The following is a 55,809-nucleotide window of genomic DNA, read 5'->3' on the forward strand; positions in this document are numbered from 1 at the left end:
TTAAAACAGGTGCGTTATATTGATTAACGCATATGTTTTAAACACTGGTCGCGAACTGGGTGGCGGCCTAGAAGAAAAATCGGGAGAAGAACCTCATGCCTCGACAGGATCGGGCCGTGCCCGCTCGCCTTCGCGAATTGCGCCGTGCGCTGCTGCTGACCGCTTCGGCGGGCCTTGCGCTTGGCTGCGCTCCGGCCGCCTTCGCGCAGGATTCGCAGCAGACCACCTCTCAGGAAGGCGGCATCGGCGACATCATCGTCACAGCGCGCAAGCGGCAGGAAACCACGCAGGACGTGCCGGTCGCCGTCGTCGCGATCAGTGCCGAGAAGATGCAGCAATACGACCTGTCGAACCTAGAGCGCGTCGCCGCGATGACGCCTTCGTTCTCGATCGGGCGCACGCCTTCGGGTTCGGGTGCGACGCTGGTGCTGCGCGGGATCGGCTCCAACACCACCTCGATCGGGCTGGAGCAGTCGGTCGCGGTGATCGTCGACGGGGCCTATTACGGGCAGGGCCGCACGATCAACGAAGGCTTCTTCGACCTTGGCCGACTGGAAATCCTGAAAGGCCCGCAGGCGCTGTTCTTCGGCAAGAACGCGACGGCGGGCGTCGTCTCGATCACCACGGCGGACCCCGGCGACAAGCTGGAAGTGATCGCGCGCGGCGGCTACGAATTCGCGGCGAAGCAGGTCTACGGCGAGGCGATCGTCTCCACCCCGCTGAGCGACACGCTGGGCATCCGCGTGGCGGCACGCGCCAGCAAGCAGTTCGACGGCTACTACAAGCAGGTCGGCACGACGCAGACCTACCCCACGCTGGATCGCACTTCGACCTCGCAAGTGGTCACGCCGACACTGCACACCTCGGATGCCGCCGGAGACGGGCGCTCCAAGGAAGCCTATGTGCGCGCCACACTGAAGTGGGAGCCGACCGACACGCTGACCGCCGTGCTCAAGGCCAATTACGGCGTGAACGACAGCAACAACCCCAGCGCCGGTTCGGTGCTGTACTACTGCCCCACGGGCGCCTCGGCGGGCAATCCGGCCATCCGTTGCGGACGCCGCTTCGAATCCTCGGCCAACCGCACACCGCTCGATATCGCCGCGACCCAGCCTTATGCCAACAAGGACGGCGCGCAGGGCAACCAGTACAAGTCGTGGGCGGTCAACCTCGGGCTGACATGGGCGCTCGACGACCTGACGATCTCGTCGGTCACCAACTACAACTGGAACCGCAACACCTTTCAGTTCGACGGCGACAGCCTTTCACGATCGGGTGCACCGGGCGTATTCGCGACCGAGGATTCCAGCTTCCATGCCTTCTCGCAGGAAGTGCGCGCGCAGACCAGCACCGGCAGCTTCTGGGATGCGATGATCGGCGGCTACTACCAGTCCACCATGCGCGATTACGATGCATGGACGGCCTCGGGCGGGCTTGAGAACAGCGCCGCGACGCCGGGCTATCGTCGCTATCTCGCCAATTCCAAGGACTCGCAGACCAGGGGCGAGACATACGCGATGTTCGGCCAGTTGATCCTGCGGCCGATCCAGAACGTCGAGGTCGCGGGCGGCGTGCGCTATACCTCGGAGAGCAAGGACAGCTACTTCCTCCAGCCCTATTCGCACCCGATCCGCGTGGCGCAGGGCATCTTCCTGCCGGGCGTGACGCTGAACTCGAACCAGGATTTCGAGGACTGGTCGCCCGAAGCCACGGTGACGTGGAAGCCGAGCGCGGACATCACCGTCTACGGCGCCTACAAGACCGCCTACAAGTCCGGCGGCTTCTCAAACTCGGGTATCTACAGCCCCAGCGCCGGCCTCGCCGACTTCGAGTTTGATCCGGAGAAGGCCAAAGGCTTCGAGGCAGGCATCAAGACCACGCTGCTCGACCGCCAGCTGCGCCTGAACCTGACCGCCTACAACTTCAGGTACAACAACCTGCAGCTGGACTTCTTCCGGTCGGACATCTTCGCCTTCACCACCATCAATGCCGGGTCGGCGCGGACCAAGGGCGTGGAGCTGGAGTTCGAAGTGGCCCCGCGCGCGCTTGACGGCTTCAACCTGCACGGCAGCGTCAACTACAACCGCGCGCGCTACGGCGATGCGCCCGGCGCGCCGTGCTGGGCCGGGCAGACGCGGGGCGAGGGCTGCAATCTGGTCTATGTCGCGGCCACCGACAGCTCGCGTCCGTTCGATCCGGCGACCGACACGGCCGCCAACCGCCAGAACCTGCGCGGGCAAGTCACCGCCAACGCGCCGGAATGGACCGGTAACCTCGGCGCCTCGTACGAAGCGCTGATGGAGAGCGGGGCGAAGTTCGCCTTCGGTCTTGATGCCCGATACAGCGGCAGCTACCTCGCTTCGGCCTTCGGCAATCCCTATACGAAGCAGCACCGCTACGTGTCGCTCGACGGGTCGATATCGTTCACTACGGCGGACGAGCACTGGCAGCTGCAGCTCATCGGCAAGAACCTGACCAATCGCTGGTACGCCATCGGCGGCACCGATGCGCCGAACACCGGATCGGGCACCGGCACCCTTGCGGGCGTCGTCGCCGACCAGATCGGCTACGCCAGCGTGCCCCGCACCGTCCAGGCGCAAGTCACCTTCCGCTACTGATCCCCCCAAATCCTCCCCCTCGGGCTTCGGCATGTCCGAAGCCCGCCCTTTTTCCGTGGGGAGGGCACCGAGAAGGATGCAATCATGAACAGGCCGTCGCAGATCCTCGCCGCGCTCCTCGCGACTTCCACGCTCGTCTGCTCGTCCGCAGGCTTCGCGCAGGTCGCTGCCGACACTGTGGGCCGCACCGTCGAGACCACGCACGCACCGCGCTGGCCGAGCGAGCCGGCCGCGCCCAGGGGGGCGCCGAACGTCCTGCTCATCATGACCGACGATGTCGGCTACGGCGTCACCAGCGCCTACGGCGGCCCGGTCGATACCCCCAATTTCGAGGCACTGGCGAAGCAGGGCCTGCGCTATACCCGCTTCAATACGACCGCGCTGTGCTCGCCCACGCGCGCCTCGCTGCTGACCGGGCGCCTGCCACAGAACGTCAACATGGGCAACGTCACCAACCTGCCCACCGGTTACGACGGCTACACCACCGTCATCCCCAAAAGCGCGGCGACGGTCGCCGAGACGCTCAAGGAAGCGGGCTACAACACCGCGATGTTCGGCAAGGGCCACATCACCCCCGAATGGGAAATGAGCCCCGCCGGGCCCTTCGATCGCTGGCCTACCGGCCTCGGCTTCGAGTATTTCTACGGCTTCCTTTCGGCGGATACCTCGCTGTGGAACCCCAACCTCGTCGAGAACGAGAAGCCGGTTGAGCAGCCCGACCAGCCGGGTTACCACTTCGAGCGCGACATCGCCGACCACGCGATCGGCTGGCTCCAGCGGCACAAGGCCAGCGCGCCGGACAAGCCGTTCTTCATGTATTACGCCTCGGGCGCCGCGCACACGCCGCATCAGGCGCCGCAGGAATGGCTCGACAAGTACAAGGGCAAGTTCGACCAGGGCTGGGACAAGGTCCGCGAGGCAACCTTCCGGCGCCAGAAGGCGATGGGCTTGATCCCGAAGGATTCCGTGCTCTCCCCGCGCCCGGCATCGCTGCCTGCTTGGAATTCGCTCGATGCCGAGCATCGAAAGGTCTACGCCCGGCTGATGGAGGCCTATGCCGCCACCGTCGCTTATGCCGATCATGAGACCGGCCGCCTGATCCAGTCGCTGAAGGACAGCGGCCAGTACGACAACACGATGATCGTCTATATCGAGGGCGACAACGGATCGAGCGCCGAAGGCGGCCTCGACGGCCTTGCCTTCGAACAGTCCGCGATCACCGGGCACAAGGAGACCTTCGCCGAACTCGCCTCGCACTACGACGAGATTGGCGGGCCTTACGTCTACAACCACTTCAACGCTGCATGGGCCTGGGCGATGAACAGCCCCTATCCGTGGTGGAAGCAGATCGCCTCGCAGGCGGGCGGCACGCGCAACGGCATGGTCGTGTCATGGCCCGCGCGCATCCGCGACGGCGGCACCTTCCGCGGCCAGTACGCCCACGTCAGCGACGTCGCGCCGACGATCCTGGAAGCCGCAGGCGTCAAGGCTCCCGAAACCGTGCAGGGCGTGAAGCAGCAGCCGATCGACGGCATCAGCCTCGCCTACAGCTTCGCGGCACCCAAGGCCCCATCCGCAAGGCGCACGCAAATCTACGAGATGATGGAGAACTTCGGCATCTACCACGATGGCTGGATGGCGGGCACGCTGCCCAAGCGCATGGCCTGGGAAGTGGGCGTGGGCGAGGACCGCAAGCTCGGCGTCGGCCCGGAGAACCGCAAGTGGACCCTGTTCAACCTCGACAGGGACTTTACCACCGCCAACGACCTTGCAGCGAAGAATCCGGCGAAGCTCAAGGAACTGCAGGATCTGTTCTGGAAGGAGGCGGCGGCCAACAACATCCTGCCGATCCACGACTACAGCCAGGGTGCCGAGGGCCGTCCGACGCTTGGCGGCAACCGCACCGAGTTCACCTATCTCGCCCCGCTCAGCCATCTGAACGAGGACGCCGCGCCGCACACCATCGGCAAATCCTTCACGATCGACGCCGACGTGGATCTGCCCGCAGGGGCGCAGGGCGTGCTGGTGACGCAGGGCGGGCGCTTCGGCGGCTATGCCTTCTACCTGAAGGACGGGGTGCCAGTGTTCCACTACAATGCGGTGGGGACTGACCAGTTCGCCATCCGCGCGGCGGAACCGGTTACGGCAGGTCACCATACCCTGACTGCGGCTTTCCAAGCGGACAAGCAGGAGCTGGGTTCGGGCGGCACGCTGACGATCAGCATCGATGGTAAGCCGGTTAGCAGCGGGCGGATCGGGCGCACGATCCGGGGCTGGATGTCTCATACCGAGGGGTTCGACGTCGGCATGGACACCATCACCCCGGTAAACGGCGACTACACGATCGCGAGCAGCCGGTTCTCGGGGACGCTTCGCAAACTCGAGTTCAAGCTGAAGTAACTTTTATATGTGGGGCGATACCGCATTCGAAGCGCCGTTCCGCACTTTGGGCAAGATCGATCAGGGGCCGTACTTCGCGGTCAAGATGGAAGCTGGCGGGCTGGGCACTGCAGGCGGTCGCAAGACCAACGCCGAAGCTCAGGTTATCGACTGGAGCGGCAACCCGATCCCCGGTTTTACGCTACGGGCAACGCGATGGCGGCGGTGCTGGGCGACGTCTACGGCGGAGCGGGCGGCACATTAGGGCCAGGCATGACCTTCGGTTACATCGCTGGACGTAATTTGGGAGAGCATATTTCCAATCACTGAGATATCCAGCGCCGATAAGGGGAAGCAGATTGCTAATGCACTTTGCTGCCCGCGACTTGGCCCCATCTACGGCGAGCCATGGGCACCATGATAAGAAACCGGACTTTCCGAACCTAGTAGCGAAAAATTGGCCGCTGAGCGGCCGGAATGGGTCGGTGCCAGTCTCTTGGACACTGAAAACTCTAACCGAGGTTGCATCCGTGGATCAGTGGCGCGGGCGAACAGACACTACGCATAAATTCTGTCCTGCCTGAGCATGAGGGGCAGCCCAGACAATTTGCACTAATCGGCGCTGGCAAATGCCGCTTTGGGCCAATTCCTGCGTTCAGGGGCGCATTTCTGTCGGTTCGGCACTTCAGTGCCCTCGCCATTGAAGGCCAGGCGCGATCCTGCAAATCTTTGGATGAAGGGCGATGGCCTTGCAGGCGATCATTTTCCCCACGAGTTCATGGAGCTGGATTTTTGGTATCCGGTCCGCCGAAATGAAGGAGGCACCAAGCAGGATTTGAACAAAAAACCCTGATATACCAATCTGTTGCAAAAATGTGCAATGTGCGGAATTCGGATTATAAATCACTCTCGAACCCCATCTGATTGAAAACAATCAGATTTCTGGGGCTGGAAAAGTGTGGCTCCCCGAGTAGGATTCGAACCTACGGCCATTCGATTAACAGTCGAATGCTCTACCGCTGAGCTATCGGGGAGCAGCCTGTCAGTGTTACCACCGCCGGGCAGGGGTGCGCCAATAACAGCTTCATCGGCCTTGGCAACCCCCTGATGCAGAAAATCTGATCTATTTTCGAAATTTCTTCCCTCAGACCTGGAACTGCTCGGCGAAGATCCGCTCCTCCAGCGTGAAGCCGGGGTCGAACAGCAGGGTCAGCTCCTTTTCCGCCGTCGCGCTGATCCGCACGATGGCGACGTCGCGCACTTCCTTGTGGTCGGCGACGGCGGCGACGGGGCGCTTGCCGGGCTCGAGAATACGCAGCTCCACGCTCGCGCTTTCCGGCAGGATCGCGCCCTTCCAGCGGCGGGGCCGGAACGGGTTGAGCGGCGTCATCGCCACCATGCGCGAACCCAGCGGGAGAATCGGGCCATGGGCCGAGAGGTTGTATGCGGTGGAGCCCACCGGCGTCGCCAGCAGGATGCCATCGCCCGCCAGTTCCTCCATGCGAACCCGGCCGTTGATGCGGACTTCGATCTTCGCGGTCTGGCGCGTCTCGCGCAGCAGGGAGACTTCGTTGAAGGCATAGTAGCTGAACTTGCTGCCGTTCTGCGTCACGGCATCCATGCACAGAGGGCGCACGGGGACCGGATGCGCTTCGGCCACGCGCCGGGCAATGGTCTCGCCATCCTCGAGCGGGCCGTTCATCAGGAATCCCAGCGTGCCCAGGTTCATCCCGTAGACCGGCTTGATCGAATCATGGTCCAGCAATTCGTGCAGCACGTGCAGCAGGAAGCCGTCTCCGCCCAGCACGACCAGCACGTCGGCCTCCTGCGAGGACACCCATGGATGCGAATCGCGCAGGAGCATGGCCCCGGCCTGGGCCTTGGCGCTGTCCGAGACGATGAGCGCCAGCTTCACGTCTTTCCCCATCATGTTTTCCGAAGGTCCCATTCCGGGACCGGGGCTCGCGAATTTTGAAGGGTTTTGCAAGGGGTTTGGGTTATGGCGGCGTGATGGGCGTTAAACTGAACGATGCAGGCATGAAAGATCGGGTCCGCAATCCTGCGAAGCGGATCGAGGATCGTCTGTCCGGCATTCCCGGGCTCGACGCAGTCCACGATCGCATCGCTGCGTGGCGCGAAGACCCGGCGCTGATGCCGCACATGGCGCATGTCCACGCCATGCTGCTCAGCCTGCGCCGCCTCGATGCGATCAACATGGCTTATGGCGAGGCCGCGGGCGACGGCGCGCTGGAGGAAGTCGCCGCGCGCATCGGCCACTTCGCGGAACAGGAACTCGACGGCCCCTGGTTGCTGGCGCGGGCAGGGGGCGGCAGCTTCCTTCTCGTCGCTAACGAGGCCTGCAGCCGCGAGCGCTGGCAGCTTGTGGCGGACCAGCTGGCCGACATGATCGCGCGGCCGATCCCGGTCAGCACCGGCATGCTGCGCCTTTCCCCCCGTGTCGCGCTGATCCGCGCGCTGACCGGCGAGAGCGTCGAATCGATGCTCGACCGTCTCGGCCACGCGCTGGGCGAGGCCTACGAGCAGGCCGGCACCCGCCTCGCCTGGGCCGATGGCGAGGTGACCCCGCCCGGCCGCTCGGCGCAGCAGCTGGAGGCCGATCTCCTCGTCGCCATCGACCGCGACGAGATCGAAGTACTGTTCCAGCCCCAGTTCAACCTTGCCGACGACCGCCTGACCGGCGCCGAGGCGCTCGCCCGCTGGAACCACCCGGAACTCGGCCGTATCGGCGCCGGCGCGCTGTTCGCCATCGCCGAGCGCGCCGACCACATCGGGCCATTGTCCCGCCACATCGCCCGCAAGGCGATGTTCGCCGCCCGGGCATGGCCGGGCCAGCTGCGGCTCTCGATCAACGTGACGCCCGCCGACCTCGCCTTCGCCAGCTATACCCGGCAGATGTTCGAGCTGATCCGCGAGACCGGCTTCCCGCTGCGGCAGCTGACGCTGGAGATCACCGAGCAGGCCCTCATCGCCGACATCGAGATGGTTGCGCAGACGATGGCGGAATTTTCGGCGCAGGGCATCCGCATCGCGTTGGACGACTTCGGGGCGGGGTTCTGCAACTTCCGCTACCTGAAGGTGCTGCCGATCCACTACCTGAAGCTCGACCGTTCGATGATCGACGGCGTGACCACCGACCGCCGCGACGTGGCGGTACTGCGCGCGATCGTGGCGATGGCGAAGGCGCTGGATCTCGAAGTGATCGCCGAAGGGATCGAGGAAGAAGGCCAGCGTGAGGTCGCAGCGCGCGAGGGGTGCGCGTATTTTCAGGGGTTCCTGCGGGCGCAGCCTATGAGTGCGGCGATGTTTGCGAAGCTGGCCCGGGCTGAAGGGAAGAAGGATAAGAGCAGGGGAGCATAGCCCCCCTGCACCCCCGATACCTGTCGGTGTGGCGCGTCCAGCGGCGTGGGGTGCGCATTGCGGGCTGATTCATAGCCTGCGGCGCCTTATCTCGTCATTGCGAGCGTAGCGAAGCAATCCAGAGCGGCTTGAAACTGCCCTGGATTGCTTCGCTACGCTCGCAATGACGAAGTGGAAAAAGTGCCACAGGCCGTAATGCCGATTTTGCAATTTCAGAACGCCGAAGCTGCGCGCGCTACCTTGACATTTCACGGGGTGCAGGGGTGGTAAACTCCTGCATAATCACCCCTTCCGCGCCACTGCACTCAAGCCCTTGGTCAGCTGCAGCAACCCGTTGAGCCGGCTCTTCGGATCGCCCCACGCCCGTTGCAGGACCAGCTTGTTGTCCGGCCGCAGCTTTACCGCGCCGTTCAGCCGCTCGGCATAGGCGATCAACCCAACCGGGTTCGGGAAGCTGTCGTTGTGGAAGCTCACCAAAGTCCCGCGCGGGCCCACGTCGATCTTGGCGATGTGCGCCTCGATCGCCTGCCGCTTGATCTGGATCAGCTGCACGAGGTTCGCGGTCGGTTGGGGCAGGGGGCCGAAGCGGTCGATCATCTCGGCGGAGAGCGATTCTATCTCCGCGCGCGAATCCGCATCGTTCAGGCGGCGGTAGAGCGCCATGCGGACGGCGAGGTCCGGTACGTACTCTTCCGGGATCATGATCGGCGCTTCGACTGTGATCTGCGGGGACAGGCCCGAGGTGTCCTTCTCCAGCCCGACGCCGCCCGCGCGCGCGGCGAGGATCGCGTCCTCCAGCATCGACTGGTAGAGTTCGAAGCCGACTTCGCGAATGTGGCCGGATTGCTCGTCACCAAGGAGATTGCCCGCGCCGCGAATGTCGAGGTCGTGGCTGGCGAGCTGGAAGCCTGCGCCGAGCGAATCGAGATCGCCCAGCACCTTGAGGCGCTTTTCGGCCACTTCGGACAAGGCGCGGTCGGGCGGGGTCGTCAGATAGGCATAGGCGCGCAGCTTGGATCGGCCCACGCGGCCGCGCAGCTGGTAGAGCTGGGCGAGGCCGAAGCGGTCGGCGCGGTGGATGATGATCGTGTTGGCGCGCGGAATGTCGATGCCGCTTTCCACGATCGTGGTGGAGAGCAGCACCTCGTACTTGCCCTCGTAGAAGGCGCTCATGCGCTCTTCCACGTCGCCCGCGCTCATCTGGCCGTGGGCGGAGATGTACTTCACCTCGGGCACGTTCTTGTGCAGCCAGTCCTCGATCTCGGGCATGTCGGAGATGCGGGGGACGACGATGAAGCTCTGGCCGCCGCGGTGGTGTTCGCGCAGCAGGGCCTCGCGCATCACCATCTCGTCCCATTCCATCACGTACGTGCGCACCGCGAGGCGGTCGACCGGTGGGGTCTGGATGGTGGAGAGTTCGCGCAGGCCCGACATGGCCATCTGCAGCGTGCGCGGGATCGGCGTGGCGGTGAGCGTCAGGACGTGCACGTCGGCGCGAAGCTGCTTGAGCTTCTCCTTGTGGTTCACGCCGAAGCGCTGTTCCTCGTCGACGATGACGAGGCCGAGGCGCTTGAAGCTGACCGTCTTGGAGAGGATCGCGTGCGTGCCGCAGACCACGTCCATGGTGCCGTCCGCCAGCCCGTCGCGGGTGGCCTTGGCTTCCTTTTCGGGCACGAGGCGCGAGAGGCGGCCGACGTTGAGCGGGAAGCCCGCGAACCGGTCCGCGAAGCCGGAGAAGTGCTGGCGCGCCAGCAGCGTGGTGGGCGCGACGACGGCGACTTGCTGGCCCGCCATCGCCGCGACGAAGGCGGCGCGCAGGGCCACTTCGGTCTTGCCGAAGCCAACGTCGCCGCAGACGAGGCGATCCATCGGGCGGCCGCTGGAGAGGTCTTCCAGCGTATCGGCGATCGCTGCTTCCTGGTCCTCGGTTTCCTGCCAGGGGAAGCGGTCGACGAACTGGTTGAAGCTCGATTCCTCGGCGACGAGCGCGGGCGCCTCGCGCAGTGCGCGTTCGGCGGCGGTCTTCATCAGTTCACCCGCGATCTCGCGGATGCGCTCCTTCAGGCGGGCGCGGCGCTTCTGCCAAGCCTCGCCGCCCAGCTTGTCGAGCAGGGCGCCTTCCGCCTCGCTGCCGTAGCGCGAGAGGACGTCGAGGTTCTCGACCGGGATATAGAGCTTGTCGCCGCCGGAGTAGGTCAGCATTACGCAGTCGTGCGGGCTCTTGCCGACTGGGATCGACTGCAGGCCTTCGTACCGGCCGATGCCATGATCCATGTGGACGACGAGATCGCCCGGCGTCAGCGCCGCGAGTTCGGCGAGGAAGGCGTCGGAATCCTTCTTCTTTTTCTTCCGGCGGACGAGGCGGTCGCCAAGGATGTCCTGCTCGGTGATGACTTCGACGGAATCGTTGGAGAAACCGGTCTCCAGCGGCAGCACCAGCGCGGCGGAGCGACCCTGCACGGCAAGGCCCAGCGCTTCCTGCCAGGTCTCCGCGACGCGCGGCTCCGGGCCTTTCGCTTCGCCGAGGATCGAGACGAGGCGGGCGCGGCTGCCGGGCGAGTAGGCGGCGAGGATCGCCTTGCGGCCCGACTTGGCGATGGCGTGGAGGTGCTTGGCGGCGGCCTCGTAGGCATTGTCTCCTCGCGCGCGCTCGGGGGCGAAATCGCGTGCGTTGCCGAAGCCGAAGTCGATCACCTTGCCGCTTTCCGGCTGGGCGAAGGGATCGGCGCGGTGGACGGGGTGGGCGGCGATCAGTTCGTCCAGCTCGTCCTTGCCGAGATAGAGCGAATCGGTCGCCAGCGGGCGGTAGGAGCCGGCCTTCTGGCCCGAGGTTTCGAGGCGGGCCTTGTGGTAGTCCGCGATGTCGGTGACGCGCTCGTCCACGGCGCCGATCGCGGCGGTGTCCATCACGATCAGGTCATCGGGGCCGAGGTGGTCGAACAGGGTGACCAGCCGGTCCTCGAACAGCGGTAGCCAGTGCTCCATGCCGGCAAGGCGGCGCCCGTCGCTGACCGCCTGGTAGAGCGGGTCGGCCGTGGCGTTGGTGCCGAACATCTCGCGGTAGCGGGTGCGGAAGCGCTTGACGGTGTCCTCGTCCATCAGAGCTTCGCTGGCGGGCAGCAGCAGGTGGTCGGGTACGGTGCCGCTGGAGCGCTGGGTGCCGGTGTCGAACAGGCGCAGCGTTTCCAGCTCGTCCCCGAAGAAGTCGAGGCGCAGGCCGCCTTCGAGGCCGCTCGGCACGATGTCGAAGATCGAGCCGCGCACCGCGAACTCGCCCGCGTCGATCGCGGTGTCGGTGCGCTGGTAGCCCTGGCGGCGCAGCAGGCCGATCAGGCTTTCGTGGCCGATCTCCATGCCGGGCTTGAGCAAGCGCACCGATTCGCGGATGCGGAACGGGGTGAGCACGCGCTGGAGCAGGGCATTGGTGGTGGTCACAAGAAGCTGCGGCCCCTGTCGCTTCAACTGCAACGCATGGAGCGCGGCGAGGCGGCGGGCGCTGACCGACAGCGCGGGGCTGGCGCGGTCGTAGGGCAGGCAGTCCCACGCGGGAAACTCGATGACCTCCAGTTCGGGCGCGAAGAACTGCGCGGCGCTGGCGACGGCGCTCATCGCCTGGTCGTTGTCCGCGACGAAGACGGCGCGGCCTTTCGGAGCAATGGCGCGGGCAAGGTCGGCCATGACCAGCGGCTGCGAACCGCGAGTGACCGAGGCGAGGGTCAACGGCGCCGAGGCCGTGATGATGCGGGAGAAATCAGTCATGACAGGGGTGATTGGCGGGATATGCGGCGCCGCGCGGAAATACAATCGTCTTCCCGCGTCGTCCCGGACTTGATCCGGGACCGCCGGCGGTCTTTAGGTAGGAGCTTGCTGCGCGCGCCGATGAGGTGGGCGGTTCACCGCCAGCGGTCCCGGATCAAGTCCGGGACGACGAGAGGAGAAAGCAATGCAAGGCAAGCGCGTACTGATAACCGGCGCTTCGAGCGGCCTCGGCCGCCACTTCGCGCAAGTCCTGAGCGCCGCCGGTGCGCATGTCGTGCTCGCGGCCCGGCGCATGGATGCGCTGGAGGAACTGGCCGCCGAAATCGGCGATGCCACCTGCGTATCCCTCGACGTCACCGACCCAGCCAGCATCCGCGAAGCCGTCCTTCAGGCTGGCCCCATCGACGTGCTGGTCAATAACGCGGGCGTGTCCAGCGCCCAGCCGGTGCTCGATGCGACGGTGGAGGACTACGACCACATCATGAGCGCGAACCTGCGCGGCGCCTTCCTCGTCGCCACCGAAGTCGCGAGGCGCATGCGCGATCGGGGAGAAGGAGGGGCAATCGTCAACATCGCCTCGATCCTCGGGCTCGCGCAAGGCGGGCAACTAGCGGTCTATGCGATGAGCAAGGCAGGCGTGGTGCAGATGACCAAACAGATGGCGCTGGAACTGGCGCGATATGGTATCCGCGTGAATGCACTGGCGCCGGGCTATTTCGCCACGGACATGAACCGAGATTTCCTCTCCAGCAAGTTGGGCGAGGCGATGTCCAAGCGCATTCCGCAGCGGCGCTTCGGTAATTTCGAGGATCTCGACGGGCCGCTCATGCTGCTGTGCTCGGATGCCTCGCGCTACATGACCGGGGTGGTGATCCCGGTCGATGGCGGGCACCTGCTGGGCGGTCTCTAGTCGCGCCCGTTCAGTCTCTCGGAATCTCGACGTAATCGAGCTTCATCATCCTATCGATCATCGGCCCGCGATATTCCTCGGGCACGGACATCGTGCCGAGCGCCCAGCCCATGATATCGACATCTTCCTCTTCGATGATGGTCTCGAACAGGGTGATGTCCTCGTCCGACCATTCGGCATGGAAGCGGTCGAAGAAGCAGCCGATCATGTAGTCGGCCTCGCGGGTGCCGCGATGCCAGGCGCGGAACTTGAGGCGGGCGAGGCGGGGTGAAAGTTCGCTCATGCCCGCGCCGTTACAATGCGGTGTCAGGCTCGGCAACTCCTGTAGTGCGAAGCGGAGGGGGCTTCGACAGGCTCAGCCTGAGCGGAATAGGGAAGTTTATACTCACCTCCGCTCACCCTGAGCTTGTCGAAGGGTCAGGCACGGCCTGTCGAAGCCCCTCGATCAAAGATCAGCCATGCAGGATGCGGGTGATCTCCTGCGCGGGACGTCCGGCGAGGTTCTTGGGCACTTCGGCCACCAGCACGTCCTTGAGCTGCTTGTGATAATGCCTGCGCATCTCGCCCAGCGAGCGCGGGTCGGCAACGACCACCAGCTGGTCGATTTCACGCGAAAGCACCTGGCTGTTCAGCCATCCCGTTACCGCCGCGACGTGGGCGCTTTCATCGAGCGCGTCGTTGCTGCCGTCGCCGGTGCGGGCCTGATGACGTGTGGGGCCGTCGAGACGGCGGGCGCCAGCGCTGAAGTTGGTGGCCTCGAGTTCGGGTACGTCCATCGCCGCCAGTCGGGGTTCGGCTTCCGCCCCCGTGTTGCGATAGAGTTCGAAGTTCTCTCCGTCGACGATCGCGAACACGGTTCCGTTCGGCAAGAGCATGGGCTTCTCCTTCATTGTTACAGGGGAGCCAACCGCACGATGACGGACAAGGTTCCGCCCGCTCTGGCGAAACGGTCCCCACTCGCGTCGAGATTTATGAAAATCCGCGAATTGCGGATTTTGCGGCACCGGCCCACGCCCCCACCCGACCTCCCATTAAGTATACTTCCGTGGGAGGTCGGGTGGGGGCGTGGGCCGGTGCCGCGGTGAAAATGCGCTTTTGCGCATTTTCCAAGCAAGCCTTAAGAGGCGCTCGTCATGCGGCCTGAAGCTCTCAATTCCCTGTTCGTCGAAGTCGAGGCGCTCGAAGGCGTCGGTCCCAAGCTGCGCAAGCCGCTGGAAAAGCTGGGGCTTACCCGGATCAGGGATCTTGCGTATCACTTGCCCGACCGCTTCGTGGAACGGCGCGCGATCACCAACCTCGACGAGGCGGGCGTGGGCGAGAACGTCATCGTCGCGCTCACCGTGCGTGAATACCGCTCGCCCAGCGGGCGCGGCCCGTTCCGGGTGATCGCCGAGGACGCGGCGGGCAACATTTGCACCGTCACATACTTCGGCCGCGCGTCCTATACGGGCAAGAAGCAGCTGCCCATCGGCGAGACGCGCTGGGTGGCCGGGCGGATCGACCAGTACGGCCAGATGCTGCAGATCGTGCATCCCGAGCATGTGTCGGAGGATTCGTCCGCGCCGATCAGGCAATTGTGCGAGGCGGTCTATCCTCTGTCCGAAGGTCTGACGCAGGGCCGCGCCGCCTCGCTGGTGGCGCAGGCGCTGAAGGCGCTCCCCGAGCTTCCCGAATGGATCGAGCCCAGCCTCACCGCCAAGACCGGCTGGCCGCTCTGGCGCGAGGCGCTGACCGAGGCGCATCGCGGCGTCAACGGCCCCGCGCGCGACCGGCTGGCTTACGACGAACTCTTCGCCAACGCGCTGGCGCTGATGCTGGTGCGCGAAAGCAACCGCTCGCAGCGCGGCACGCCGCTGGTCGGCGATGGCTCGCTGCGGGCTAAGCTGAAGTTGCCGTTCGCGCTGACCGGGGCACAGGCCCGCTCGATCGGCGAGATCGAGGGCGATCTGGCGCAGCCTTCGCCGATGCTGCGGCTGCTGCAGGGCGACGTGGGATCGGGCAAGACCGTGGTGGCGCTGTCCTCGATGCTGATCGCGGTGGAGGCAGGCGCGCAGGCCGCGCTACTGGCGCCGACCGAAATCCTCGCTCGCCAGCATTACGAGACGCTGTCGCGTATGCTGCAGGGCACAGGCGTCGAGATCGCGCTGCTGACGGGGCGAGACAAGGGCAAGGCCCGCGAGGCGATCTTGATGGGCCTTTTGGGCGGCGCGATCCAGATCGTCGTCGGCACGCACGCGATCTTCCAGGACAGCGTCGCGTACAAGAACCTCGCGCTGGTGGTGATCGACGAGCAGCACCGCTTCGGCGTCGGCCAGCGGCTGATGCTGGCGCGCAAGGGCCGCCGCGCGCCGCATACCCTGGCGATGACCGCGACCCCGATCCCGCGCACGCTGACTCTGGCGCAGTACGGCGAGATGGAAGTCTCCAAACTCGACGAACTGCCGCCGGGCCGTCAGGCGATCGACACCCGCGTCGTCGCGGTGGAGCGCATGGACGACGTCGTCGGCGCCCTGACGCGCCACATCGAATCAGGTCAGCAGGCCTACTGGGTCTGCCCGATGGTCAACGAGAGCGAGACCGACGACCTTGCCGCCGCCGAGGCGCGTTATGCAGCGCTCAAGGAGCGCTTCGGCGATACCGTGGCACTGGTCCACGGCCAGCTGCGGCCCGAGGTCAAGGACGCGGCGATGGAGCGCTTCGCCCGGGGCGAGGCCAAGCTGCTGGTCGCGACCACGGTGATCGAGGTCGGAGTCGACGTGCCCAATTCCACGCTGATGGTGATCGAGCAGGCCGAGCGCTTCGGCCTTGCCCAGCTGCACCAACTGCGCGGGCGCGTCGGGCGCGGTTCGGGAAAGTCCACCTGCCTGCTGCTGCGCGGCAACCAGTTGTCCGAAACCGGCCGCCAGCGCCTCGCCCTGATGCGCGAGACGCAGGACGGCTTCCGGCTTGCCGAGGAGGATCTGCAACTGCGCGGCGGCGGCGAACTGCTCGGCACGCGCCAGTCTGGCGACACGCCGTTCCGCATCGCCAGCCTCGAACAGATCACCAAGCTGCTGCCGCTCGCCCACGACGACGCGCGGCTGCTGATCGAGCGCGACGGCGGCCTTGCCGGTCCGCGCGGCGAGGCGGCGCGGCTGCTGCTCTATCTGTTCGAGCGTGACTGGGGCGTGCAACTGCTGCGCTCGGGCTGAATTTGCGTCAGCAAACGCGGTTGACCTTGCAGGAACTCAGACTGTTCGCCGCGTCACTGGACTGGTAAGACCAGCCCTGAAAAGCCGAAAAATCGGTCAAACCGGGGGAGGGGCAATTGAAGGGACAACAGGCAGACGTCGAACACGTGGAGATGCAGCCACCTCGTCTCTATCGCAAGGTCGCGGCGCGGCTGATGCAAGAGGTACGCGAAGGCCGCTATCCAGTCGGTGCGCGAATGCCCGCCGAACGTGAGCTGGCCGTCACCATGGGTGTCAGTCGCCCGGTCGTGCGCGAGGCCTTGCTGGCGCTTGAAGTCATGGGCGTGGTCGAAGTGCGAATCGGCTCGGGCGCCTATGTGCTGCGGCAGCCGGATGAAGCGCCATCCTCACCTGCAGCCGACGTCACGCCGATGGAACTGGCGCAGGCGCGCCTCATCTTCGAGGGCGAGGCGGCTTCGCTCGCCGCGGCCAACATTACCGACGAGGACATTGCCGTGCTTCGACGCGCAATCGTCGAGATGGGCCGTCACGATGGCTCCTTCGAGGACTGGCAGGCGGCATTGACGGACTTTCACATGACCGTGGCCCGTGCAACCCACAACGTCGCGGTCGAGCGCGGCGTGCGCGACTTGTGGGAAATGCGCTCGCGCTCGCCCGAGTGCCGACGCATGCTGGAGGAGGCGCGCGCCCGCAACTATCGCTACAGCCTCGAGCAGCATGTGGAGATTGCCGCCGCACTCGAGGCGCGCGACCCGGTGCGGGCGCGGGCGGCGGTGCGGATGCATCTGGAAGGCTCGATCGAACACCTGCTTATGGCGATCGAGGAGCGCGCTGTCGCCGAAGCCCGGGCGCGGGTAGCGGAAATGCGATCCCGATACTTTTCGCGCTGAACAAAAAAAGGCCTGAAACGACGAACGGCGCGTCTTGCGACACGCCGTTCTCGTATAAAGTGGTCGGGGAAAGAGGATTCGAACCTCCGGCCCCTGCCTCCCGAAGACAGTGCTCTACCAGGCTGAGCTATTCCCCGACCGGAGGGGCAATCCGAAGACCGCCCCGGGCAGGAGGGCGCCTATATAGGGCACTTCCGGGGGTGGCAAGGGGCTTTTCGGCAAAAACTTCAACCTTGTGAAAATGGTGGCTGATTGCGCTGGGGAGCATCGCGCGCGGGTGCTTTCGTCGGCGCGCGCGGGCGGATAGTCTGATGCCATGACCACGACCGCGCTCCGCACCGCCGCCACCGCAACCCCGCACTGGGAATGGCAATACCTCGACCTCATGCGCCGCATTTGGGAGCAGGGCGACGAGCGGCTCGATCGCACGGGAGTGGGCACGCGCTCGGTTTTCGGTGCGACGATCCGGTTCGACCTTTCGGGCGGGGCGATGCCGCTGCTCACCACCAAGCGCGTCTACTGGAAGACCGCCACGCGCGAGATGCTGTGGTTCCTGACGGGCAACACCAATATCCGTCCGCTCTGCGCGCAGGGGGTGGAAATCTGGACCGACTGGCCGCTCGACCGCTACCGCCGCGAAACGGGCGAGGAGATCAGCCGCAAGGACTTCTCCGCGCGAATCGTGGCGGACGAGGTGTTTGCCGAGGCCTGGGGCGATCTCGGTCCGGTCTATGGCAAGCAGTGGGTGGACTGGGACACGTACGAGCCGGTCGGCGAGGGTCTGTTCCGGCGCGGTCCCGGCATCAACCAGGTGGCGCAGGTGGTCGAGAGCCTGCGGGGCAACCCTGGCAGCCGCCGCCATATCATCGAGGGATGGAACGTCGCCGAACTCGATTCGATGGCGCTGCCGCCTTGCCACAAGACCTATCAGTTCCATGTCGCGGACGGGCGGCTCTCGTGCCTGCTCTATCAGCGCAGCTGCGACCTCGGCCTCGGCTTCGCCTTCAACATGTGGTCGCTGGCACTGCTGACGCGGATGATGGCGCAGCAATGCAACCTTGAACCGGGTGAGGCCGTTTGGACCGGTGGTGATGTCCACTTGTACCTCAACCATGCGGCGCTGGTCGAAGAACAGCTCTCGCGCGAGCCGGAAGGCGAGGCGACGATGGCGATTCTCCGGCGTCCCGATTCGATCTTCGACTACCGGATCGAGGACTTCGAAGTCGCCGGATATGCCCCGCAGGCGCATATCGCCGCGCCGGTTGCGGTGTAATTGACATTACCAAGGTTTGAAATAATATGACTTAACCGTGGAATTTTGCTTCGCCTGTTGCGCGGCGGGTTCCGACGGCCCGACCTTGGCGGGAGAGCATTGAAATGGCCGAAAAAACGGCACCAGATACGGGAAGGGTGCGCGGGAATCTCCCGCCGCTGGAACTCTACGTACCCGAGCCACGCTACCGGCCCGGCGACGTCGTCGACTATTCGCACCTCCCGGTGCCGCCTGCAGGACAACTGGGGCGCCCGGACGAGAATTGCCCGGCCAGCGAAACCTGGCCGATGACCACCGACATGATTCGCGTCCTCGATGAAGAGGATCGCGCGGTCGGCCCCTGGAACCCGGGCCTCGATGCCGAGACGCTGCGGCGGATGCTGCGCACGATGGCACTGACCCGCGCCTTCGACGACCGCATGTATCGCGGGCAGCGGCAGGGCAAGACCAGCTTCTACATGAAGTGCACCGGCGAGGAGGCGATCTCGGTCGCCCATGCCCATGCGCTCGCGCATGACGACATGGTGTTCCCGACCTATCGCCAGCAGGGCATCCTGATCTCGCGCGGGTATCCGCTGGTGGAGATGGTCAACCAGATCTACTCCAACCGCGCGGACAAGCTGAAGGGCCGCCAGTTGCCGGTCATGTACTCGGCCAAGGATTACGGGTTCTTCTCCATCTCGGGCAACCTCGCCACGCAGTACCCGCAGGCGGTGGGCTGGGCGATGGCCAGCGCGATCAAGGGCGATACCCGCATCGCCACCGCCTTCGTCGGCGAGGGATCGAGCGCCGAGGGCGACTTCCACGCGGCGATGACGTTCGCGGCGGTCTACAACGCGCCGGTGGTGTTGAACGTCGTCAACAACCAGTGGGCGATCTCCAGCTTCTCGGGGTTTGCCGGGGCCGAGCGCACGACTTTCGCGGCGCGCGCGGCCGGCTACGGCATTGCCGGGCTGCGGGTGGACGGCAACGATGCGCTGGCGGTCTATGCCGCCTCGCGCTGGGCCGCTGACCGTGCCCGCGCCAATCAGGGGCCGACCCTGATCGAGCACTTCACGTACCGCGCCGAGGGGCACTCCACCTCCGACGATCCCAGCGCCTATCGCTCCGCGCAGGAGCGCGAGGAATGGCCGCTCGGCGATCCGATCATGCGCCTCAAGAAGCACCTCATCGCCCTTGGCGAGTGGTCGGAGGCGCAGCAGGAGGCGATGGATCGCGAACTGGTCGAGCAGGTGAAGGTGGCGACCAAGGAGGCCGAGAAGAACGGCGTCCTCGGCCACGGGCTGCACCATCCGTTCCACACCATGTTCGAGGACGTCTTCGAGGAACTGCCCTGGCACCTCGAGGAGCAGGCCGCGCAGGCCATCCGCGAGCGTGAGATCAAATGGCCCGAATGGAAGGGAGAAGGCGCATGACCGAAGAGAATGCGTTGAGCCTCCACGACGCGCCGACCCGCTCGATGAACATGATCGAGGCGATCAACGACGCGCTCGACATCATGATGGCCCGCGATCCCGACATCGTCATTCTGGGCGAGGACGTCGGCTATTTCGGCGGCGTGTTCCGCGCTACCGCCGGTCTGCAGAAGAGGTACGGCCGCAACCGCGTGTTCGATTCGCCGATCAACGAATGCGGGATCGTCGGCGCGGCGGTCGGCATGGCAGCTTACGGCCTGCGCCCGGTGCCGGAAATCCAGTTCGCGGACTACATCTATCCCGGCCTCGATCAGTTGGTCTCCGAGGCGGCGCGCATGCGCTATCGTTCGGCGGGCGAGTTCACTTCGCCGATCACCATCCGCTCGCCCTTCGGTGGTGGTATTTTCGGTGGCCAGACGCACAGCCAGAGCCCGGAGGCGATGTTCACGCACGTCGCGGGCCTCAAGACGGTGATCCCGGCGACCCCGCACGATGCCAAGGGCCTGCTGATCGCGGCGATCGAGGACAATGACCCGGTCATCTTCTTCGAGCCCAAGCGCATCTACAACGGCCCGTTCGACGGCTATTACGACAAGCCATCGCGGACGTGGAAGGGCCATCCCGGCAGTCTGGTGCCGGAGGGCTACTACAAGATCCCGCTCGGCAAAGCGCGCATCGTGCGCGAAGGGGCAGCGCTGACGGTGTTGTCCTACGGCACCATGGTTCACGTCGCCGAGGCGGTGCTGGCCGAGAAGGGCATCGATGCCGAGATCATCGACTTGCGCACGCTCGTCCCGCTCGACATGGCGACTCTGGAAAAGTCGGTGGAGAAGACCGGGAAATGCCTGGTGATACACGAGGCGACCCGCACCTCCGGCTTCGGCGCCGAACTGGTGACGCTGGTGCAGGAGCGCTGCTTCTATCACCTCGAAGCCCCCGTCGAGCGCGTGACCGGCTTCGACACGCCGTATCCGCACAGCCTCGAGTGGGCCTATTTCCCCGGTCCCGTCCGCATCGGCGAGGCGGTCGATCGGCTCATGAAGGAATAACTGGGATGGGACGCTATATTTTCCGCCTGCCCGACATCGGGGAAGGCATCGCCGAGGCCGAGATCGTCGCCTGGCACGTCAAGGTCGGCGACACCGTCGAGGAAGACGGCCGCCTTGCCGACATGATGACCGACAAGGCCACCGTCGAGATGGAAAGCCCGGTTTCGGGCAAGGTCGTCGAAGTGGCGGGCGAGGCGGGCGACGTGATCGCCATCGGCTCGCCGCTGGTGGTGATCGAGATCGAAGGCGCGGGGAACGAGGAGGGCGATCGTAAACAGAGCGCGCCTGCTCCGAAAGCCGAGGTGGTCGAGGAGCGGATCGAGGTCGAGACGCCGGATGCGGGCGATGTCGAGCGGGCAGTGGCCGGTGCTTCGACAAGCTCAGCACGAGCGGAGGTGGTTGCAGAACCGCTTCCGAACCCTACCCCCGCTCAGGCTGAGCCTGTCGAAGCCCGCGCGCCCACGCCCGCCGCAAAGCCCGCCCCTCACGCCAAGGTTCTCGCCAGCCCCGCCGTGCGCCAGCGTGCCCGTGATCTCGGCATCGACCTTGGCGAAGTGCGCCCCGCCGAAGATGGCCGCGTGCGCCATAGCGACCTCGACGCCTTCCTCTCCTACAACGCCAGCGGCGGCTTCCAGCCCGCAGGCGTGAAGGGCAAGGACGAGCAGGTCCGCGTCATCGGCCTGCGCCGCCGCATCGCGGAGAACATGGCCGCCTCCAAGCGCAACATCCCGCACTTCGCCTATGTCGAGGAGTACGATGTCACCGCGCTGGAGGAGACGCGCGCGCAGCTCAATGCCGGGCGCGGGGACAGGCCAAAGCTGACGATGCTGCCGTTCCTGATCACGGCGATCTGCAAGCTGCTGCCCACGTACCCGATGCTCAATGCGCACTACGACGACGAGGCGGGTGTGGTGACGCGCTACGGCTCGGTGCATCTGGGCATGGCGGCGCAGACGCCCGGCGGCCTGATGGTCCCGGTGATCCGCGATGCGCAGGACCACAATCTGTGGCAGCTGGCGGCGGAGATCACCCGCCTTGCCAACGCGGCGCGCGATGGCTCGGCGAAGTCGTCGGAGCTTTCGGGCTCGACGATCACCCTGACGTCGCTTGGTCCGATGGGCGGGGTGGCGACCACGCCTGTCATCAACCGCCCCGAAGTCGCCATCATCGGCCCCAACCGCATCGTCGAGCGTCCGATGTTCGTGAAGGGCGCCGACGGCATCGAGCGCATCGAGAAGCGCAAGCTCATGAATATCTCGATGAGCTGCGATCACCGTGTGGTAGATGGCTGGGATGCGGCGAGCTTCGCGCAGGACCTCAGGAAACTGATCGAGGCCCCGGCGCTGATCCTCGCAGGGTAGGAGAGGGCAGATGGGCAGGGATCCGCGCGTAGACGAGTATATCGCCAAAGCTGCGGATTTCGCCCGCCCGATCCTCGAACATCTGCGTGAACTGGCTCACCGCGCGCTCCACGATGCCGAAGAGGCGATCAAGTGGGGGATGCCGCACTTCCTCGTGAACGCAAAGAACGTTGCCGGCATGGCGGCGTTCAAGGCGCACTGTACTTTCGTCATTCACGGGGATGGTCGGCAGGGCGATGCGATGGGCCAACTCGGGCGCATCACCGCGATTGCCGACCTGCCGGACGAAGCCGAGCTTGTACGGAAGCTGCAGGCTGCGCGTGGGCGGGTGCAAGCTAAAGGCACGGCGGTAAATCAGGCCCGCAAGCCCAAGCCCGAAATCGCCATGCCGGATGACTTCGCGGCGGCGCTGGACGGGGTTCCTGCGGCAAGGACGCATTACGATGCGTTCTCGCCTGCGGCGCGGCGCGACTATCTCGAATGGATCACCGAGGCGAAGACCGCCGCGACGCGCGAGAAGCGCATGGCTCAGGCGGTTGAGTGGATCGCCGAGGGTAAGAAGCGGAACTGGAAATACGAAAAGTGCTGACGTCGTCCCGGACTTGATCCGGGACCGCTGGCCGTGAACAGCCCACCTTGCTGCGCTCATCCGGGCTCTCGCCTAAAGGCCGCCAGCGGTCCCGGATCAAGTCCGGGACGACGGTTCGATCGTCGCCTTTACCGCACCACGCCCGCATAAGCGATGCGTCCCTGACCGAGCGCCGCGTAGCTGGCGGGGATGCGCCAGCGCACATGCGTGACGTCCTCGGGCGTCGCCTGGCGTCCGTCGACGCGCATCGCCTCCAGACGGCCCCACGAGCGGCCGCCATCGACCGACACTTCCTGCATGTCGCTGGCGCTGCGCTGGTAGGCGAGACGGGCGGGCAGGGGGTTGGTCAGGACGAAGCCGCCGGTGCCGCGCATGCGCCGCCACGTCACTACGGTCACGACCCGGTCCCCGCGTGTGAGCATGCTGGCAGGTTCCAGCCTGCGCCCGTTGAGCGCATCGACACGTTCCACGAAGACGGCGCTGTCGGTGGCGACTGCGCTGGTGCTGCGGGCCTCGGCGGAAAGAGTGCTGCCGGTGAAGGCGGCGGCCGTCAGGGATAGCGTGCAGAGGATGCGCTTGGCTGTAATCACGGGCGATTCTCCCCCGGCCGCCCAGCGCGGCCCCGGTGCAAGACTGCGTCGCCACTCGCGAAAATAAGGTTAATTTCCACTGTCGCCGAAAAAATGAAAAAGCCTTCCGCAAAGCCGTTGACAGCCCTGCGAGGCTGGCCTAGTGGCGGCGCTCCCAAGCGGACGCAACCGCAAGAACGCGGGTGTAGCTCAGTTGGTTAGAGTGCCGGCCTGTCACGCCGGAGGTCGCGGGTTCGAGCCCCGTCACTCGCGCCACTTGGGAAAAATGCTGGTAATCCAGTGACTTGAGGTAGTCTAAAAACCTCACATACATTGCTGCGCGGGTGTAGCTCAGTTGGTTAGAGTGCCGGCCTGTCACGCCGGAGGTCGCGGGTTCGAGCCCCGTCACTCGCGCCACTTCTTATGAAGTGGTTCCAGCAGCGATCGAATGAAGAGGCCGGGCTCACGCTCGGCCTTTTTCGTTTCTGGATATATTCCGGCCGTTCCCACCCTTCGTCATTGCGAGCGTAGCGAAGCAATCCAGGGCGGTTTGCGCGGCTCTGGATTGCTTCGCTACGCTCGCAATGACGGCGGCGGGATCAGTTGGCTTTGGTCGTAACCGGAGCGCTCCAGCGCCCGGTTTCCATCCAGATCAGGAAACGCTTGAGCGGCAGCAGCCACACTACGCCCAACACAATGTACACCGGCGTCTGGGCGAGGGCATTCCACTCACCGATCAGCGCGGGCACGTAGCTGGCGATGAGCATGGCATAGAGCCCCAGCGCGACGACCAGCAGGAGCACCCCGAAGGGGATTCGCCAGGTCGGTGTTTCGCGCATGTCAGGTCCTCTTTATATGCTATATATCCGCGTCGGCGTGACCACGGCGGCGAGCGGCCGGTCGTGGGCTTCGACGGGCAGTTCCTCGGCCAACTGGCAGTCCCATGCAAGCCCGATCGCAGTGGCCTGCGGATGGGCCGCCAGCCAGCGGTCGTAATGCCCGCCGCCCTGGCCGAGGCGATGCCCTTCGGCAGTGAACGCCACCAGCGGCACGATCACGACATTCGGCACTGCGTTTTCGCTCTCGGCCGGCGGCTGGAGGGCCCGCCACGGTCCCGTTTCGAGGCTTTGGTCGTCCCACGGGTTGTCCCAGACGCGAAACTCCATGGCGGCTTCACGCGCCGGGAAAAAGGGCAGGGCGATCCGGCGGCCGTTCTCCGACAGCCAGCGCGCCCAGCCCAGCGACGGCGCTTCGGAACCTGCCGGATGATAGAGCCCGATGGTCGCATCTTCAGGGATGAGCGCGAGGATCGGCGCAGGCGGCCGGTTGAGAATCAGCGCGCGCAGCCCCTGCGGCAGGGCCTCGACATGCTCGGCCCGCGCCTGCCGGAAGCGCTTGCGCAAGGCAGCCTTCTCATCCGCGAGAAGAAGGGCCTGAGAATGTATGGGGGGTGACGGGTCCACCATGGGTCGTTTCCTAGAAATCCTCTGACGCCTCGACGTCAGGTGGGGACCATGTGTTCCGGACCAGGATCCGGGCAGGGACAGCCCCCAATGGATTGCTTATAGCCTCAGGGATGTTCGAACGGCACGTGCCGGGCAGATCCCGTCGCTCTCTATCTAGGCGCTTGCGGCTTCAGTCTCAAGGAGGTCGGCAAGATTTTCGACGCGAGAGGCGATGCGCGCCAATCTTTCCGCGAATTGCGCGGGGATTGCCGGGACTTCGATCGGCAGGACCGCCTGCGGTTCGGGACGAGAGCGCAGTTCGTGCAATTCGTCCGCCATCATCAGTGCGGCGAAGAGGAGCATCCGCGTCTCGGTCTGCCCGACCGCGCCCGATGCCGTGGCCTTCGAATCGATCAGCCGGGCGAGGCGCAGGATATGCGCTTCCTCTCCGTCCGCGCAGGCGAGCATGAATTCGCGCCCGCCGATCCCGAGCGTCACGTTGCCCATCAGGCGTCCTCCGCCTGTACGCGCTGGGCGAGAAGTGCGTCGAGCCCCGACAGCGACTGGCTGATGCTCGCCTTGAGGTCCTCATGGCGACGGCGCAAGTCCGCGCCCTTGGCAATGCATGTGGGGGCCGCGTTCTCTATCCGCGTTAATGCGGCCTCGATGCGGTCGAGCGCAAGCAGGGACATGGAGCGCGTGGATGCGCTTTCCTCGGTGGCCGCGCCGATCGCCCGGCCCTTGAGCGGGTTTTCCATGGCCAAGCGCTGCGCCGGTTGTGGCGGCCGGGCAAGCAGTTGGCGCGGGTTGTTCACAATCTTGTCACTTGTCTGCGCTTGAATAGTGCGGAAGATACGATGGGCTGCAGGACAATATCCGATCTGCGCGTGAAGAGGGTGAAATCGGGCGGTGAACTTGACGGGAGGCGACCTCTGCCTAAAGGGGGTCGCGAAATTCGAATCGTCCCGCATTTTTGCGCGTACCCGGAGTAATCCCATGACCCTCGCTTCCGACCGTCTTGCGCCGATGGCCAACGCCATCCGGGCGCTTTCGATGGATGCGGTTCAGGCGGCGAACAGCGGCCACCCCGGCATGCCGATGGGCATGGCCGACGTCGCCACGGTGCTTTTCGCCAAGTTCCTCAAGTTCGACCCCTCGGCGCCCAAGTGGGCCGACCGCGACCGCTTCGTGCTGTCGGCGGGCCATGGCTCGATGCTGGTCTACTCGCTGCTGCACCTGACCGGCTACGCCAGCCCGACGCTGGAGGACATCAAGAACTTCCGCCAGCTCGGTTCGGTCTGCGCCGGTCACCCCGAGAACTTTCTGATCGAAGGCATCGAATGCACCACCGGGCCGCTGGGCCAGGGCGTTGCGATGGCCGTGGGCATGGCGATGGCCGAGCGCCACCTCGCCGCGACGTTCGGCGACGACCTCGTCGATCACAACACCTGGGTCATTGCCGGTGACGGCTGCCTCATGGAAGGCGTCAACCACGAGGCGATCGGCCTTGCCGGCACGCTCAAGCTGGGCCGTCTCAAGGTGCTGTGGGACGACAACAAGATCACCATCGACGGTGACGCCTCGCTCTCGACCTCGGAAGACATTCCGGCACGCTACCGCGCTTCGGGCTGGGACGTGTTCGAGTGCGACGGCCACGACTTCGCCGATATCGAGCGCGCGCTGGGCCAGGCTGCCGCTTCGGACAAGCCCACGCTGGTCGCCTGTCGCACCCTGATCGGCAAGGGTTCGCCCAACAAGCAGGGCGGCCACGACGTCCACGGCTCGCCGCTGGGCGATGCCGAGATCGCCGCAACCCGCGAGAACATCGGCTGGGCCCACGCTCCGTTCGAGATCCCGGCCGAGATCCTCGCCGACTGGCGGTCGCTGGGCGAAAAGGGCGCGAAGCTGCGCGCCGAGTGGGACGCCCGCCTTGCCGCTTCGGACAAGGGCGCCGAGCTGACCCGCCGCATGAACGGCGAACTGCCCTCGGGCGAGGAAGCCGCGAAGACTTTCGCAGGCTGGCTGGAGAGCGAAACCACCGTCGCGACCCGCAAGGCGTCGGAGAACGTGCTCAACGTCCTCGCGCCGCTGGTGCCCGAGATGGTCGGGGGCTCCGCCGACCTCACCGGTTCGAACAACACCAAGGCGAAGTGCCAGTCGGCGTTCTCGGCCAAGGACTACGCCGGCCGCTACGTTTACTACGGCATCCGTGAATTCGGCATGTCGGCGGCGATGAACGGCATGGCGCTGCATGGCGGCGTGATCCCCTACGGCGGCACCTTCCTGATCTTCTCGGACTATGCGCGCAACGCGATCCGCATGTCGGCGCTGCAGCAGACCCGCGTGATCTACGTGCTGACGCACGATTCGATCGGCCTTGGCGAAGATGGCCCGACTCACCAGCCGGTAGAGACGGTCATGTCGCTCCGCCTGATCCCGAACCTCTACGTGTTCCGCCCGGCCGACGTGATCGAGACCGCCGAGTGCTGGCAGATCGCACTGGAAAGCGCCGAGACGCCTTCGGTCCTCGCGCTGACCCGCCAGAACCTGCCGCAGCTGCGCACTTCGGGCGAAATGCTCTCTGCCCGCGGCGCCTACACGCTGCGCCGCGCCGAGGGTGACCGCAAGGTGATCCTGATCGCCACCGGTTCGGAAGTCGAACTGGCCGTGAAGGTGCAGGGCGCACTGCAGGCCCAGGGCATCGGCGCAGACGTCGTCTCGATGCCGTGCATGGAACTGTTCGAGGCGCAGGACGCGGCGTACAAGCACGAAGTCTTGCCGAACGACCCGTCGATCCTGCGCGTCTCGATCGAGGCGGGCGTGACACACGGCTGGGAGCGCTTCACCGCATTCAGCCGCAATGGCGGCCTCAACATCGGCCTCGACCGCTTCGGCGCCTCGGCCCCGGCCAAGGTCCTGTTCGAGCGCTTCGGCTTCACCGTCGATGCGATCGTGCCGCAGGTTCTGGAAAAGCTCAGCAGCTAAGAATACCACCTAAGAGGAGATTAGGATTATGGCGACCAAGGTTGCGATCAACGGTTTCGGACGTATCGGGCGCAATGTCGCCCGCGCCATTCTCGAGCGTACCGACCATGACCTCGAGCTGGTGTCGATCAACGACCTCGCCAGCGCCAAGGCCAATGCCCTCCTCTTCAAGCGCGACAGCGTCCACGGCGCATTTGCGGGCACCGTCGAAGTCGACGGCGACGACCTCATCATCAACGGCAAGCGCATCAAGGTGACCGCCGAGCGCGATCCCGCGAACCTGCCGCATGCCGCCAACGGCGTCGACATCGCGCTGGAATGCACCGGCTTCTTCACCGACAAGGCCTCGGCCTCGAAGCACATCGAAGCCGGCGCCAAGCGCGTGCTGATCTCGGCGCCTGCCAAGAACGTCGACCTCACCGTCGTCTACGGCGTGAACCATGACGCGCTCACCGCCGAGCACACCGTCGTGTCGAACGCTTCGTGCACCACCAACTGCCTGGCGCCCTTCGCCAAGGTCCTGCACGAGAAGATCGGTATCGAGCGCGGTCTGATGACCACGATCCACTCGTACACCAACGACCAGAAGATCCTCGACCAGATCCACTCCGACCCGCGCCGCGCCCGTGCCGCCGCGATGAACATGATCCCGACCAGCACCGGCGCCGCCGTTGCCGTCGGCCTCGTGCTCCCGGACCTCAAGGGCAAGCTCGACGGTTCGTCGATCCGCGTGCCGACCCCGAACGTCTCGGTCGTCGACCTGACCTTCGTGCCGAGCCGCGACACCACCACCGAGGAAGTCAACGCGCTGCTCAAGGCCGCTGCGGAAGGCGAACTCAAGGGCGTGCTCGGCTACACCGAGGAGCCGCTGGTCTCGATCGACTTCAACCACGATTCGCACTCGTCCACCATCGACAGCCTCGAAACCTCGGTTCTCGAAGGCAAGCTGGTGCGCGTTCTTTCGTGGTACGACAACGAGTGGGGCTTCTCCAACCGCATGGTCGACACGGCCGGCGTGATGGGCGGCCTGCTCTGAGACCTTGATGCGGACGGGCCGCCTTATCGGTATCGCGCGAAGGCAACGCCCTCGCGCGCCGATGGAGGAACTGCGGTCCGTCGCCGTAACTGCCGCCGCGGGAGTCCATGGGGACTTTCGCGGCGCGGTGCGTCCGGGCAAGCGGCCGCACCGGCAGGTCTCCCTGATGGAGATCGAAAGCTGGCGGGCGGCGCTGGGCGAACTTGAAATCTGCGGCGGCCTGTTCGGTTTCGAAGAGCCGCCATGGCATGCGCGGCGGGCGAACCTGCTGGTCGAAGGACTGCGTTTCCCGAGAGAAACCGGCTATGTCCTGGCGATCGGCAATACCCTGCGCATAGCAGTCACGATGGAATGCGATCCGTGCAGCCGCATGGAGGAAGTGGCACAGGGCCTCAAGGGCGCGCTCCTGCCGGACTGGCGGGGCGGTGTGCTGGGCACGGTGCTTGACGACGGCGATATCGCCCTGGGCGACGAGATAAGGATCGAGAGATGACGGCATTCAAGACCCTTGATGACCTTGGTGATGTGACCGGCAAGGTCGCGCTGGTGCGCGTGGACCTCAACCTGCCGATGCAGGACGGCGCCGTTACCGACGACACCCGCATCCGCGCCGCCGCCCCGACGGTTCTGGAACTCGCCGAGAAGGGCGCCAAGGTCCTCCTCCTCGCCCACTTCGGTCGCCCCAAGGGCGAGCGCGTGCCGAGCCAGTCGCTCTCGATGGTGGTCGGCGCGGTCGAGAAGACGCTGGGCAAGGAAGTGATGTTCGTGCCCGAGATCGCGGGCGACATCGTGAAGCAGGCCGTCGGCATCCTGCGCGCCGGCGACATCGCCATCCTCGAGAACACCCGCTTCTGGAAGGGCGAGGAAAAGAACGACCCCGAACTCGCCGCCGCGATCGCCGCGAATGCGGACTTCTACGTGAACGACGCCTTCTCCGCCGCGCACCGCGCGCATGCCACCACCGAAGGTCTCGCCAAGGTGCTGCCCGCTTACGCCGGTCGCTCGATGCAGGCTGAACTGGAAGCGCTTGAAAAGGCGCTCGGCACGCCCGAGAAGCCGGTCGCGGCGGTCGTCGGCGGGGCCAAGGTTTCGTCCAAGCTCGACGTGCTCAAGCACCTCGTCCGCCAAGTCGATCACCTCATCATCGGTGGCGGCATGGCGAACACCTTCCTCGCCGCCAAGGGCGTGGACGTGGGCAAGTCGCTTTGCGAGCATGACCTGACCGATACCGCGAACGAAATCCTCGCCACGGCGGACGCCTCGGGCTGCACCGTCCACCTGCCGTACGACGTGGTCGTGTCGAAGGAATTCGCGGCCAACCCGCCGTCGCTGCGCATCTGCAACGTCCATGAAGTCGCGGCCGACGAGATGATCCTCGATGCCGGTCCGAACGCGGCGGAAACGCTGGGCGACGTGCTCAAGAACTGCCGCACGCTGGTGTGGAACGGCCCGCTCGGCGCGTTCGAGATGGAGCCGTTCGACGCCGCCACCGTGGCGCTGGCGAAGACCGCCGCCGCGCTGACGGCGGACGGCTCGCTGGTCTCGGTGGCGGGCGGCGGCGATACCGTGGCGGCGCTCAACCATGCGGGCGTGGCGAAGGACTTCTCGTACATCTCGACGGCGGGCGGTGCTTTCCTCGAATGGATGGAAGGCAAGGTGCTGCCCGGCGTCGCGGCGCTGGAGGCCTGAGTTCATCGTCGTCCCGGACTCGCTCCGGGACCGGTGGTTGTCTTTAGGTAATTGCTGGCCGGGGCACGCCGCATCGCGAGGTGGGCTGTTCTCGGCCAGCGGTCCCGGATCAAGTCCGGGACGACGGGGGATTTTTCGAGACGATGGCCTGCGCATGACCGCCAGTGACCGACCCGCACCGCCCTGGCACGGCCGGTACGTCACGCTCGACGGCATGCGCGGCATCGCGGCGCTTGCCGTGGCGCTGTTCCACTACAACATCTCGCAGGCCCCGCACGGCTATGTCGCGGTGGACTTCTTCTTCGCGCTGTCGGGCTTCGTGCTGTGCCGCACCTACCTGCCGCGCTGGCGCAGCGGGCTGACGACCTGGCAGTTCATGAAGCAGCGCGTGGTGCGGCTCTATCCGCTGTTCCTGGCGGGGATCGTCGTGACCACGCTCTCGGCGATCTCGAACCACTGGACGGGCAAAGGCGACGTCTACAGCTACGCCAAGATCGCCAAGTCGCTGCCGCCCAACCTGCTGATGCTGCCGTCGCCCTTCACCAACACGCTGTTCCCGATGAACGTGCCGGCGTGGTCGCTGTTCTTCGAACTCGTCGCCAGCCTCGGCCTCGCGCTGGTGCTGTTCCGCCTGCCGCGCATCGGCCAGCTTGCCGTGGCGATCGCCGCCGCCTGCTTCTTCGTGCCCGCAGTGCTGGCACGCGAGGGTGGCAATCTTGGCCCGTTGTGGAGCCAGATGGGCACGACGATGCTGCGCACGACGATGTCGTTCACCGCAGGCGTGCTGATCGCCGGGCTACCCGTGAAAGAGGTCCGCCATCCCGGCTGGCTCGGCGTTTTCTGCCTCATCGCCATTCTCGCGATGTTGGTCGCCGATCCGGCGTTCATTCCCAAGGGCTGGTACGACGTCACTTGCGCCGTGCTCGTCTCGCCGCTGCTGGTCTGGCTGGGCTCGCGCGGCGAACCTTCGCGCGTGCTGATGCCCGTGGCGTGGTTCCTCGGTGAGGTGTCCTATGCGGTCTACGCCGTGCACTGGGCGCTGATGGAGCCGCTGCGCTACTTCAAGGACGATCTCGGCTGGAACGAGGTGCTGATGGGCGCGGTCTACCTTGCCGCCTGCGTCGGGCTCGGCTGGCTTTGCGTGCGCTTCGTGGACATTCCGCTGCGCCGGCGCCTGAACGTCATGCTGCACGCGAGGGCGCGGCACGTGCCGCCGCGCGCTATACCGAATTGACCCCCTAATGACAGATGCCGCAGTTGCGAACAGAGGGAGCGAAGCGTAGGCTTTATTTCAAGTTGCCGAACAACTCAGGAGGAGAAACCATGCAGTATTCGGAAATGACGGCCAAGATGGCCGACGGTGACGGCTTTATCGCCGCACTCGACCAGAGCGGCGGTTCGACGCCCAAGGCTCTCAAGGGCTACGGTATCGAGGAGGATGCCTGGTCGACCGAGGAGGAGATGTTCGGTCTCATCCACGAGATGCGCGCGCGCATCATTTCGTCGTCGGTGTTCTCGGGGGAGAAGGTCATCGGCGCGATCCTGTTCGAACGCACCATGGACGGCACCGTCGATGGCGTGCCCACCCCGCAGGCGCTGATCGCCAAGGGCGTGGTCCCCTTCATCAAGATCGACAAGGGCCTTGAGGATGAAGCCAACGGCGTCCAGCTGATGAAGCCGATGCCGACGCTGGACGAACTGCTTGCGCGCTCGAAGGCGCTGGGCGTCTACGGCACCAAGGAGCGCTCGGTCATCAACTCGGCCAATGCCGAGGGCATCGCCGCCGTCGTCAAGCAGCAGTTCGAGATCGGTGCACAGGTGCTCTCGCACGGCATGATGCCGATCATCGAGCCCGAAGTGAACATCAAGAGCGAGACCCGCGCCGAGTGTGATGCGATCCTGCTCGCCGAAATCCTCAAGAATCTCGACGCGCTGCCCGAGGGCCAGCAGGTCATGCTCAAGCTCTCGCTGCCGATCGTGCCGGGCACGTTTGATCCGCTGATCGATCACCCCAAGGTGCTGCGCGTGGTGGCCCTGTCGGGCGGTTACTCGCGCGCCGACGCCTGCGTCGAACTGGCGAAGAACAAGGGCATCATCGCCAGCTTCAGCCGCGCGCTGCTTTCGGACCTGCGTTCGCAGATGAGCGACGCGGAATTCGACGCGGCGCTGGGCGAGGCGATCGACGCGATCTACCTCGGTTCGACGCAGAAGGCCGAGGCTGCCGCGGCGGCCTGATCCTTCGGGACCGGACAGGAAGAGGCGGCGCTCGAAAGGGCGCCGCCTTTTTCGTGGGCTCAGTAGCCGCCCATGAAGCGGAAGCCGAAGCGATACGCCGACTGTGCGACGGTGCCGTGGTTGTCACCGCCCGCGACCTTGTCGGGCTGGACCTCGACCAGTTCGAGCGTGCCGTCGGCGACCGTCACCGGCTTGCCCGAGGTCACCTCGACTTCGCCACCGCGCCCGCTGTCGATGCGTACGCGCAGGCGGACCTGCCCGCCCCAGACGCAGCGCGCATTCATCGGGCACCGGCTGTCCTCCAGCACCGCCAGCGGGGTGATGCGCGGGCCGCCTACGGTTACCGTCTGGCCGAGCGCGGCGTAAGTCAGCGAGGGCTCGGGAGTCGCGACCGGCAGTTCCGACGGCGGGGGATAGCTCTGGGCGGGAGTATAGGGCGGCGTAACTGCCGGGCCGGGATAGCTCGCGGCCGGAGGGGCTGACGGCGGCGGCGCTGCGGGAGGCGGAGGAGCGCTCGCCTGCGGATAGGCCGGTGGATATGGTTGCATCCGGGCCGGATCGGCCGGGGGTATGACGGTGCAGCCGGCAAGGGCGGCTCCGGTCAGGGCGAGCGCTATCGGTATCCTCATGGCGCGCCATGCAACACCCGGGCGCCTGAACGGTTCCCGAACGCCGCGTGTTCGGAACGCTTGGCGTTGAGGCGCGGCGCGGCTAGAGCACCCGCATGAAAGACGAAGCCGACATTCCGCGCGCACCCACGCAGCTCTATCTGATCTCGCCGCTCGACGTCGGCGGGGCCTTCCCCGACCGTCTGGCCCGCGCTCTGGACGCAGGCGAAGTCGCGGCCTTCCAGTTCCGCGTCAAGGACGTGGACCAGCATGAGGCCGCGCGTCTGGCCGAGCCGCTGCAGAAGATTTGCGGGGATCGCGACGTGGCGTTCATCGTCAACGATTCGATCGGCCTCGCCAAGCGCCTCGGCGCGGACGGCGTGCATCTCGGGCAGGAGGACGGCAGCGTCGAGGAGGCACGTCAGGCGCTCGGCCGCGATGCGCAGATTGGCGTGACCTGTAATGCCAGCCGTCACCTCGCCATGGAAGCGGGCGAGAACGGCGCCGACTACGTGGCGTTCGGTGCGTTCTTCCCCACCACGACGAAGGTGACCAAGCATATCGCTGGTCTCGACGTGTTGGAATGGTGGCAGTCGATCTTCGAGATTCCGTGCGTCGCCATCGGTGGGATTACTCCGGAAAACTGCGGTGACCTCGTGCGGGCGGGCGCGGACTTTCTTGCGGTTTCGGGCGCAGTCTGGAACGGCGACGAGGAAGCGGCGGTCCGCGCGTTTCACGAAGCACTGGCGGCGGTGCAGGGCTGAGCGCATGAACCCACCCCCAACCCCTCCCGCAAGCGGGAGGGGAGCGAGACTTGCTGAGCCTTAGGCGAAGCTAGTCGCAGCGGGGTGGGCCTTGGTGCGGCCAGAGCGTCAGAAATCGATCTTCGCGATCACCTCTTCCCCGAACTTCTGCGCCTGTTCGAGATATTCCGCGCGGGTCTCAGTGTAGATCGTCGCGCCGGAACCATCGACGCCGAGCGACTTGAGGTTGGCGAAATGGTCCAGCGCCTCCTGCGCGTTCCAGCCCGCTTTCACCGAATAAGTCGAGGATGCGATGACCTTGGGCGGAGTCTCGCGGCCGACTTTCTCGCAATGCGCCGCCATGTAGGCGATGGCTTCCAGGATGTCCTCGTCGCCTTCGAGATTGGCGGTGCGGGCGGTATCGGTGATCGCCTTGGGTACGAAGAACGGGTGCCAGGCATCGCCCAGCTCCACTGCGCGGCGAAGGGCGCGCTTCGAGTTGCCGCCGACCAGCAGCGGCGGATGCGGGGTTTGCGCCGGGGTCGGCAGCACACGGTTGCCGAGCGCGGTGAAGCCATTGCCCTCGAAGGTGAAGTCCTCGCCGGTCCAGGCGAGCTTCATAGCCTTCATATATTCGTCCATGATGTCGTTGCGGCTGTCGAAATCGACGCCGAGTGCCTTGTACTCCGCCTTCATGTACCCCGCGCCCAGGCCGAGGATCACGCGCCCGCCGGTGAAATGGTCTAGGCTCGATACGGCGCGCGCGGTGATGAACGGGTTGCGATAGGGCAGGACCAGGATGTTGGTCTGCAGCCGCAGCGTGGTCGTGGCGGCGCCCAGCATCGAAAGCATGACGAAGGGGTCCTGCGCATAATGCCCGCCATTGTCGAGCCAGCGCGAAGAGGGCACCGGATGGTCAGTGACGGTGCCCGCGTAAAAGCCCGCAGCCTCGACCGCCTTCGCGATCTGGTGCAGCGCTTCCATGGTGCCCCATTCCTGCGGCTTGTCGATGTGGTCGAAGGGCAGGCTGGTGCTGAGGGTGAAGGTCATCGCTCTCTCGTTTCTGGCTATTCGGTGACTTCAGGCGGCAGGATCCAGACCTCGTTACGGTCGCGCGCCCATCCGCCCGAGGCCCACGAGCCTCCGTCTACCGGGATCACGGTGCCGGTCACGTAGCTGGCCATCGGGGAGGCGAGGAACACCGCCACGCGGCCGCATTCCTCGTCGATCCCGGGGCGGCCCGCAGGAATGCGCTTGCGGGCGCTTTCGACTTGCGCGGGGCTGGGCTGGAACCACGCCGCCTCGTCCACCGGGCCGGTGAACTGGCCGCGCGTGCCGGGCGTCACCGTGTAGTCGGGCGCGATGGTGTTCACGCGGATGCCGTGCTCGGCGAATTCGAGCGCGAGGGTGCGGGTGAGGTTGTTGATCCCAGCCTTGCACGCGGCATAGACGGCATAGCCCGGTGCTGCGCGGCTAGCTTCGATACTGGTGACGTTGACGATCGCGCCGCCGCGCCCGCCTGCGATCATCACCGGCACTGCCGCCTGTGTCGCGGCGAGATTGCTGACCAGGTTGAGGTCGATGTGCCGCCGCCAGTTCTTCTCAGTGAGGTCGAGGAATCCGCGCCGGGTCACGCCGCCCGCGTTGTTCACCAGCACGTCGAGCCGTCCGAAAGTGTCCGCCGTGCGCGCGATCGCGCCTTGCAGGGCCTCGACGTCCATGACGTTGCCGGGGATGCACAGCGCCTTGCGGCCACGCGCCTCGATCATCGCGGTGACTTGCGCGCAGCGTTCCGGGATCGCCTCTATGATCGCCACGTCGGCGCCCATGTCGGCCATGCACAGCGCGATGGAGCGGCCGATGCCGCCGCCGCCGCCAGTCACGAAGGCCACTTGCCCGGTCAGGTCGATGTCGCTTGCCTGCACTCGCCTCTCCGCTTTACGGGGCCGTGTGCGGCCTCTGGTCAGTTCGCCAAAGCGAACAGGTGTTCAGCATCGGCCAGGTCGGCGGGCTCGTCTATATCTTTCGCGAGACCCGACGTCGTGATCGTCACGGCGTTCAGGCCCAGCGTTTCCGCAGCCGCGCGGTGAAGTTCGGCACTGCCGGTGCCGTACTGGAAGCGAAAGCCTGCCGCTTTGGGCAAGGGCAGCGAGAGCGCATTGGTGCCGGTGCCGTGGCGATCGGTGGCGATGCCGAGGGTGCAGGCGGGCAGGGCGGCAAGCTGGCGCAGGTCCTGTGCATCAAGGCGCGGCAGGTCTCCCGCGACGACGATCAGTCGATCGGGCGGAGCACCTCGCGACAGGATTGCCAGCGCGTTTTCCAGCGCCGCGTTGAGTCCGTCACCATCGTCGAAGATGAAGGGCAACGCGCCGCGTGGTGGTCCCAGGAGGATCGTACGGTCCACCGCGCCCGCTGCCGCCTCGATCACGCGCGACAGCATCGCTTCGACCAGCCTGTCACGCTCATGAGGGGGCAGCGCGGGGGCGAGGCGGGTCTTGCCGCGTCCTCGTGCCTTGACCGGGATGAGCGCCCAGACGGTCATGGGATCGCGGGCGCTTCGGCCAGATTGGTGAAGCGGATACCCGCGCCGTCGGCCTTGTAGGTCTTGTTCATGTAGATGAGGATCGAGGTCAGCGCTTCCGCCGCCGCCGAGTTGGCGAGCGCTCCACCCGACAGACCGCGCAGGCCCATGCCGGGGCACAAGTCCACCACCGTATGTCGGGCCGCGACATCGTCAGAGAAGACCAGCACGTCGCAGTCGATCGCATGGTCGGAATCGAGGTGATGGGCCGAGACGTTGTGGAAGGCGGTGACCAGCCGTGCCTCGGGGCCGAGATGCGCGCGCGCCTGCGCGGCGGCGCTGCCTTCGACGGGAAGCTGGACGCGCATGACCTTGGGCGGGACGAGGGGTACGGTCGTATCCACGACCACCGCATCGCCGATCCGGTCGCGGATCTGCGCCAGCGTATCGCCCTGCGAGGCGTGGGGCACGGTTACGATCACCACGTCCTTGCCTTCCGCCGCATCGGCGTTGGCGGCATAGCCCGCAGCGCCGAGTTCCCCGGCGGTCGCCTGGGCCTTCTCGGCGGAGCGCGAGCCGATCGTCACCGCGTGCCCCGCCGCGACGAGCCTGCGTGCGATGCCTTTTCCGAGTGCCCCGGTGCCGCCGATGATCGCGATACTTGCCATGCCTGTTATCTCTCCCGCGAAGTTTCGCGTCTTTGGATTGTCGTTGTCGGGGGCGGACCTAAGGTGTCGTTCGGGAGAACAGGATGAACGCTCTTCGAGAACTTACAGTACGACCGCTTGCCGGATTGCCCATGTTCGCCGCGGGGCAGTCTATTGCGCAAGCGATTTGCACCGCGCTCGCGGCCGAGGGTGACGGCTTACGCGATGGCGATATCTGCGTGGTTGCGCAGAAGATCGTCTCCAAGATCGAAGGGCGTTCAATCGACCTTGCGGCGCTGACGCCGGGAGAGGAGGCGCGGGCTCTAGCGGAGCGGACCGGGCGCGATCCTGCCATGGCGCAGGCGATCCTGGACGAGAGCGCCGAGATCATGCGCCCGCACCCCGCCGCGATCATCGCCCGGCATCGCACCGGCCATGTGCTTGCCAATGCCGGGATCGACGCCAGCAATGTCTCCGGCGGAGATGCGGGCACGGTGCTGCTCTGGCCGTGCGAGCCCGATGCGTCTGCGCGGCGCTTGCGCGCGGAACTGGCCGAGGCCAGCGGCGTGCGGGTGGCGGTGGTGATCGCCGACTCCATGGGCCGCGCATGGCGCATCGGCACGGTGGGCACCGCGATCGGCTGCGCGGGGCTTGCCGTGCTGGAGGACCGCCGAGGGCGCGGCGTCGATCTCTACGGCCGCACGCTGCAGGCGACGGTGATTGCGGTGGCGGACTCGATCGCAGCTATGGCGACGTTGGTCATGGGCGAGGGGGACGAAGGCACGCCGGTCGCCGTCGTGCGGGGCGCAGGCCGCTGGACCTGCGAGGATGACGGACCGGGTGCGGTGAGCGGCCTGCGTCCAGTGGAACAGGACATGTTTCGATGACGGGCAAGCACGTACTCGCTCTCAGCGGCGGTGTCGGCGGGGCTAAGCTGGCGGCGGGGCTGGCGGCAGTGCTCGCGCCGGAAGACCTCACCATCGTGGTCAATACCGGGGACGACTTCGAGCACCTTGGCCTGACGATCTGCCCGGACATCGATTCGGTGACTTACGCACTCGCGGGGCTCAACGACACGGTGCGCGGCTGGGGCGTGAAGGACGAGACATGGCAGGCCATGGCCATGCTGCGCGCGCTGGGCGAGGCGGACTGGTTCAACCTCGGCGATCGCGACATGGGGATGCACATTGCCCGGTCCTGGCGGCTGCGCGCGGGCGATACCTTGTCGCAGGTGACCACGCGGCTGACGCGCGAACTCGGTATCGCGCACGCGATAGTTCCCATGAGCGATGCCCCCGTGCGCACCCAGGTCGGCACCGCGCAGGGGTGGCTGGACTTCCAGCGCTATTTCGTCGCCGAGCAGTGCCGGCCGGTGGCCACCGGGGTGCGGTTCGACGGCGTTCCCGGTGCTGCGCCATCGCCCGCATTCGCCGAGGCACTGGCCCGCGACGACCTTGCCGCCATCGTCATTTGCCCCTCGAATCCGTACCTCAGCGTCGATCCGATCCTCAGTCTCGACGGTGTGCGCGAGGCACTAGTGCGGCGGCGAGTTCCTGTGGTGGCGGTATCGCCGCTGGTCGGCGGCGCGTCGATCAAGGGACCGCTCGGCAAGTTGTTGGGAGAACTGGGCAGGCCCGTTTCCAACGCCTCGATCGCCGATCACTACTCCAATCACCGGGGCGATCTTCTCGACCATCTGGTGATCGACGAGGCCGATGCCGCCGATGCAGGGGGCTTGCGGGAGAGGGGCCTTTCGGTCACCGTTTGCCCAACAGTCATGTGCCACGCCGGTGACCGGGAGAGGCTTGCGCGCGAAGCACTGATCGCAGCCGGTATCGAAACAGGATGACCATGGCACGCGACGACGACGCACTGATAACCCGACTCCTCACCGCGCCGCTGGACGATGTTCTCGCCGAGGCACGGATGCGGCGCGACACCCGCTTCGGAGCGCTGACACCGGCACGGATGACCTATTCGCGCAAGGTCTTCATCCCGCTGACCCGGCTTTGCGCCGACGTATGCCACTACTGCACCTTCGCGACGACGCCCTCCCGGCTGCATGCCCCTTATCTGACCGAGGAAGAGGTGCTGGAGATCGCGCGGGCTGGGCTCGCGGCGGGCTGCAAGGAAGCGCTGTTCACGCTCGGCGATGCGCCGGAGCGGCGTTATGCAGCCGCGCGCGAGTGGCTGGAGGAGCGCGGCTTCACGCGCACCATCGACTACGTGCGCCACTGTGCGCAGCGGGTTCTGGAAGAGACGGGCCTGCTTCCGCATATCAATGCCGGGGTTCTGGAGGAAGCCGACTGGCGGATGTTGCGCCCGGTCGCGGCATCGGTCGGGCTGATGCTGGAGAGTACGTCCGAGCGCCTGCTCGACAAGGGCATGTGCCATCATGGATCGCCGGACAAGGTCCCCGCGGTTCGTCTCGCGTCGCTGGCGGCGGCAGGGCGGGCGCGGGTGCCGACCACGAGCGGCGTCCTCATCGGCATCGGCGAGACCCCGCGCGAGCGGATCGAGGCGCTGATCGCCCTGCGCGACCTGCACGAAGCGCATGGGCACCTGCAGGAAGTCATCGTCCAGAATTTCTGCCCGAAGCCCGGCACGAAGATGTCCGGCGCTATCGAGGCGAGCGAGGCGGACTTCCTGCGCACCATCGCCGCCGCGCGGATCGTGCTGCCGGACGAAGTCTCGGTGCAGGCACCGCCGAACCTCAATGATGAGCGCCTCGTCGAACTGATCGACGCAGGCATCGACGACTGGGGGGGCATCTCCCCGGTGACGCTCGATCACGTGAACCCCGAGGCGCCCTGGCCCGAAATCGCGCGGCTTGAGGCGGTCTGCGCCCGGGCCGGGCTGCCGCTGGTAGAGCGGTTGACGATCTATCCGCGCTTCGTCGAGGCGGAGGGCTGGCTCGATCCGGCGATCCGGCCCGCCGTGCTGCGGCTTGCCGATGCCGATGGACTGGGGCGCGACAGTCGCTGGAGTCCCGGCATTACGGACCGCGCGCCGGGGACGGTGCACGCGCCGCTTGGCATGCGGTACGACGGCCCGGTGGCGGCGCGGCTGCACCGGATACTCGATCGCGCGGCAGGCGGCTTTGCGCTCGGCGAGGAAGAGATCGCCGCGCTGTTCGCGGCTCGGGGCAGTGCTGCGCAGGCGGTGGTGGAGGCGGCGGACGCCTTGCGGGCCGAGGTGCGCGGCGACGTCGTCACGTACGTCGTCAACCGCAACATCAACTACACCAACATCTGCACGCATGCCTGTTCGTTCTGCGCCTTTTCGAAGACCAGCAGCAAGGCGGGCTATCGTGACAAGCCCTACGACCTCGACCTCGAGGAGATCGCCGGCCGCGCCCGTGAGGCGGTGGCGCGCGGGGCGACCGAAGTTTGCCTGCAGGGCGGCATCCACCCGCGCTACACTGGCGAGACCTACCTCTCGATCCTGCGCGCGGTGAAGGATGCGTGCCCGGACCTGCACGTCCATGCCTTCTCGCCGCTGGAGGTGAGCCAGGGTGCCCGGACGCTGGGGATGCCGGTCTCGGATTACCTGTCCATGCTGCGCGATGCGGGGCTGGGTTCGCTCCCCGGTACGGCGGCGGAAATCCTGTGCGACGATATTCGCGAGAAGATCTGCCCGGACAAGCTGACGACCGCCGAATGGCTCGATGTGGTCGGTTCGGCGCATAGGGTGGGGCTGCCGACGACTTCGACGATAATGTTCGGACACCTCGAAAGTCCGCTGCACTGGGCGCGTCATTTGCTGGCCTTGCGCGAGCTGCAACTCGACACCGGCGGTATCACCGAGTTCGTGCCGCTGCCGCTCGTCCACATGGAGGCGCCGTTCTACCGCAAGGGCCAATGCCGCAAGGGGCCGACCTGGCGTGAGGCGGTGATGATGCATGCGGTCGCCCGGTTGGCGCTGCACGGGGCGATCGATTCGATACAGGTCTCATGGGTCAAGCTGGGCATGGACGGGGCGGCGGCGGTGCTGGCGGCAGGCGCCAACGACCTTGGCGGCGTGCTGATGGACGAGAGTATCAGCCGCGCGGCCGGAGCCTCGCACGGGCAACTGGCTGAGGTTTCCGACATGCGCGCGGCGGCGGAGAGCGTCGGACGCAAGCTGCGGCAGAGGTCGACGCTTTATGGAGATGTGGGAGTGATGGCCTGACCCTTCGACAAGCTCAGGGTGAGCGGGGTTCATAGCGGGATCGTGTTTGACCGAACCATCGTTCGTCATCCCCGCGAAGGCGGGGACCCATCTGATGTTCATGCAGCAGGCACCGTCAGGAGATGGGTTCCCGCCTTCGCGGGAATGACGACGAGAGAGGTGAAGGCGATCATGAACTCCGATCCCGCTCAGGCTGAGCTTGTCGAAGCCCCGGCGTTACAACGCCAGCCCGGTTCTCACATCGCCCGGATATGCTGCCACATCGGCTCGGGCATCCAGGTATATTCGATGTAGTGCCCGAAGACCTTGCGCGCATCAAGGTACAGGAATTTCAGTCCTCCCTCCGGCTCGCCCGACAAGTCGCGCTCCATCGCGATCGGGAATTCCTGCGCGTCCACCCGGGAGCGGAAGTCGGCCCAGTCGGGCACCCGGAAGCAGATGTGATGGAAGCGCAAGGGGCCGCCATTCGACAGGCAGTTGGCAAAGATGCCGACCTCGTCGATCTCGCTCTCGATCAGTTCATATTGCAGGTCGCCGATCCAGATGAAGCAGATGCGGCTTTTCTGGCGCTTCGGCCCCGATGGCGTCAGCACGGTCTGGTCGACCGGGATGATAGTCGGTTCCTTCGCCATCCCGCGGCCCCTGAAAAGGTCGATCCCTGCTTCGATGTCGTCACAGACATAGGCGTTCTGGTAGTGCAGTCCTTCCAGCACGATCAGCCCTCCCGCGCGACGTCGTAGCGGGAGAGGTAGCGCTCGAACAGCGGCTCGAGCGCCTCCTTGCTCAGCCCGTATTGCGCCAGCTTGTATTCGTGGCGGCCGAACTTGTCCTGTGGGTTGTCGTCCACCCACTTCTGGACTCCGGCCTCGGCCTCGGCGGTCCATTCGTCGCCCAGCGCCGCGTAGACCTTCTTCGTTGCGGCGACCGGGTCCTCGACGATGTCGGCGTAGTGGACGTCGATGATCCTGTCCTCGCCGTACTTGTCGCGGAAATCCATGATGCGGTTGGCGTGTTCGGCCGCCTGCCAGGGGTAGTCCTCGGCCAGCCACTCCGCATCGATCCGGCCCATGTGCGCCTGATGGCTGAGCGAGATCACCGAGCACAGCGACCCCGTCGCGGTGAAGGGATCGCGGTGGGTCCAGATCACGCGGGCGTCGGGATAGACCTTGAAGATCGTCTCCAGCCACAGCGAGTGGCTGGGCTTCTTGACGTTCCAGACGCCGGTGGTGTGCTGCTGGAGCACCTGCAGGAACTTCTTGTGGTACTCGTAGGCGCTGGTCATGTTGCACGAGAAGATGAAGTCCTTGTAGAGCGGCAGCTTGCCCTTGGACTCGATCATCAGCGTCTTGAAATCGTGCGCCATGAAGAACACGCATTCGTTGGGGTAGACCGCCGAGCCGCGATAGTACTTGCCCATGGCGGGGTTGGCTTCGAGCGCGGCCTTCTCCTGCGCGAGCCGGGTGGTCGCGCGCGGGTCGGTCGTCAGCAGGGCGTTCGAGGTGACCGGCGGCACCGGATCGTCGATCTCCCAGGTCAGCGGCGAACGGCGCGCCGGGTCGGCGGCCAGCAGGTTCGACATCAGCGTGGTGCCGGTGCGCGGCACGCCCATGACGAAGACCGGGCGCTCTACAGGGCGCTGCAGCAGTTCCGGATTCTCGCGCAGGTATTGCGAGACCTTGAGGCGGCCGCGTAGGTAATGCAGCGTGTCGTTCCGGGCGCGGGCGATGCCGCCTTCGCTCATCCAGCCCTTGGCGATGCCTTCGTTGAACGACCGGGTGAAGACGTCGAAGCCCTCGCGCCAGCTGTCGTTGTCGAAGCTGTCGATCCCGGTTTCCTTCATCGCCTGCTCGACGAGGGCATAGCCCAGATGGTGCTCAGTGGTGGTGGCGGTGGTGGCCATGGTGTGGTTGTCCTCTTCCCGGCGGCCGATCGGTCGGCCTTTCATGGGCACGAGATAACCTGTCGATGCCCCGCCGTGGCAACGCGGATGACCCGTCAAAACCAGACCTTCTGTCGAATTCGGGTCAAGACCCGACAGGCTCGGTGAGGACGCGCCCCTGCCTCTGGCGGAAGGTGCTGGGGCTGGCTCCCACGGCGCGGCGGAAGGCGAAGGTGAAGCTGGAGGGAGAGGAGAACCCCATGGTGAAAGCGATGGTCTTCACGCTCTCGCCCTCCATCAGCAGGCGCTTGGCGGCCTCCATGCGGCGCTGCTCGATGTAGTCGCCGATCGAGCAGGCGCGGCTGACACGAAACCCCCGCGTGAGTTGGCGCACCGACAGCACACACAGCTTCGCCAGGTCCTCCAGCGACGGCGCGGCAAGGTCGTCGGCAAGGCGCTCGTCGATCAGCCGCAGCCGCCAGCCGGAGAGACCGCCGGTGACGGGCCGCTCGGTCACCTCAAGGCAATGGCGTCCCAGTTCGATCGCCAGTTCGCTACCGAGGAAGCCCAGCATCCGCTGCGCAGCGAGGCCGGGGTGCCGCACTTCGGCGGTGATGCGGAACAGCAGCGCGCGGATCTGCGCACTGCCGATGTCCAGCGCGGCGGCAAGGTGCGGATCGTCCCAGGTCAGGCGATGGCCGACGAGGTCGTGCACCAGTCCCGAGTCGATGGTGCAGGTCAGCGATGCCTGCCGCCCCGTGCCGCCCTTGATGTGGAGTTCCTCGCCCGGCGGCAGCACGAAGATGTCGCCCAGCCGTTCCAGTCGGTGCGGTCCCCATCGCTTGCGATAGCCGCCGCGCGATTGCAGCGGACGGGGGGTGAGGCACATGTTGACGTGGTAGTCCCGGCCGACCGCATGGACGGTGTCGGTCGGGTCGGGAATGTCGAAGCGCACGATCTGCGCGGTCACGCCGCGCGTTTCCAGTTGCGCGTCGATGCTCATCTTCGAACGATGCGCCTCGGGCATGCTCATCTCCATCAGCGTCATCTTCGACAGGTCGGCCGCAATGTGTCCCGGACGCCACGTTAGGGCCGGAATTCTATGCCTGCCGCGCTTGCCGGGCAATCCTCTCGCGAGGAACATCGCGCCGGTGAACACGCCGCGATGACGGCACGGTTTGGGACAGAGGAAGACAAGGATGGCGAAAAGCCTGTTCGACTGCGCGGGCAAGGTGACGGTGGTGACCGGCGGCAACGGCGGCATCGGCTTCGGCTTCGCGATGGGCGTAGCGAAGATGGGTGGCGACCTCGCGATCTGGGCGCGCAACGCCGAGAAGAGCGCGAAGGCCAAGGCCGAACTCGAAGCGGCCGGTGCGGGGAAAGTCGTCGCCTATCAGGTCGATGTTTCGGAAGAGGCGAACATCGCCCAGGGTTATGAGGCGGTCATGGCCGACTTCGGGCGCGTGGACTGCGTCTTCGCGAATTCCGGGGCTTCGCCGCGCTACAACTCGGTCTTCGAGATGCCGACCGATCACTGGTACGACTTCCAGAAGACCGCGCTGCACGGCGCCTTCTTCACTCTGCGCGAAGGCGCGAGGCTGATGAAGGAGCGGGTCGAGGCGGGGGACGAATCGGGCGGCAGCCTTGTCGCCTGCGGCTCGCTCTCGCTGTTCCAGGGCCTTGCGGGGAAGATGGAGTATGCGTCTTCCAAGGCGGCGGTGGCGGCGGCGATCCGCTGCCTTGCCATCGAACTGGCCCCGCTCGGCATTCGCGCCAACGTGGTCGCGCCGGGCCTCGTCATCACGCCGATGATGGGTGAGGGCGCCCGCGCCGACGCTGTGGCACAGCACTTCGCCCCGACGATACCGATGAAGCGCACCGGCTTTCCAGCCGACTTCGAGGGCATCGGTGCCTACCTGTGCTCGGACGCCAGCAGCTTCATGACCGGTGAGACGATCACCATCGACGGCGGATACATGGTCCGGCCGTAAACGCGGCGGATCGGCAAGGAGAGAGGCGTATGGAACTGCTCAGGATCCACGGCACGGGCGATGTCAGGCTCGACCCCTATGAACGTCCCGCGACGGGGCCGCTCGACGTGGTGGTGAAGATGAAGTCGGTGGGCATCTGCGGCTCCGACCTTTCGTACATCAAGATCGGCGGCATTCCGACGCCGGGCACGCTGACGGCGCTGGGCCACGAAGGCGCGGGCGAGGTGATCGAGGTCGGCGCGGGGGTCGAGGGCATCGCGGTCGGTGATCCGGTGGTCGTCAATCCGATGATGACGCCGGGCAACATCGGCTCCGGCGGCCCGGAAGGGGCCTTCACACAGGAATTGCTGGTGCGCGAGGCGCGGCTGGGAGAATCGATCCTGCCGATCCCCGACGGCATCGACTACGACGTCGCCGCCATGTGCGAGCCGCTTGCGGTTGCCATGCACGGGGTCAATCGGGCCGAGGTGAAGCCCGGCGACAAGGTCGTGGTGTTCGGCTGCGGGCCGATAGGGCTCGGCATGCTGCTGTGGCTGATCGATCGCGGGGTGACCGACGTGGTGGCGCTCGACCTTTCCGAGGAGCGCCTGGAACGCGCCCGGGCGCTCGGCGTGCGGGCCGCGCTCAACCCGGCCGAGGTGGACTTGCGCGCGGAACTGGCGCGCCTTCATGGCGAAGTACCGAGCTATGGGCGCGTGGGCGTCGGCACCGATGCGTACATAGACGCGGCAGGGGCGCCGAACATCCTGACGCAAGTGATCATGATGGCGAAGTTCCACGCGCGCCTCGTCATCACCGCCGCCTACATGAAGCCTTTGGAGTTCCCGGCCGGTCGCATGCTGACCAGCGAGATGACCATTACCACCGCCGTCGGCTACCCCACCGAAATGCCCGAGGTGATCGCGGCCATGCCGCGCCTCAAGGACAAGATCGCCGCGATGATCAGCCACAAGCTGCCGTTCCGCGACGTCATGAAGGGCCTTGAGATCGCCGCGAGCCCGCAGTCCGCCAAAGTCATGATCAGCTTCGAGGAGGTCTGAAATGAGCGACGTAAAGGATGCAGGACCCAAGCTGGCCGGACTGGTGCGCGCAGGCGACGAGCAGGCCGAGGCGATCCGGGTGACCGACTTCATCTTCCAGGCGAACGACATCTCAAACGCCTACCTCGTCACCACCGCCGAGGGCGACGTGATGGTCAACACCGGCTTCATGGACAATGCCGAGCGCACGAAGCGCCTGCTGGCGCCGCATCGGACCGGGCCGCTCGCCTTCGTGATCCTCACGCAGAGCCATGCGGACCACTACGGCGGCTTGCCGGAATTCCTCGAAGACGGCACGCAAGTGATTGGCGGCCCCGGCTTCAACGAGGCTTTGGCCGACATGAACGGCCTGCAGGCCTTCTTCGGGCCGAGAAGCCGCAAGCTCTGGGGCTCGACGCTCAAGCGCGGTTCGACACCGAAGCCGCCGCCGAACGTCGTGCCGGACATTCTCGTCGATCGCCGCCTGACGCTGGAACTCGGCGGGCGCACCTTCGAGCTGATCTCCACGCCTGAGGGCGAGACGGTGGACAGCCTCACCGTCTGGCTGCCGAAGGAGAAAATCGCCTTTACCGGCAATGTCTTCGGGCCGGTGTGGCTGTCGATGCCGTTCCTCAATACCCTGCGCGGCGACAAGCCGCGGCTGGTGCGCAATTACCTCAAGTCGCTGGAAACCATCCGCGATCTCGGCGCGGAAATCGTGATCACCGGCCACGGCGAGGCGATCGTCGGCAAGGATCGCATCCGCGCCGACCTCGACAAGTTGCACGCTGCGGTTTCCTATGTACGCGACTATACGCTGGAGGGCATGAAGGCGGGCAAGGACGTCCACACTCTGATGCGTGAATTCGCCTGGCCCGAGGGGCTGGAGATTGGCGAATTTCACGGCAAGGCGAGCTGGGCGGTCAAGTCGATCTGGCGCGAGTATTCGGGCTGGCTGCACTATGAGGACGGCACCACCGCGCTCTACGGCGTGCCGCGCAGCAGCATCGATGCGGACCTTGTCGAACTGGCGGGCGGGGCGGGAAACCTTGCCCGGCGCGCGCAGGAAAAGCTGGACGGCGGCGCGGCGCTGGAGGCCGTGCACCTCACCGACATAGCCCTCGGCGCGGAACCGACCAACGCCGAGGCCATCGCCGTCCGCAAGGCCGCGCATGAAGTCCTGCTGGCCGAGAGCGGCGGACGCAATCTGTCGGAAACGATGTGGCTGCGCTCCGAACTCGCCGAGATGGAAGCGAAGCTGTAGGAATATTCCACTCTCATCTCGTCATTGCGAGCGAAGCGAAGCAATCCAGGGCGGTGTCAGACTGCTCTGGATTGCTTCGCTTCGCTCGCAATGACGAATTATGAGCGGGTGCTAATGGTCAGTGCCCGGACTTCTCAATCGTCGATCCTGACCATTCCGCCCAGAACCGGTCCGCCCGCGACGGCGATGGCTTCGCCGGTGATGTAGCTCGCCGCATCACTGACCAGGAAGCCGACCAGTTGCGCCACGTCCTCGGGCTGGCCGTAGCGGCGCAGCGGAAATACATGCGCGGCGCTGTCCGCGTCGAAGCCGGCCTTCTCCCACCCGGCGCGGGCCTTCTCGGTCGCGGTCATGCCGGGGGCGACGGCGTTGACGCGCACACCTGTTGGCCCCCACTCGGCAGCCGCGACGCGGGTGAACATTTGGACGCCCGCCTTGGCCGCCGAATAGGCCGCCACGCCCTGCGTTCCGTGCATCCCGGCGACTGAGGACACGTTGACGATGCAGCCCTTCACCTTGCGCAAATGCGCAAACGCCGCCTGCGAGGCATACATCGCCGAATTGAGATTGAGCGCGATGTCGCGGTCCCATTTGGCCGGGTCCATCTTCGCAATGCCGACGTGCCCATGGGCTCCGCCCGCATTGTTGACGAGGATGTCGAGCCGCCCGAAATGCACTGCTGCCGTCTCGACCATGGCCTGTACGGGCGCCAGTTCGCGCACGTCGGCCTCTACCGCCAGACCCCTGCGGCCGAGCGCTTCGATCTCCGCCACCACCGTGTCGAGCGGCGCGCGCTTGCGACCCGCCACTGCAATGTCCGCGCCGCGCCGGGCCAGCAGCAGCGCGATGGCCCGGCCGATGCCGGTGCCGCCGCCGGTCACCAGCGCCACGCGGCCGGTCAGGTCGAATTCCTCGAACATCTCTTCTCCTCTCCCTCGGGCGGTATCGCCAGCGTCGCCGCGATATTCGGGACGCTTCGGCCTTCCGGCTCTTGGCAAGCACCGCCGCACCTTATTCACTCGGGTCGGATGGCATGCGGGCATCGCCGGGATGATCGGCGGATACGGGCAGTGCCAAGGGACTCGCAGATAAAGATAGTAAATACTATCTAATGCGCATGCAACATGGGAGCGGGATGAAATGAGCGAACACGATCTACTCGACCTTGGTGGACAAGTGGCGGTGGTCACCGGCGCCGGGCAGAACGCGGGACGCGGGATCGCGCTGGAACTGGCGCGCCACAATGCGGGCGGCATCGCAGTGAACGATTTCGTGCCCGAACGCGCAGAAGCCGTGGCCGAGGAAATCCGCGCGATGGGCGTGCCTGCGTTGGCGGTGCCGTTCGATGTCGGCGATCTCGATGCGATCCGCGGCGCGGATGCCGCGATCAGGGACAAGCTCGGCGCCGCGACGATCCTGGTCAACAATGCCGGGATGGCCGGGCCGGGAGGCTCGCTGCGTCCGACCCTCAACTTCTGGGAGGAGGAGCCCTCGGCCTGGGACCGCTATCTGCGCACCAACCTCTACGGCGTCTACAATGCCTGCTTTGCGTTCATTCCGAACATGGTGGCGGCGAAGAAGGGCCGCATCGTCACCATAGTTTCGGATTCAGGCCGCGTGGGTGAGCCCAAGCTCGCGGTCTATGCCTCGGCCAAGGCGGGGGCGCAGGGTTTCGTGCGCTCGATCGCCAAGGAACTCGGGCGCTACAACGTGACCAGCAACGCCGTCTCGCTGTCCTCGCTGATGCCGGACATGCCTGCGGAGAAGCTCGCCGAAGTCATGCAGGGCGATCACGCCAAGGCGCAGATGGCCCGCTACACGATCCGCCGCTACGGCAAGTCCGACGATGTCGCCGCGCTCGTGACGTTCCTGTGCTCCGACGCGGCGGAGTGGATCACGGGGCAGACCTATCCGCTCAACGGCGGTTACGCGCCTTCGATGTGAGGCAAGGGCGCGCGGTTCGTCAACCGCGCGCCTTCGCGTTCACTCGACCGTGACACTCTTGGCGAGGTTGCGCGGCTGGTCGACGTCGGTGCCCTTCACGCAGGCGACGTGATAGGCGAGGAGTTGCACCGGCACCGCGTAGACCAGCGGCGCGATCAGCGGGTGCACGCGCGGCATCTCGATGGTCGCGATGCAGCCTTCGCCCGCCTCGGCAATGCCTTCCGCGTCTGAGATCAGCACGACCTTGCCGCCGCGTGCGCGCACCTCCTGCATGTTGCTGACGGTCTTCTCGAACAGCGGGCCGGAAGGGGCGAGGACGATCACCGGCACCGCTTCGTCGATAAGCGCGATGGGGCCGTGCTTCATTTCACCCGAAGCATAACCTTCGGCGTGGATATAGCTGATTTCCTTGAGTTTCAGCGCGCCTTCGAGAGCCAGCGGGTAGTCCGGGCCACGCCCGAGGTAAAGCACATCGCGCGCCGGCGCGATGAGGTGCGCCATGGCCGCGATTTCCTCGTCATGATCGAGCGCGGCGTTGAGGCTGGCGGGTGTGGCGAGCAGGTGCTGGACGACTTCCGCTTCCTCAGCGCGGTCCATCCGCCCGCGCTTGACCGCCAGATGCGCGGCAAGGGCGGCGAGAACGGCAAGCTGGCAGGTGAAGGCCTTGGTCGAGGCGACGCCGATCTCCGGACCGGCGTGGGTCGGCAGCAGCAGGTCCGCCTCGCGCGCCATCGTGCTGGTGGGCACGTTGACGACGACGGCAATGGTCTGCCCGGCCGCCTTGCAGTGCTTGAGCGCGGCGAGGGTGTCGGCCGTCTCGCCCGACTGCGAGATGAAGAGGGCGAGGCCGCCGTCTTCCAGAACCGGGTCGCGGTAACGGAACTCGCTGGCCACGTCGATATCGACAGGTACTCGGGCGAAAGTCTCGATCCAGTACTTTGCGACCATGCCGGCGTAGAAGCTGGTGCCGCAGGCGACGATGGTGATGCGCTTGACCGAACCGAGGTCGAAATCGATCTGCGGCAGCGCTACCGACTGGTCGACCTGGCGCAGATAGCTGCGCAGCGTCTGGGCGACCACGGTGGGCTGCTCGAAGATTTCCTTCTGCATGAAGTGGCGGAAATTGCCCTTCTCGATCGCCACGGCCGACGCGCCGGAGGTGACGACTTCGCGCGTCACCGGATTGTTGTCGGCGTCGTAGATCGTCGCGCCCTCACGGGTGATGACGACCCAGTCACCTTCCTCGAGGTAGGTGATCTTCTGGGTCAGCGGGGCGAGGGCCAGCGCGTCCGATCCGAGGTAGGTCTCGCCATCCCCGTAGCCGACGACCAGCGGCGAGCCGAGGCGGGCGCCGATCAGCATGTCCGGGAAGCGGCGGAAGGCAATGGCGAGGGCGAAGGCACCGCGCAGTTGGGGCAGCACCGCCTTGACGGCGTCTTCCGGCGACGCGCCCGCTTCGACCTGCTCGGACACCAGATGCGCGACGACTTCGGTGTCGGTCTGGCTCTCGAAGGTGCGCCCGCGCGATTCGAGGGCTTCGCGCAAAGGCTTGAAGTTCTCGATGATGCCGTTGTGGACGAGCGCGAGTTCCGCCGTCGCGTGGGGGTGTGCGTTGGCGGCAGTCGGCGCGCCGTGGGTGGCCCAGCGGGTATGGGCGATGCCGGTCAGGCCCGGCGCCGGATCACGCGCCAGTTCCTTGACGAGGTTCATCAACTTGCCCTCGGCGCGGCGGCGCACGAGCTGGCCGTCAAACAGCGTACAGACGCCAGCGCTGTCGTAGCCGCGATATTCCATCCGGCGCAGGCCGTCGACCAGCCGGTCCGCCACGTCTTCCTTGCCGACGATGCCGATGATGCCACACATGAGATTAAGTGCCTTGGTCTAGAGAGAGTAGGGGACGCGGATGCCCGGCATGCTTGCCGGAAAATCCTTGGTATTTCGTGTAACCAGAATGCGCTGGCGCACTTGCGCGGAGGCCAGGATGATCGCGTCGGGCAATTTCAGTTTCGGTCGCTCCCGTCGTAGCGCTGCGGCATGGCGGGCGATCTCCGCGTCCACTTCCTCGATCAGGAAGCCCGACAGGAATATCTCTATGTTTCTTAGAGTCGCGCCGCCTTCCTTGGAAAGTACCTCAGTCCAGACCAGCCTGCTTATGCAGGGCCGATCAACACGTGCGATCTCGGCGTGGGCGGGCGGAAAACCGTTCAGCGCATCGATCAGGATATTGCTGTCGAACGAATAACCGCTCATTTTGCAGACGGCTTCCGGCCGGATTGGGCGAGATAATGCGCGCGTTCGCGGTCATCCTGCTCGTCGAAAAGGTCCGGAAATTCGGCCTTCACCTCTTCGTAGTCGTCATCCCACGGCCGGGTCCACGAAGCGCGCTCGCGGCGTTGCCAATCTATTGAATCGCCGATGTCCTGGCGGTTCTTCCAGATGCCGAAAGCCTGATCCAGCCAGTCCTTGCCACTCGCCGGCTGCGCCTGGGCCTTGTAGGTCGATACCGCCTCGCGCAGGACCGAAGCGCGCGACTGGCCGAGTTCGGCCGCGCGGGCGTCGAGCCAGCGGATGTCCTCGTCGGGCAGGTCTGCGAGAATACGCGTCATGATATCGCGATATCATATCGTGATATCATCGGCAAGGCGGATGTATCGTGAGCCATGGCAGGACAGTGCCGGATCGCCGATGACCGGGCGCTGTCCTGCACATTACATTCGCGTCATCAATCTCCGTCGATGAGGTTGCCCAGCGAGCCCAGCAGCGATCCCTCGCCGCGGTTCTGACCGCCGGTCGAGCCTGCCGCCGCCAGCATCCGCCCGGCGAGCCGCGAGAACGGCAGCGACTGGATCCAGACTTTGCCGGGGCCGCGCAGGCGGGCGAAGAACACGCCTTCCCCGCCGAAAATCATGGACTTGACGGAGCCTGCTCGCACCACGTCGAACTCCACGCTGGGCTGGAAGGCGGCGACGCAGCCGGTATCGACGTGGAGTTCTTCTCCGGCGCGAAGCTCGCGCTCGATCACGGTGCCGCCCATCTGGACGAAGACCCAGCCGTCGCCTTCCAGCTTCTGCATGATGAAGCCTTCGCCGCCGAACAGGCCGGTCATGATGCGCTGCTGGAAGTGGATGCCGATGGACACGCCGCGCGCGGCGCACAGGAAGGCGTCTTTCTGGCAGATCAACCGTCCGCCGACTTCGTCCAGCTTGATCGGCAGGATCGAGCCGGGGATCGGCGCCGCGAAGGATACGCGTGCCTTGCCTGAGCCGCGATGCGTGAAGACGGTCGTGAACAGGCTCTCGCCGGTGACGAGGCGCTTGCCCGCGCCCAGCAGCTTGCCCATGAAGCCGCCGCCCTGATCCGCCGAGCCGTCGCCGAACACGGTGGTCATGTCGATGGAGGCGTCCTTCCAGACCATCGCCCCGGCTTCGGCCACCGCGCTTTCGCCGGGATCGAGTTCGATCTCGACGAACTGGAGTTCCTGGCCCTTGATCTCGAAATCGACGTCGTCGGAAAGCGATGAACTGCGCGTATGGCTCCAGGGGCTGTTTGCCATCGAAAATCTCCGTCGTCGGCCCACCAGCGGGCCATGTGCGATGAGACGAGGGTTTGATTTCGGCAAGATGACTTGTCAAACCGCGCCGGTCGGATATTCTTCGCAGTTCAACGAACACTGTCTGACGATTGGCCCACGTAGAAGGGCTCGGCACAGACCGGCGCGGTATCGGTGTTTTGGGGAGAGGAAAAACACCGATGAACGCTCGAATTGCGTCTTCCGTTCTTGTTTCGATTTTCATCGCGGGAACGGCTCATGCCGAACCCGTGCAGCAACAGCCGCATCTTGTGGCGGCCAGTTTCGCACCCGCCGCGCGGGTGACGGATACCCGCTTCGATGCGGCCGCGCATGTCCAGCAGGGCTACGATCTGATCCGTCAGGGCAAGCAGGCGCAGGCGGTCAAGCTGTTCGACAAGGTCATCGCCGATGCCGACCAGCGGCTTTCCGGCGATTTGCGCCCACGCCTTTGCCGTGATGGCGGAGCGGCTTCCGGTGCCACTGTCGAAGTCGATTCCGCGCTGTGCGAGGCGCATTTCGGCAAGGGCTTCGCGCTCATCGATCTCGGTCGCGGCGATCTTGCCGAGGCTGAATTGCGGCAGGCCTCGCAGATGGCGCCGGGCAATGCCCATTTCGCCAACGAATATGCCGAACTCTTCAAATCGCGCCGGGACTGGCAGGGCAGCTACGATCTGTTCGCCAAGGCGTGGGCCGTGGTCGACAAGTCCACGACCGGCAAGGACGCACGGATAGCGGCGCGCGCCCTGCGGGGGATGGGTTTCACCAAGGCGGCGATGGGGCAGTATGACGAGGCGGAGAAGTTCTACGACCAGTCGCTGCAGTATGACCCCAAGAGCGAGATCGCCAAAGTAGAGCTGAGCAATATCGCGCGCAGGAAGGTGATTGGATCGTAAGACAGCAAGGCGTTTGAAGACAAAGCCCGTCATCCCAGCGAAGGCTGGGACCGCTGGCAAATCTTTAGGCGCTACGTTGCGTTAGCACTTTGCAGCCGTGGGTTGGGCTTTACGCGGCCAGCGGTCCCAGCCTTCGCTGGGATGACGGGCGCTGTCCTTTGACGTCAGCTCAGCCTTTCAACTCGGCCTTTTTCTTCTTCATGGCATCATGGAAGCGGTCGGCCCAGCCGGGCTTGACCAGTTGTTCCCCGCGAACGAGGCGCAGTTCGCCGTCCGCCACGTCGCGGGTGACCGCGCTGCCCGCCGCCACGATCGCGTCGGCGCCGATCTTCACGGGCGCCACCAGCGCGCTGTTGGAGCCGATGAAGGCGCGTTCGCCGATCACGGTCTTGTGCTTGAAGTAGCCGTCGTAGTTGCAGGTGATCGTGCCCGCGCCGATGTTGGCGCCCGCACCGACCACCGCGTCGCCGAGGTAGGTCAGGTGGTTGGCCTTCGCGCCTTCGCCCAGCACGGCGTTCTTCATCTCGACGAAGTTGCCGATCTTGGACCCGGCCTTGAGCACCGCGCCGGGCCGTAGGCGAGCGTAAGGTCCAATGGCGACGCTGCTTTCGAGCGTCGCGCCCTCGAGGTGCGAGAAGGCGTGAATGACGACGTTATCGGCGACACTCACACCGGGGCCGAACACCACGTTGGGCTCGACGGTAACATCGCGGCCGAGCTTCGTGTCCCAGGCGAAGAACACGGTTTCCGGCGCGATCAGCGTCACGCCATCGGCCATGGCCTGAACCCGGCGCGCCTTCTGCCAGCGGCCCTCGGCTTCGGCGAGTTCGCCGCGGCTGTTGATGCCGCCGACTTCGTCCGGGTCGTCAGTTACGATCACCGCGCAGGCGCGTCCTTCGAGCGTGGCGATATTGACGATATCGACGAGGTAATACTCGCCCTGGGCGTTCTCGTTGCCGACTTTGGCGAGCAGGTCGAACAGATCGGCCGACTTCACCGCCATCAGGCCCGAGTTGCACAAGCGGCAGGCGCGCTGTTCCTCGGTGGCGTCCTTGTATTCGACCATCATCGCGATGCGCCCGTCGTCATGGGCGAGCACACGGCCGTACTGCAGCGGGTCCTCGGGCTGGAAGCCGAGCACGACCACTGCCGGGGCATCCTCGGCATGGAGGCGGGCGATCATCGCGCGCATCGTCTCTTCGCGCACGAAGGGCACGTCGCCGTAGAGGATCAGCACGTCGCCGTCGAAGCCCGCCAGCGCGCCCTCGGCCTGCTGGACGGCGTGGCCGGTGCCGAGCTGCGGTTCCTGCACCGCGATCGTCGCGCGGCTGCCCAGCGCCTTTTCCAACTGCTCGCGGCCATGCCCGGCGACCACGACCTGCCGCTCGGGAGCCAACTGCGCGGCGCTCGCCAGCAAATGTTCCAGCATCGGGCGGCCGGCTACGGGATGGAGCACCTTGTGCAGGTCGCTCTTCATGCGGGTGCCCTTGCCGGCGGCGAGGACGACGATTGCGAGGGGGTTACTGGCCAAAGTCATGGGTGCTCTCCTGCCAGCAAATTGTTGCGGTTTCCATCCCGAGCCTGCACTGCTTGGTGCAATGACCAGCTTTCCTTTTCAGATCGTCGGTTTCGACCTCGACGGAACTCTTCTCGACAGCCTCGGTGACCTTGGCCACGCGGTCAATCACGCTCTTTCTCTGGAAGGCCGCCGGGCCGTCCCGCGCGAGGAAGTGCGCGGGTTCGTGGGCGGCGGCGCGCGCAAGATGCTCGCCAATGCGCTCGTCGCGA

General features: G+C 65.8%; 51 protein-coding genes and 4 tRNA genes (1 of these 55 only partly in view). 30 read left to right on the forward strand and 25 right to left on the reverse strand.

What is annotated here, in order from left to right:
* Positions 1-116: 116 nt before the first annotated feature.
* From HWN72_RS05990 to HWN72_RS06000, 3 genes are all read left to right on the forward strand, one after another.
* A complete protein-coding gene (locus HWN72_RS05990) occupies positions 117-2,618 on the forward strand; it encodes a TonB-dependent receptor (RefSeq protein WP_083274571.1) in 2,502 nt (833 codons plus the stop codon).
* Positions 2,619-2,702: 84 nt separating this feature from the next.
* Positions 2,703-5,018: an arylsulfatase gene (locus HWN72_RS05995; RefSeq protein ID WP_069707629.1), complete on the forward strand. Its 2,316-nt coding sequence runs from the start codon at positions 2,703-2,705 to the stop codon at positions 5,016-5,018.
* Between the two features lie 7 nt (positions 5,019-5,025).
* Positions 5,026-5,262, forward strand: coding sequence for an FAD-binding protein (locus HWN72_RS06000; protein ID WP_008832665.1), 237 nt, complete (start codon positions 5,026-5,028; stop codon positions 5,260-5,262).
* A gap of 694 nt (positions 5,263-5,956) precedes the next feature.
* On the opposite strand, the gene HWN72_RS06005 is transcribed toward HWN72_RS06000, so the two are convergent.
* Together HWN72_RS06005 and HWN72_RS06010 are read right to left on the reverse strand one after the other, a co-directional pair.
* Positions 5,957-6,031, reverse strand: a tRNA-Asn gene (locus HWN72_RS06005).
* A gap of 110 nt (positions 6,032-6,141) precedes the next feature.
* Positions 6,142-6,927 carry an NAD kinase gene (locus HWN72_RS06010; protein WP_231958138.1) on the reverse strand — a complete coding sequence of 262 codons (786 nt, stop codon included), beginning with the start codon at positions 6,925-6,927 and terminating at the stop codon, positions 6,142-6,144.
* Between the two features lie 107 nt (positions 6,928-7,034).
* Here HWN72_RS06010 and HWN72_RS06015 point away from each other — a divergent pair, with 107 nt between their 5' ends.
* A complete protein-coding gene (locus HWN72_RS06015; protein WP_231958139.1) occupies positions 7,035-8,375 on the forward strand; it encodes a GGDEF domain-containing phosphodiesterase in 1,341 nt (446 codons plus the stop codon).
* 282 nt (positions 8,376-8,657) lie between these two features.
* Here HWN72_RS06015 and mfd read toward each other — a convergent pair whose 3' ends face one another.
* Positions 8,658-12,134 (reverse strand): transcription-repair coupling factor, encoded by a 3,477-nt coding sequence (gene mfd, locus HWN72_RS06020; RefSeq protein ID WP_069707632.1) that lies wholly within the window; start codon positions 12,132-12,134, stop codon positions 8,658-8,660.
* A 184-nt stretch (positions 12,135-12,318) separates the two neighbouring features.
* Between mfd and HWN72_RS06025 the strand changes: the two genes are divergently transcribed.
* Positions 12,319-13,044 (forward strand): glucose 1-dehydrogenase, encoded by a 726-nt coding sequence (locus HWN72_RS06025; protein WP_036522733.1) that lies wholly within the window; start codon positions 12,319-12,321, stop codon positions 13,042-13,044.
* Between the two features lie 10 nt (positions 13,045-13,054).
* Here the strand turns inward: HWN72_RS06025 and HWN72_RS06030 are convergent, their stop codons facing one another.
* Positions 13,055-13,327: a succinate dehydrogenase assembly factor 2 gene (locus HWN72_RS06030; RefSeq protein ID WP_036522735.1), complete on the reverse strand. Its 273-nt coding sequence runs from the start codon at positions 13,325-13,327 to the stop codon at positions 13,055-13,057.
* Between the two features lie 169 nt (positions 13,328-13,496).
* Positions 13,497-13,919 carry a host attachment protein gene (locus HWN72_RS06035; protein ID WP_008832325.1) on the reverse strand — a complete coding sequence of 141 codons (423 nt, stop codon included), beginning with the start codon at positions 13,917-13,919 and terminating at the stop codon, positions 13,497-13,499.
* A 258-nt stretch (positions 13,920-14,177) separates the two neighbouring features.
* Here HWN72_RS06035 and recG point away from each other — a divergent pair, with 258 nt between their 5' ends.
* Both recG and HWN72_RS06045 read left to right on the forward strand, forming a co-directional pair.
* Positions 14,178-16,235 carry an ATP-dependent DNA helicase RecG gene (gene recG, locus HWN72_RS06040; RefSeq protein WP_036522736.1) on the forward strand — a complete coding sequence of 686 codons (2,058 nt, stop codon included), beginning with the start codon at positions 14,178-14,180 and terminating at the stop codon, positions 16,233-16,235.
* A gap of 152 nt (positions 16,236-16,387) precedes the next feature.
* Entirely contained in the window at positions 16,388-17,125 is a 738-nt protein-coding gene (locus tag HWN72_RS06045; protein ID WP_036522737.1) for a FadR/GntR family transcriptional regulator, read from the forward strand.
* A gap of 60 nt (positions 17,126-17,185) precedes the next feature.
* On the opposite strand, the gene HWN72_RS06050 is transcribed toward HWN72_RS06045, so the two are convergent.
* Positions 17,186-17,262: transfer RNA gene (locus HWN72_RS06050), tRNA-Pro, on the reverse strand.
* 179 nt (positions 17,263-17,441) lie between these two features.
* On the opposite strand from HWN72_RS06050, the gene thyA reads away from it, so the two are divergent.
* From thyA to HWN72_RS06075, 5 genes are all read left to right on the forward strand, one after another.
* On the forward strand, positions 17,442-18,398 hold the full coding sequence (thyA, locus tag HWN72_RS06055; protein WP_069707635.1) for a thymidylate synthase: 957 nt from the start codon (positions 17,442-17,444) through the stop codon (positions 18,396-18,398).
* A 104-nt stretch (positions 18,399-18,502) separates the two neighbouring features.
* Positions 18,503-19,813, forward strand: coding sequence for a 3-methyl-2-oxobutanoate dehydrogenase (2-methylpropanoyl-transferring) subunit alpha (locus HWN72_RS06060; RefSeq protein WP_069707636.1), 1,311 nt, complete (start codon positions 18,503-18,505; stop codon positions 19,811-19,813).
* On the forward strand, positions 19,810-20,862 hold the full coding sequence (locus HWN72_RS06065; RefSeq protein WP_211149971.1) for an alpha-ketoacid dehydrogenase subunit beta: 1,053 nt from the start codon (positions 19,810-19,812) through the stop codon (positions 20,860-20,862). Before HWN72_RS06060 ends, HWN72_RS06065 begins: the two co-directional genes overlap by 4 nt.
* A 5-nt stretch (positions 20,863-20,867) precedes the next feature.
* Positions 20,868-22,223 carry a dihydrolipoamide acetyltransferase family protein gene (locus HWN72_RS06070; protein ID WP_069707637.1) on the forward strand — a complete coding sequence of 452 codons (1,356 nt, stop codon included), beginning with the start codon at positions 20,868-20,870 and terminating at the stop codon, positions 22,221-22,223.
* Positions 22,224-22,233: 10 nt separating this feature from the next.
* Positions 22,234-22,812 carry a YdeI family protein gene (locus HWN72_RS06075; RefSeq protein WP_069707638.1) on the forward strand — a complete coding sequence of 193 codons (579 nt, stop codon included), beginning with the start codon at positions 22,234-22,236 and terminating at the stop codon, positions 22,810-22,812.
* 128 nt (positions 22,813-22,940) lie between these two features.
* On the opposite strand, the gene HWN72_RS06080 is transcribed toward HWN72_RS06075, so the two are convergent.
* A complete protein-coding gene (locus tag HWN72_RS06080; RefSeq protein WP_069707639.1) occupies positions 22,941-23,402 on the reverse strand; it encodes a hypothetical protein in 462 nt (153 codons plus the stop codon).
* A 178-nt stretch (positions 23,403-23,580) separates the two neighbouring features.
* On the opposite strand from HWN72_RS06080, the gene HWN72_RS06085 reads away from it, so the two are divergent.
* Both HWN72_RS06085 and HWN72_RS06090 read left to right on the forward strand, forming a co-directional pair.
* Positions 23,581-23,657: transfer RNA gene (locus tag HWN72_RS06085), tRNA-Asp, on the forward strand.
* 64 nt (positions 23,658-23,721) lie between these two features.
* A tRNA-Asp gene (locus HWN72_RS06090) sits at positions 23,722-23,798 on the forward strand.
* 182 nt (positions 23,799-23,980) lie between these two features.
* Here the strand turns inward: HWN72_RS06090 and HWN72_RS06095 are convergent.
* From HWN72_RS06095 to HWN72_RS06110, 4 genes are all read right to left on the reverse strand, one after another.
* A complete protein-coding gene (locus HWN72_RS06095; protein WP_008829027.1) occupies positions 23,981-24,220 on the reverse strand; it encodes a DUF2842 domain-containing protein in 240 nt (79 codons plus the stop codon).
* A gap of 12 nt (positions 24,221-24,232) precedes the next feature.
* Positions 24,233-24,784, reverse strand: a complete 552-nt coding sequence (locus HWN72_RS06100) for a 5-formyltetrahydrofolate cyclo-ligase (protein ID WP_231958141.1) — start codon at positions 24,782-24,784, stop codon at positions 24,233-24,235.
* A gap of 216 nt (positions 24,785-25,000) precedes the next feature.
* Entirely contained in the window at positions 25,001-25,333 is a 333-nt protein-coding gene (locus HWN72_RS06105; RefSeq protein WP_008829029.1) for a cell division protein ZapA, read from the reverse strand.
* A complete protein-coding gene (locus HWN72_RS06110; RefSeq protein ID WP_156799755.1) occupies positions 25,333-25,584 on the reverse strand; it encodes a hypothetical protein in 252 nt (83 codons plus the stop codon). Before HWN72_RS06110 ends, HWN72_RS06105 begins: the two co-directional genes overlap by 1 nt.
* A gap of 238 nt (positions 25,585-25,822) precedes the next feature.
* Between HWN72_RS06110 and tkt the strand changes: the two genes are divergently transcribed.
* The 6 genes from tkt to HWN72_RS06140 all read left to right on the forward strand — a co-directional run bounded on the left by tkt (position 25,823) and on the right by HWN72_RS06140 (position 32,771).
* A complete protein-coding gene (tkt, locus tag HWN72_RS06115; protein ID WP_008829031.1) occupies positions 25,823-27,811 on the forward strand; it encodes a transketolase in 1,989 nt (662 codons plus the stop codon).
* A 28-nt stretch (positions 27,812-27,839) separates the two neighbouring features.
* Complete coding sequence (gene gap / locus HWN72_RS06120; protein ID WP_008829032.1) at positions 27,840-28,847, forward strand: type I glyceraldehyde-3-phosphate dehydrogenase; 1,008 nt, start codon at positions 27,840-27,842, stop codon at positions 28,845-28,847.
* Between the two features lie 61 nt (positions 28,848-28,908).
* Positions 28,909-29,340, forward strand: coding sequence for an MOSC domain-containing protein (locus tag HWN72_RS06125; RefSeq protein ID WP_083274572.1), 432 nt, complete (start codon positions 28,909-28,911; stop codon positions 29,338-29,340).
* A complete protein-coding gene (locus HWN72_RS06130) occupies positions 29,337-30,536 on the forward strand; it encodes a phosphoglycerate kinase (protein ID WP_069707643.1) in 1,200 nt (399 codons plus the stop codon). Before HWN72_RS06125 ends, HWN72_RS06130 begins: the two co-directional genes overlap by 4 nt.
* Before the next feature lie 154 nt (positions 30,537-30,690).
* Positions 30,691-31,770 carry an acyltransferase gene (locus tag HWN72_RS06135; RefSeq protein WP_211149972.1) on the forward strand — a complete coding sequence of 360 codons (1,080 nt, stop codon included), beginning with the start codon at positions 30,691-30,693 and terminating at the stop codon, positions 31,768-31,770.
* 89 nt (positions 31,771-31,859) lie between these two features.
* The gene (locus HWN72_RS06140; RefSeq protein WP_211149973.1) at positions 31,860-32,771 is read left to right on the forward strand and encodes a fructose bisphosphate aldolase; all 912 of its coding nucleotides are present in this window, start codon (positions 31,860-31,862) and stop codon (positions 32,769-32,771) included.
* Between the two features lie 59 nt (positions 32,772-32,830).
* Here HWN72_RS06140 and HWN72_RS06145 read toward each other — a convergent pair whose 3' ends face one another.
* Positions 32,831-33,400 carry a hypothetical protein gene (locus HWN72_RS06145; protein WP_036522773.1) on the reverse strand — a complete coding sequence of 190 codons (570 nt, stop codon included), beginning with the start codon at positions 33,398-33,400 and terminating at the stop codon, positions 32,831-32,833.
* 95 nt (positions 33,401-33,495) lie between these two features.
* On the opposite strand from HWN72_RS06145, the gene thiE reads away from it, so the two are divergent.
* Positions 33,496-34,143: a thiamine phosphate synthase gene (thiE, locus tag HWN72_RS06150; RefSeq protein WP_211149974.1), complete on the forward strand. Its 648-nt coding sequence runs from the start codon at positions 33,496-33,498 to the stop codon at positions 34,141-34,143.
* Between the two features lie 108 nt (positions 34,144-34,251).
* Here the strand turns inward: thiE and HWN72_RS06155 are convergent, their stop codons facing one another.
* Genes HWN72_RS06155 through npdG form a run of 4 tightly spaced genes read right to left on the reverse strand, consistent with a single transcriptional unit; the run spans position 34,252 to position 37,311 of the window.
* Complete coding sequence (locus HWN72_RS06155; RefSeq protein WP_008831663.1) at positions 34,252-35,172, reverse strand: TIGR03619 family F420-dependent LLM class oxidoreductase; 921 nt, start codon at positions 35,170-35,172, stop codon at positions 34,252-34,254.
* Positions 35,173-35,189: 17 nt separating this feature from the next.
* A complete protein-coding gene (locus HWN72_RS06160; RefSeq protein WP_069707648.1) occupies positions 35,190-36,047 on the reverse strand; it encodes an SDR family NAD(P)-dependent oxidoreductase in 858 nt (285 codons plus the stop codon).
* A gap of 38 nt (positions 36,048-36,085) precedes the next feature.
* Positions 36,086-36,664, reverse strand: coding sequence for a 2-phospho-L-lactate guanylyltransferase (gene cofC, locus HWN72_RS06165; RefSeq protein ID WP_069707649.1), 579 nt, complete (start codon positions 36,662-36,664; stop codon positions 36,086-36,088).
* On the reverse strand, positions 36,661-37,311 hold the full coding sequence (gene npdG / locus HWN72_RS06170; RefSeq protein ID WP_211149975.1) for an NADPH-dependent F420 reductase: 651 nt from the start codon (positions 37,309-37,311) through the stop codon (positions 36,661-36,663). Before npdG ends, cofC begins: the two co-directional genes overlap by 4 nt.
* An 83-nt stretch (positions 37,312-37,394) precedes the next feature.
* Between npdG and cofE the strand changes: the two genes are divergently transcribed.
* Genes cofE through cofH form a run of 3 tightly spaced genes read left to right on the forward strand, consistent with a single transcriptional unit; the run spans position 37,395 to position 41,460 of the window.
* Positions 37,395-38,177 (forward strand): coenzyme F420-0:L-glutamate ligase, encoded by a 783-nt coding sequence (cofE, locus tag HWN72_RS06175; protein ID WP_069707651.1) that lies wholly within the window; start codon positions 37,395-37,397, stop codon positions 38,175-38,177.
* On the forward strand, positions 38,174-39,139 hold the full coding sequence (gene cofD, locus HWN72_RS06180; RefSeq protein WP_069707652.1) for a 2-phospho-L-lactate transferase: 966 nt from the start codon (positions 38,174-38,176) through the stop codon (positions 39,137-39,139). The genes cofE and cofD overlap by 4 nt, the downstream gene beginning before the upstream one ends.
* A gap of 2 nt (positions 39,140-39,141) precedes the next feature.
* Positions 39,142-41,460 carry a 5-amino-6-(D-ribitylamino)uracil--L-tyrosine 4-hydroxyphenyl transferase CofH gene (cofH, locus tag HWN72_RS06185; protein WP_069707653.1) on the forward strand — a complete coding sequence of 773 codons (2,319 nt, stop codon included), beginning with the start codon at positions 39,142-39,144 and terminating at the stop codon, positions 41,458-41,460.
* A gap of 236 nt (positions 41,461-41,696) precedes the next feature.
* On the opposite strand, the gene HWN72_RS06190 is transcribed toward cofH, so the two are convergent.
* The 3 genes from HWN72_RS06190 to HWN72_RS06200 all read right to left on the reverse strand — a co-directional run bounded on the left by HWN72_RS06190 (position 41,697) and on the right by HWN72_RS06200 (position 44,387).
* A complete protein-coding gene (locus HWN72_RS06190) occupies positions 41,697-42,173 on the reverse strand; it encodes a VOC family protein (RefSeq protein WP_211149976.1) in 477 nt (158 codons plus the stop codon).
* 2 nt (positions 42,174-42,175) lie between these two features.
* Positions 42,176-43,405 (reverse strand): sulfotransferase, encoded by a 1,230-nt coding sequence (locus HWN72_RS06195; protein WP_248005843.1) that lies wholly within the window; start codon positions 43,403-43,405, stop codon positions 42,176-42,178.
* Between the two features lie 79 nt (positions 43,406-43,484).
* Entirely contained in the window at positions 43,485-44,387 is a 903-nt protein-coding gene (locus HWN72_RS06200) for a helix-turn-helix transcriptional regulator (RefSeq protein WP_248005844.1), read from the reverse strand.
* Between the two features lie 151 nt (positions 44,388-44,538).
* Here HWN72_RS06200 and HWN72_RS06205 point away from each other — a divergent pair, with 151 nt between their 5' ends.
* From HWN72_RS06205 to HWN72_RS06215, 3 genes are read left to right on the forward strand one after another with little or no spacing between them, the layout of a single operon-like run.
* Entirely contained in the window at positions 44,539-45,330 is a 792-nt protein-coding gene (locus HWN72_RS06205) for an SDR family NAD(P)-dependent oxidoreductase (RefSeq protein WP_069707655.1), read from the forward strand.
* Between the two features lie 29 nt (positions 45,331-45,359).
* Positions 45,360-46,370: a zinc-binding dehydrogenase gene (locus HWN72_RS06210; protein WP_069707656.1), complete on the forward strand. Its 1,011-nt coding sequence runs from the start codon at positions 45,360-45,362 to the stop codon at positions 46,368-46,370.
* Position 46,371: 1 nt separating this feature from the next.
* Positions 46,372-47,613: an MBL fold metallo-hydrolase gene (locus HWN72_RS06215; RefSeq protein ID WP_069707657.1), complete on the forward strand. Its 1,242-nt coding sequence runs from the start codon at positions 46,372-46,374 to the stop codon at positions 47,611-47,613.
* Positions 47,614-47,747: 134 nt separating this feature from the next.
* Here the strand turns inward: HWN72_RS06215 and HWN72_RS06220 are convergent, their stop codons facing one another.
* Positions 47,748-48,533: an SDR family NAD(P)-dependent oxidoreductase gene (locus HWN72_RS06220; protein WP_069707658.1), complete on the reverse strand. Its 786-nt coding sequence runs from the start codon at positions 48,531-48,533 to the stop codon at positions 47,748-47,750.
* A 220-nt stretch (positions 48,534-48,753) separates the two neighbouring features.
* Between HWN72_RS06220 and HWN72_RS06225 the strand changes: the two genes are divergently transcribed.
* Positions 48,754-49,557: an SDR family NAD(P)-dependent oxidoreductase gene (locus HWN72_RS06225; protein ID WP_008831677.1), complete on the forward strand. Its 804-nt coding sequence runs from the start codon at positions 48,754-48,756 to the stop codon at positions 49,555-49,557.
* 39 nt (positions 49,558-49,596) lie between these two features.
* On the opposite strand, the gene glmS is transcribed toward HWN72_RS06225, so the two are convergent.
* From glmS to HWN72_RS06245, 4 genes are all read right to left on the reverse strand, one after another.
* On the reverse strand, positions 49,597-51,420 hold the full coding sequence (gene glmS / locus HWN72_RS06230) for a glutamine--fructose-6-phosphate transaminase (isomerizing) (protein ID WP_069707659.1): 1,824 nt from the start codon (positions 51,418-51,420) through the stop codon (positions 49,597-49,599).
* Between the two features lie 18 nt (positions 51,421-51,438).
* Positions 51,439-51,807: a type II toxin-antitoxin system VapC family toxin gene (locus HWN72_RS06235; RefSeq protein WP_069707660.1), complete on the reverse strand. Its 369-nt coding sequence runs from the start codon at positions 51,805-51,807 to the stop codon at positions 51,439-51,441.
* A complete protein-coding gene (locus tag HWN72_RS06240) occupies positions 51,804-52,163 on the reverse strand; it encodes a ribbon-helix-helix protein, CopG family (protein ID WP_069707661.1) in 360 nt (119 codons plus the stop codon). Before HWN72_RS06240 ends, HWN72_RS06235 begins: the two co-directional genes overlap by 4 nt.
* A 116-nt stretch (positions 52,164-52,279) precedes the next feature.
* Positions 52,280-53,110, reverse strand: coding sequence for a TIGR00266 family protein (locus HWN72_RS06245; protein ID WP_008832307.1), 831 nt, complete (start codon positions 53,108-53,110; stop codon positions 52,280-52,282).
* 197 nt (positions 53,111-53,307) lie between these two features.
* Between HWN72_RS06245 and HWN72_RS06250 the strand changes: the two genes are divergently transcribed.
* A complete protein-coding gene (locus tag HWN72_RS06250; protein WP_069707662.1) occupies positions 53,308-54,021 on the forward strand; it encodes a tetratricopeptide repeat protein in 714 nt (237 codons plus the stop codon).
* Positions 54,022-54,190: 169 nt separating this feature from the next.
* Here HWN72_RS06250 and glmU read toward each other — a convergent pair whose 3' ends face one another.
* Positions 54,191-55,558 carry a bifunctional UDP-N-acetylglucosamine diphosphorylase/glucosamine-1-phosphate N-acetyltransferase GlmU gene (gene glmU / locus HWN72_RS06255; protein ID WP_069707663.1) on the reverse strand — a complete coding sequence of 456 codons (1,368 nt, stop codon included), beginning with the start codon at positions 55,556-55,558 and terminating at the stop codon, positions 54,191-54,193.
* 61 nt (positions 55,559-55,619) lie between these two features.
* Here glmU and HWN72_RS06260 point away from each other — a divergent pair, with 61 nt between their 5' ends.
* Positions 55,620-55,809, forward strand: partial view of an HAD-IA family hydrolase gene (locus HWN72_RS06260; protein WP_069707664.1) — the start only. It continues 509 nt past the right edge of the window; only the first 190 of its 699 coding nucleotides appear in the window; its start codon is at positions 55,620-55,622; its stop codon lies off the right edge, out of view.

Origin of the sequence: Novosphingobium sp. HR1a, from assembly GCF_015594425.1 — a bacterium.
GTDB lineage: Bacteria > Pseudomonadota > Alphaproteobacteria > Sphingomonadales > Sphingomonadaceae > Novosphingobium > Novosphingobium resinovorum_A.

Bases quoted from the DNA above. Each gene is read 5' to 3' on its own strand.
- HWN72_RS06065 (WP_211149971.1), top strand. From the start codon at position 19,810: ATGACCGAAGAGAATGCGTTGAGCCTCCACGACGCGCCGACCCGCTCG.
- HWN72_RS06245 (WP_008832307.1), bottom strand. From the start codon at position 53,110: ATGGCAAACAGCCCCTGGAGCCATACGCGCAGTTCATCGCTTTCCGAC.
- cofH (WP_069707653.1), top strand. From the start codon at position 39,142: ATGGCACGCGACGACGACGCACTGATAACCCGACTCCTCACCGCGCCG.
- HWN72_RS06000 (WP_008832665.1), top strand. From the start codon at position 5,026: ATGTGGGGCGATACCGCATTCGAAGCGCCGTTCCGCACTTTGGGCAAG.
- glmS (WP_069707659.1), bottom strand. From the start codon at position 51,420: ATGTGTGGCATCATCGGCATCGTCGGCAAGGAAGACGTGGCGGACCGG.
- HWN72_RS06060 (WP_069707636.1), top strand. From the start codon at position 18,503: ATGGCCGAAAAAACGGCACCAGATACGGGAAGGGTGCGCGGGAATCTC.
- thyA (WP_069707635.1), top strand. From the start codon at position 17,442: ATGACCACGACCGCGCTCCGCACCGCCGCCACCGCAACCCCGCACTGG.
- HWN72_RS06155 (WP_008831663.1), bottom strand. From the start codon at position 35,172: ATGACCTTCACCCTCAGCACCAGCCTGCCCTTCGACCACATCGACAAG.
- HWN72_RS06205 (WP_069707655.1), top strand. From the start codon at position 44,539: ATGGCGAAAAGCCTGTTCGACTGCGCGGGCAAGGTGACGGTGGTGACC.
- HWN72_RS06220 (WP_069707658.1), bottom strand. From the start codon at position 48,533: ATGTTCGAGGAATTCGACCTGACCGGCCGCGTGGCGCTGGTGACCGGC.
- HWN72_RS06215 (WP_069707657.1), top strand. From the start codon at position 46,372: ATGAGCGACGTAAAGGATGCAGGACCCAAGCTGGCCGGACTGGTGCGC.
- cofE (WP_069707651.1), top strand. From the start codon at position 37,395: ATGAACGCTCTTCGAGAACTTACAGTACGACCGCTTGCCGGATTGCCC.
- HWN72_RS06195 (WP_248005843.1), bottom strand. From the start codon at position 43,405: ATGAAAGGCCGACCGATCGGCCGCCGGGAAGAGGACAACCACACCATG.
- HWN72_RS06105 (WP_008829029.1), bottom strand. From the start codon at position 25,333: ATGGGCAACGTGACGCTCGGGATCGGCGGGCGCGAATTCATGCTCGCC.
- HWN72_RS06010 (WP_231958138.1), bottom strand. From the start codon at position 6,927: ATGATGGGGAAAGACGTGAAGCTGGCGCTCATCGTCTCGGACAGCGCC.
- HWN72_RS06130 (WP_069707643.1), top strand. From the start codon at position 29,337: ATGACGGCATTCAAGACCCTTGATGACCTTGGTGATGTGACCGGCAAG.
- HWN72_RS06110 (WP_156799755.1), bottom strand. From the start codon at position 25,584: ATGGAAAACCCGCTCAAGGGCCGGGCGATCGGCGCGGCCACCGAGGAA.
- mfd (WP_069707632.1), bottom strand. From the start codon at position 12,134: ATGACTGATTTCTCCCGCATCATCACGGCCTCGGCGCCGTTGACCCTC.
- HWN72_RS06225 (WP_008831677.1), top strand. From the start codon at position 48,754: ATGAGCGAACACGATCTACTCGACCTTGGTGGACAAGTGGCGGTGGTC.
- HWN72_RS06035 (WP_008832325.1), bottom strand. From the start codon at position 13,919: ATGCTCTTGCCGAACGGAACCGTGTTCGCGATCGTCGACGGAGAGAAC.
- HWN72_RS06135 (WP_211149972.1), top strand. From the start codon at position 30,691: ATGACCGCCAGTGACCGACCCGCACCGCCCTGGCACGGCCGGTACGTC.
- glmU (WP_069707663.1), bottom strand. From the start codon at position 55,558: ATGACTTTGGCCAGTAACCCCCTCGCAATCGTCGTCCTCGCCGCCGGC.
- HWN72_RS06070 (WP_069707637.1), top strand. From the start codon at position 20,868: ATGGGACGCTATATTTTCCGCCTGCCCGACATCGGGGAAGGCATCGCC.
- HWN72_RS06250 (WP_069707662.1), top strand. From the start codon at position 53,308: ATGAACGCTCGAATTGCGTCTTCCGTTCTTGTTTCGATTTTCATCGCG.
- HWN72_RS06200 (WP_248005844.1), bottom strand. From the start codon at position 44,387: ATGACGCTGATGGAGATGAGCATGCCCGAGGCGCATCGTTCGAAGATG.
- thiE (WP_211149974.1), top strand. From the start codon at position 33,496: ATGAAAGACGAAGCCGACATTCCGCGCGCACCCACGCAGCTCTATCTG.
- HWN72_RS06125 (WP_083274572.1), top strand. From the start codon at position 28,909: ATGGAGGAACTGCGGTCCGTCGCCGTAACTGCCGCCGCGGGAGTCCAT.
- HWN72_RS06240 (WP_069707661.1), bottom strand. From the start codon at position 52,163: ATGACGCGTATTCTCGCAGACCTGCCCGACGAGGACATCCGCTGGCTC.
- HWN72_RS06095 (WP_008829027.1), bottom strand. From the start codon at position 24,220: ATGCGCGAAACACCGACCTGGCGAATCCCCTTCGGGGTGCTCCTGCTG.
- HWN72_RS06145 (WP_036522773.1), bottom strand. From the start codon at position 33,400: ATGAGGATACCGATAGCGCTCGCCCTGACCGGAGCCGCCCTTGCCGGC.
- HWN72_RS06045 (WP_036522737.1), top strand. From the start codon at position 16,388: ATGCAGCCACCTCGTCTCTATCGCAAGGTCGCGGCGCGGCTGATGCAA.
- cofC (WP_069707649.1), bottom strand. From the start codon at position 36,664: ATGACCGTCTGGGCGCTCATCCCGGTCAAGGCACGAGGACGCGGCAAG.
- HWN72_RS06210 (WP_069707656.1), top strand. From the start codon at position 45,360: ATGGAACTGCTCAGGATCCACGGCACGGGCGATGTCAGGCTCGACCCC.
- HWN72_RS06030 (WP_036522735.1), bottom strand. From the start codon at position 13,327: ATGAGCGAACTTTCACCCCGCCTCGCCCGCCTCAAGTTCCGCGCCTGG.
- HWN72_RS06235 (WP_069707660.1), bottom strand. From the start codon at position 51,807: ATGAGCGGTTATTCGTTCGACAGCAATATCCTGATCGATGCGCTGAAC.
- tkt (WP_008829031.1), top strand. From the start codon at position 25,823: ATGACCCTCGCTTCCGACCGTCTTGCGCCGATGGCCAACGCCATCCGG.
- HWN72_RS05995 (WP_069707629.1), top strand. From the start codon at position 2,703: ATGAACAGGCCGTCGCAGATCCTCGCCGCGCTCCTCGCGACTTCCACG.
- HWN72_RS06015 (WP_231958139.1), top strand. From the start codon at position 7,035: ATGAAAGATCGGGTCCGCAATCCTGCGAAGCGGATCGAGGATCGTCTG.
- HWN72_RS06140 (WP_211149973.1), top strand. From the start codon at position 31,860: ATGCAGTATTCGGAAATGACGGCCAAGATGGCCGACGGTGACGGCTTT.
- HWN72_RS06075 (WP_069707638.1), top strand. From the start codon at position 22,234: ATGGGCAGGGATCCGCGCGTAGACGAGTATATCGCCAAAGCTGCGGAT.
- recG (WP_036522736.1), top strand. From the start codon at position 14,178: ATGCGGCCTGAAGCTCTCAATTCCCTGTTCGTCGAAGTCGAGGCGCTC.
- cofD (WP_069707652.1), top strand. From the start codon at position 38,174: ATGACGGGCAAGCACGTACTCGCTCTCAGCGGCGGTGTCGGCGGGGCT.
- npdG (WP_211149975.1), bottom strand. From the start codon at position 37,311: ATGGCAAGTATCGCGATCATCGGCGGCACCGGGGCACTCGGAAAAGGC.
- gap (WP_008829032.1), top strand. From the start codon at position 27,840: ATGGCGACCAAGGTTGCGATCAACGGTTTCGGACGTATCGGGCGCAAT.
- HWN72_RS06025 (WP_036522733.1), top strand. From the start codon at position 12,319: ATGCAAGGCAAGCGCGTACTGATAACCGGCGCTTCGAGCGGCCTCGGC.